The organism is Prochlorococcus marinus CUG1416 (assembly GCF_017695965.1).
Classification (GTDB): Bacteria; Cyanobacteriota; Cyanobacteriia; order PCC-6307; family Cyanobiaceae; genus Prochlorococcus_A.
The window spans coordinates 344,417-402,087 of sequence record NZ_JAAORM010000002.1 but is presented as its reverse complement, the minus strand read 5'-3'; the positions used below and the strand labels follow the sequence as shown (position 1 = coordinate 402,087).

The following is a 57,671-nucleotide window of genomic DNA, read 5'->3' as shown; positions in this document are numbered from 1 at the left end:
GATTACCCCAGAATATGTTGACTATCATTGGGTGGCTCAAGGGGATCTTGAAAATAGATTCGGGGAAGGGTTTACAAAAAAACTTAAATCAGTAATTCTAAATTTAGATATAAATCAAAAATCACATAAAAAGATATTAGATATGTTCAATGCAAAAAGATTTATTAAGGCAGAAGCAAAACAGTATAAAAATATAGAGGAAATCGGGAGGAAATTAAATAAAATTAGATGAATAATACTCTCTTAGAATTAAAAAATATATCTTATAAATACGAAAAAAATCTGATTCTAAATAAAGTAAATTTAAAAATCAATTCAGGGGAGAAAATTGCACTTTTAGGTAAAAGCGGTTCAGGAAAAACTACTCTTATATCAGTGCTTAATGGCACTATCAAGCCAACTCAAGGTGAGGTTAAATTATTCAATAAAAGTTTCGAGGAATTAGATAGAAAGCAAAAATGCAAGATAACAACTATTTGGCAAGATTTAAGATTAATAGAAGATCTCTCAGCAGAACAAAATGTTAATTGTGGACTCCTAGCGGAAAAAAATCTTTTTTTTGCTTTTAAAAATTTGCTAAATATAACTTCTTTTAAGAAGGCTCATAAATATATGCAATTATGTAGACTTCATAACTCTATTTTCGACAAGAAAATCAGAAAACTATCTGGGGGGCAAAAACAAAGGGTAGCTATAGCTAGATCATTAATTCAAAGATCAAATATATTATTTGCAGATGAGCCTTTTAATAATTTAGATCCCAAATTGATAACAAGAATTAAAAACCTACTGCTAGAAAATATTGATAAAAACAATTTAAAATCTCCAAAGACAACATTAGTTGCATTACATAGATTAGATTTACTGAACGATTTTGATAAAGTTATTGGAATAAGGGATGGTAAAATTCTTTTCAATATTAAAAGAACTAACTTAAAGAAGCTTCATTTAGACAAAATATATTAATTTGTTGAATAAATTAAAATTAAACTATATCTCATTATCTTTTCTTCCAATTTTGGTTTTCATACCTCTAGGGTATCAATTAATAACCCACGTACATTTTGGAGGATTTAATTTATTCCAAGAATTCTTAATTTCTGCATTTAATCCCAAGATCGATAATGAAATTATTATTACAGTAATTAATCGATTAAATGAAACTATCTTAATTGGTTTTTCTAGTTGGTTAGTAAGTATTATTTTTGGAGCAATTTTTGGAATATTATCCTCAAATATTTTTTATAAAATCTTTAATATTCCAAATTTTTTCTTCAGCATAATAAGGTTTTTTCTAACAATAATTAGATCAATTCATGAAGTAGTTTGGGGAATAATATTAATGCAAATATATGGCATAAATTTTTCAATAGGAATAATAGCTATATGTATTCCTTATATTGCTGTAAATTCAAAAGTCTTTGCTGAACAATTAGAAACTATTGACGACAAAAGTTTGGAATCTATCAACCAAATAAATGCGCCTAAATTTTCTTCTTTATTAACTTTAATATGGAATCCAGTAATAAATACATTTAGAAACTTTGGTTTATATCGATTAGAATGTTCAATAAGAAGTACGGTGATTTTAGGACTTTTTGGGATTGGAGGAATAGGCACTAGTATTTTTTTATCTTTCCAAACTTTGAATTTTAGAGAGTTATGGACTTATTTATGGTCCTTAGCAATTTTGATAATTCTTTCTGGATTAATATTTAAAAAAATAAAATTTAACCATACAAATAAAATCCTATCTATCTTTTTTATTGCAGTTTTTTTTATAACAATCTTACTTTCTTTTTCATATTTTCTTTATTTTGTTTTTAATAATAATTTTGAAAATTTTAATTCTGTTAGTGCTCTATTTAAATCAAGCTCATATTTAGGATTATTTGATTTATTAAAACTTATATTGGAAACAATAATTTTGAGTCTTTTATCGACAGGAATTGCAATTAGTTTACCTCCATTAGTAATAGGATTTTTTAACAACAATACTTCTAAAGTTCTTATAAAAATTTTTGCATTTTTATTTCGTTTAATACCTACACCTGTAATACTTCTAACTCTATTAACTTTTAATAATCCTTCTTTATCTTTAGCAGCTTTAACACTAGGTCTTCATAACGCTGGCATTACAAGCAAATTACTTTTTACAAACCTAGATAGCCAAGACAAGAGAAATTATATCGCAATGAAATCTTTAGGAATCTCAAAAAAGACTAGTTGGCTTTTAGGTTTATTTTCTCAACAAGCAAAAAGTTATTTAGCATATTGCGCTTATAGATCTGACATAATTATTAGAGAAACTGCAATTGTTGGAGTTATTGGAAGTGTTGGTCTTGGTTGGCAATTGCAAGAATCAATTAGTTCCTTCGCATGGCAAGAAGTTACTATAGTTTTGATGGCTTATAGCTCCATCGCAATATTAGGCGAATTAATTAATGGTAAAATCAAAAATAGTTTAACTTGATTTGTAAGAATATTTTGTTTAATCAAGTAATTATTTTTTTCCGGTTATAGTGATTAGTTTACCAAAACAGCTAGTTGTAATTGGAGATAGCTCAGTTTATGGATGGGGAGATAATGAAGGTGGTGGATGGTGCGAGAGGCTACGAAAAGATTGGTGCAATAACAACAATGGGCCAGTTATTTATCAACTTGGCGTTAGAGGAGATGGCATAGAAAAAGTTTCATCTAGATGGGAAAAAGAGTGGTCCTCTAGAGGTGAAACGAGAAGGAATAAACCTAAAGCAATCCTGCTAAATGTTGGTCTTAACGACACTGCAGCAATTGGTCAGAAAAACGGAAGACATCAATTAGATATAGATGGATTTGAATATGGATTTGAGAGACTAATTAATGAAATGAAATCTCAAACAAATGTCTTTGTAATTGGTCTGACACCTGTTGACGAAAGCAAAATGCCGTTCGCAGGATGTCTATGGTACTCAAATGATTTTTGTAATTCTTATGAAAGGAGAATGGAGGAAGTATGCCTCAATCAGAATGTCCCGTTTCTTCCTACTTTTAGAGAAATGTACTGTGATAAAAGGAGTAAAAATTGGATTAGCTATGATGGCATTCATTTAAATTCCGAAGGTCATTTCTGGATTTTTCAAAGACTTAAGAGCTGGGAGATTATTACAAAATGGAAGGAATCCTAAATCTTTCCAAATATTTTTAATTTAAAAAATATGAATATAAAATAAGAGCAAAGATTGCAAAAACAGAAGCAATACTTGTCTGAATAGCATTTACCATTTCATTACTTAATTTATATTTATTTTGAAATTTAGCACCAATAATACTTTCAGAAAGTGTTGCCAAAAATCCCGAGAATGCAACAATTATGAATTGGGATTTTGTAGAAATAATTGATAGTCTAAGCATTATATAAGTCATAAATATTGATCCTAAGACACTAGCTAATGTTCCTTCTAAACTTATTCCTCCTTCAGTTCCTCTCTCAACCTTTTTAAGTGAAGTAATTAAATATGTATCTTTCCCAAACCTTTTTCCAATTTCACTACCAAAAGTATCTGCCAACTTTGCAGCAAAACTTGCAGCAAAACCTATTTTAAACAAAAGTACGTTGGCAGAATTAAATTTGGTCATCATCGCAAGAAATAATCCTGTAGCTGCTGAGCCCCATACATTTTCAGGGCCTCTTCTACCCCCTCTTTTTTCGGCTATTCCTTGTTCTTTCTTAAATTTAAAACCTATTTTGGTAACTAGAGAGCCAAATAATAAATAAATTACAACTGACATCCATCCCTGCCAGGACAAACATCCCCACAAAATGGTTCCTAAAATACCAGCACTTATCCAACCCCCTTTTGTCATCAAAGGAATCTTGCAGAATATATAAATCAAAATAAAATTAATGCAAAAACCTATAAAAAATTGATTTGTAATTAAATCCATTTTTATCTAATTCCTTAATTTCAAATCATTTCTCCACTGGTTTAGGATTGATGATGCATTAATACTAGCTGTTGAAGTTCTTAAGATAGTGTCAGAAAGTTTAACAAAGGTATTATTATTTTTATAAAAAAAACCAATTTCTCTAGAAGACCAACCTCCTTCAGGACCAATTACATTCCAGAAAATACCCCCTTTATTATTTAAAAATTCTTGTTGCTTTTTTAACCATTGATTTAAGTCAGAAGAAGTATCTTCTCTAGTTATAGAAATTGAAACTCTTTCTTTATTATCTCTACTTTTTATCCACTCAATAATATCCATACCATTTAATATAGATGGTTTCCATAATCTTTCACTTTGCTCTACCGCTTCTTTGATAATTGAATTCCATCTCAAAAGTTTTCTTGTAAGATTTATATTTTTGTTTACTTGTCTTTCTGAAAATAATGGTTGTATAAAATCAATTCCTATTTCAGTACACATTTTCAAAATATCCTCAAAACCGCTTTTTGGTATAACAACAGCTATTCCCAATAAGTAAATTTCTTCTTCTTGAAATAAGTAAGGTTTTTGGAATTGACTAATGTTTAAACAATCATTTTTAACTTTTATAGCTTTCCATAATGAACCCTTCCCATTAGTTATAAATATTTCTTTACCTGTTTTTATCCTCATTACTTTATTTATGTAATGAGCTTCATCATTAGTAAGTTCTAAATTATTGTTTTTTATATTTAAAATTCTTTCATCTGAAATAATTAATCTTGTTAAATCTTCCATCTAAAATACTTAATCTTTAAAAACTAAATCTTCATGTTCCTTAATAGCCCAATTATTATTTTCACCACCAATAATTAACTCTTCAATTTCTACGTATTTATTAGATATCTCATTCAAAGAATTAATTAAGATATCTATTGAAATTGAATCTGAACCTCCAAAATCAACCCAAAATCTACCCCAAATGTTTTGATATTCCATCTCTCCAACATTATGCATTAACGCAGGGGAAGCTGAATCTTTTTGGTTGTTATCATATGACATCCAACTTAAATCAGAACCTTCTTCATGAGTTTGTAAATTCTCAGAGTTAAATCCACCTAAAGTTCCTATTGTGTACCAACTATCAAATAATTGATCTAAATATTTCTTTTCTGCTTCAGTGGGCATCTCAGAAAACTTTATCCAAATCCAACAGTTAAAAGGATCAACCTCTCTAAAAACAATATTCATATTGACTAATAGCTTTTTAGATCTATAGCTATTATAAGTAAGTTATTACCAGATTAAAATTCATACCTATAACTTAATTAATAATGCTTGATTTAAAAGAAATATCTTATCAACCTCAAACATCTGAGAGAAAAATAATAGACAATCTTAATTTAAAAGTTCATGAAAATGAAATCATCTTAATTTGTGGCGATAGTGGTTCCGGTAAAACAACCCTTCTTGAAATAATAAGCGGTTTAACAAATCCCCAAAAAGGAAAAATTACTTGGAAGAATAAAATCTTGTCCTCTAGACAAAGAAGATGGTTTTGTGGAGTAGTATTCCAATTTCCCGAAAGATACTTTTTAGGTACAACTATTGGGAAAGAATTAAAAATAGGCCATAAATCTTTAAGAGAAAAAAATATAGAAATAGTTTTAAATAAGGTCGGTCTAAAAAATTTAAACCTTACCCAACCACCAGAACAACTTAGTGGAGGACAACAAAGAAGATTAGCTGTAGCAGTTCAGCTACTTAGAAACCCCGCAATTCTTTTACTTGATGAACCAACTGCTGGATTAGATAGTTCAATGAGAAATGATGTGAAGAATTTAATTCTTGATCTAAAAAATAAAAACACAATTATTATTGTTACTCATGAACCTAACTTATTTGAGGGAATTCCGTCTAGAATGTTAATTCTGGAAAAAGGGAAAATCAAAAACTTTTGAAAGAAAATTATGAAGGATAGAATAGTTCGGGCTACTGCAGCAAATGGAGGAATAAGATTAGTTGCGGTCTTAACAACAGAGTCTTCTTTAGAAGCTAAAAAAAGGCACGATCTTTCTTATTTAACAACCTGTATCTTAGGAAGAGCATTTAGTGCTTCACTACTTTTAGCAAGTTCAATGAAAATAATGCATGGCAGAGTAACTTTGAGAGTTAGATCTGACGGACCTTTAAAGGGATTGCTAGTTGATGCAGGTAGAGATGGAAAAATCAGGGGTTATGTAGGGAATCCTAATTTAGAACTGGATCTAGTCAAAATAGATAATAATAAATATTCTTTTGATTTCACAAAAGCATTAGGTACAGGATATTTAAATGTTATTAGAGATAGTGGATTTGGTGAACCCTTTACAAGTACTGTTGAATTAGTAAATGGGAATATTGCTGAAGACTTAGCTTCATATTTATATCATTCAGAACAAACGCCTTCTGCTGTATTTATTGGAGAAAAAATTCAAAATAAAAGTGTTATTTGTACTGGTGGCTTATTAGCTCAAGTTTTACCTAAAAAAGACACTGACCCTTTACTAGTTTCACTACTTGAAGAAAGATGTAAAGAAATTAATTCTTTCAGCGAAGAACTATTTCAGTCAAGAGATAATCTTCTTTCGTTAATAAGAAATATATTCCCGGATATTGACGATAAATCAATATCAGAGAAAGCTCGTTCCCAAGAAGTTAGTTTTAAATGCAAGTGTTCCAAACAAAGAAGTTTAAATGCAATGAAAATGCTTGATAATAGTGAGTTGGAAGACATCCTCAATAAAGATGGTAAAGCAGAATTGGTTTGTGAATTTTGTAAGAATAAATATCTTATAAATTATGAAGAGATTAAATCGATGATAGAAAATTAATTATAAGAAAATTACCCCCAGCCATAAAATAACCATGGCTGGAATACTTTGAATTTTTTGTATTGATAAAGAATTGTTTGATATTTCCTGAATGAAAGAATTAGTTTCAAGTAATCCACCAAATATTAATCCAATTGAAAGAAAGGTAACACTCCATCCTAAAGAACCTATAAATCTTTGACCCGATTTAATTTGAGTATAGGTAAGAATTAATGTTGAGATAGAGAGCAAAAGTCTATTATTCGAATCTGGACTGATAAATAACAAAATTAAAAATAATAGTCCAACAGATATTTTTATTGAAAGGTTATTAAATGAGGGGGGAGTTATTTTTGGAAGACTGTACTGACTTGAGTTCTTAGGGTTATTATTTAAATTTTTTATCTTAGAAAGCAGTGGAAAATTATTATTGGTAAATTGATTAATTTGTTTTTCTTTTTTTGAAGCACTCACCGCTTCATAACTTACATTTCCTGATTGTCTCGCTTTCAAACTCCCCATAAGTAATTGATCGAAGGAAGATTCTATTTTTGCTTTTAGAATTAAATCTTCACCAGCCTCTTTAACTTTAATATCTCTAGCCTTCTGAATATCCTCAAAAGCAGCGCCTTCTTTTACACCTAAAATTTCATAAGGTGATTTTTCATTATTCTTTTTATTACTGTTTGAGTCCAACTTTTTTTACCAATACTAACAGATTAACCAATTTTATAATCCAATAAGGCTTTATAAAACAATTGGTTCAACTCCACTAACAACAGGAGCAACTTTGTTTAAAGTCAAGTGATTATTATCTTCAAAAAATTGGTTTAAATTCCACTCGTTTTTAAAAAGAATAACTGGTCTATTCCAACAATCTTTAACTATTTTACAATTGAAGACTCTGCCAAGTTTTTCAATAGCTTGCCATCCATCAGAAACCCATCTAGCCAATTGATATGGCATTGATTCAAGATTTGCATCTACACCATATTCACTTTTTAACCTATGAGTTACTACTTCCAACTGTAATTGACCAACAGCTGCGAGTATAGGGTCTCTTTTGCTCTCATCAAAGTCATAAAGGATCTGAACAGCACCTTCTTCACGAAGTTCATTCACACCCTTTCTAAAGTTTTTAAATGCTGAAGGATTTGGATTTCTTAGCCAGCTGAATATTTCAGGACTAAAGGATGGTATGCCTTCGTACTCCAGATGAGTACCAGTATAAAGAGTATCTCCAATAGAAAACATACCTGGATTATTCAAGCCAATAACATCTCCAGGATAGGCATCATCAACTACTTCTCTATCTTGCCCAAATATTTTTTGTGGCCTTGATAATCTAATTGTTTTCCCAGTTCTGGAATGTTTAACTGACATATCCTTTTCAAATTTCCCACTACAAACTCTTATAAAAGCGACCCTATCTCTATGCTTTGGATCCATGTTTGCTTGAAGCTTAAAAACGAACCCACTAAATTCATCGCTTGCAGGTTCAATATCCCCTTTATTACTATTTCTTGAAGTTGGTTTTTGAGCCATTTTTAGAAAACTATCTAAAAATGGTCTTACACCAAAATTAGTCATTGCAGATCCAAAGAAAACTGGGGTTAAAGAGCCATTAAAAACTTTTTCTTTTTCAAATTTCGATCCTGCCTCATCAAGAACCTCCAATTCCTCAAGTGAGTTTTCAAGCAAATCTCTCTCTACATATTTTGATAGTTCTTTATCTTCAAGACTTAATCTTTTCTCATTCGATTGTTTTCCTCTCACGGCCTTATCAAATAAAATCACCTCTCTCGAAAATCTATCAATAACTCCTCTAAATTCCTCGCCACTTCCAATTGGCCAGTTAATAGGTAAAGTATTTAATCCAAGTTCTGATTCAATTTCATCAAGTAAAGAAAATGGCTCTCTTCCTGGTCTATCCATTTTATTTATGAAAGTAAATATTGGTATTTTTCGCATCTTGCAAACTTCAAACAATTTTCTAGTTTGAGGTTCTAGTCCTTTAGCAGCATCTTCCAACATAACTGCATTATCAGCAGCAGCTAATGTTCTATAAGTATCTTCAGAGAAATCCTGGTGTCCTGGTGTATCTAATAGATTAATTACTGATCTTTGATATTCAAATTGCAATACAGTTGATGTAATTGAAATACCTCTTTGTTTCTCCAGTTCCATCCAGTCTGACGTAGCTTTTCTCTGATTACCTCTAGCCTTTACTGCTCCTGCCTGTTGAATGGCACCTCCATATAAAAGAAGCTTCTCAGTAAGAGTCGTTTTCCCAGCATCTGGATGTGAAATAATGGCAAAATTTCTTCTTTTATTTACCGCTTCCAGTATATCTTTATTATTTAAAATTTTTGTACCTAAGCTCATTTATCTAATATAAGGGCCTTCTACTTATTTCTTAAACATTACCATAGACTATTAAATATTTATCACCGTCTTCAAACACTTCTAAAGAAGATAGATCATTCTCTAAAGTGAAATTTCTTAACTCTTTAAAAGTATAAGAAGCTCTTAAAGATGCATAATAATCATTAGTCAAAATCTCATTATATTTAGTTGAACATTGTGCTTTAATTTCTAGAAAAGACTTTTCATCTAATGGCCTTTTTAAGTCCTTATGAAAATTTACAGTGATATTACTAGACAAACTTCTTATGGTTTTGAAGAAATCTTCAAGATGGGTAATGTGATGAATCAAACTGTTACTTACAAGTAACCTAATTTTTTTTTTAAGTAAAAAATTAGTTGATTTAATATCTTTAATGTCAGAACAAATGTAACGTAAATTTTTTAAATTTTTTTGATTATTAGAAATCTTTTTGTTATATTCTGCTCTCAAAATCATCTCTTTAGAGCCATCTATTCCAACTACTTCAGTATTAGGCCATTTTGTTGCTAACTTCTCAGAAATATTTCCTGGGCCGCATCCTAAATCAACTATTAAATCTTTTTTACTTAAAGAAATATTATTTCTCAAAAGATAATGATTAATTTGATTAATTAAATTAAATTCCCCTTCTGAAAAATCAGCTTCGTCATAAGAAATGACCTGCTCTTTTTTTTCCATCAATTCAGGTTCAGGGATTCTTTCCATATCCTTTATTAAACAAAGATTTCATATTAAACATAATTCTACACAAACCGTTAAATAGTGGTAAGAATGGTTGCAGACGCCACAGATAGAGTTATTCTTCCTGTACTGGTTATTTACATACGTTTTTTTTATCGTGACTGTTGCACCAAATAAAGCTTCTTCAGAGAGCAATTCCAATAATCTTAAAAAAGATAATTTCCCAAAGACTGCACCAGCGGCTTATCCTGTTTTCTTCAGATCTTACAGCAGGAAAACTTCCTCTGGCAAAAGGGAGAACTGGAGCGAAGTAGGTGAAAGAAATTTATCGGGTTTAAAAGAATTAGGAAAACTTTCTGAAGAAGAATTGATCCTAATGAGAGAGATGCAAAGCAACCAAAAAGCCCAACCTTCAGGGAGATGGTTATGGATTGGCGGAACTCCTTGGATTAATAAGAACCAAAATTTCTCAGGAGCTTACAACTGTACATCAACAAACTTAATTGATTGGGAAGCATTCGCTTTGATGATGGACTTAGCAATGATGGGATGTGGAACAGGTGCAATAATTGAGCCTCATTTTATAAACAATTTACCTACGGTAATAAACAAAATAAATATTAAATCAGTTAGTGAAGTTGGAATAACTCCCAAAGATCAAAGAAAAGAAAAATCATCATTAGAAATCAAAGGAAAAGATCTTCATATCAAAGTTGGAGACAGCAGAAGAGGCTGGGTAGATAGCTATAAATATCTTCTTGAGGCATCAAGCAACGAAAGTCTTGAAAGAGAAATTGATGTTTTTATTAATTTGGAAGATATTAGACCTGCTGGAGAATCATTAAAGGGTTTTGGTGGCATGGCAAATCCTATTAAATTGAAAGATCTATACTCTAGAGTCGCATCACTTCTTGGAAAGGCAATTGGCAGAAAATTAAGTACAGTAGAGTGTTGTTTATTAATTGATGAAGCTGCAGTAACCATAGTTGCTGGGAATATCAGAAGAAGTGCTGGAATGAGACAATTTGCTTCAGATGATAAGGAGGCGGCATCAGCCAAAGAAAATCTATGGAGTCAAGATGAGAATGGTAATTGGAGAATAGATCCTGAAAAAGATGCCCTCAGGATGGCTAATCATACCAGGGTTTACCATTCAAAACCCACTTATCAAACTGTTTTGGATGCTGTCACAAAACAATTCCACTCAGGTGAGGGAGCTATTCAATTTGCTCCAGAAGCAATCGCAAGGTCAAATGCAGATATTCTAAAAGACGATGAATTGAGAAAGGAATTTATTGAAATCTACTCAGAACAAGGTAAGGATGAAGCGAGAAATTGGATGAATAGTAGTTATGGTCCATTTTCTGAAGAAGAGCTAGATCACAGGATGAGCAGATATGGACTTAACCCTTGTGGCGAGATCTTGGGGAATGATTTTCACTGTAATTTGGCTGAAGTTCATTTAAATCAGATTGATCCCGAAAATTTTGAAGAGCAAAAAAAAGCTTTTAAAGCTGCAGCTCTTTCGGTAGCATGCTTACTCAATCATGAATTTGAAGTTGAGCGTTACAGAAAAAGTAGGGAATATGACCCTATTGTAGGTGTAAGTTTCACGGGATTATTTGATTTCTGCGTTCATGCATTTGGGACACCATGGTTGAAGTGGTGGGAAGCAGGAAGGCCCAATAGTGAAGAAGGGAAAGCTTTCAAAGAGAAGGAAGCTAAATTCTTAGATTCTTGGAGAAAAATAGTAAAAGAAACTGTCTGGGAATATTGTGATAAACATAATCTGAGAAGACCAAATCGATGCACCACCGTTCAGCCAGCTGGGACTAAAAGTCTTCTAACAGGAGCAGCTCCAGGATGGCATCCTCCAAAGGCTCAAAGATTCATAAGAAGAATAACTTTCAGGAAAAATGATCCAATAGCTTTAGCTTGCATGGATTATGGTTACTCAGTTGTTCCATCCCAATCTGATAAAGATGAAAATGGCTGTTTGCTTGACAATCCATTTGATCCAAGATGTACAGAATGGTTAGTTGAAATCCCTACAGAAGTTAGCTGGGCAAATATAGATGGTGCAGACCAAATAGATATCAACAATTTCTCAGCATTAGCTCAATTTGATTTTTACATGCAAGTGCAGAAATTTTACACAGAGCATAATACCTCTGCAACCGTAGAATTTAGAGAAAATGAAATCGAGGATTTAGCTAAGGCTATTCATAATGCAATAGAAAATAATGAGGGATATATTTCAGCGGCATTGCTAGCTCGATTTAGTGCTAACGCTACTTTCCCGAGATTACCCTTTGAACCAATAAGTAAAGAGGAATATATTTCATTGCAAAATAACGTAATAAAAAGAAAAGTTAATAACGATTTCTTTGACGCTCTTAATAAATATGATGTTGGAGAACTATCTGAAGCAGGTCCAGCAGGTTGTGATTCAGACAAGTGTCTTCTTCCTCTGACTAAACCAAAAAATTAATTTTTAAATTATTTGTTAAAAAAAAGATAAATTAGTTTTTAAAAATTTAATTTATGGCTAACTCTTAAATAGGGACATAAATTATTTATGACATTAAGCTTTAATATTGGGAATTTTTTTAATGATTCCTCTAGTGATGCATTGGTGGATGAACTAAGAAAAAGAACATCAGAGGAGGGTATATTGGAATTTGAAGAAAAATTTAACTCCAAAAATGAAAAAAATCTACATATCCATATATGTAGATTACTAAAAAATAGATCAATATCCAGGGGACTTGCTTCTAAATGGTTAGTGACAATAATTAAAAACAAAGAATCAAAAATTAATGCTTTGCAAAATTAAATAATTAGGTTAGAGCTGAAAGTCTCCATAGTGCAATTCCGAAAATTGAGAATCCCATAATAAAAGTAAAAGCTAAAGCATTTACCAATTGAACCTTATCATTCATTCTGTCTGCGAAAGGCAATAATTCCGCAAATAATGGAGTAAATTCACCTATGGCAGATTTTCTTAGTGTAGTTTTTTTTACTGTAGGTTTTTTGCTTCTAGAAAACATAAAACAATATTTATAATCCTAAGAATTTTACAGTTAAAAGACCATTAAATAAAAAATACTTCTTAAAAACGAACAAAATGTAACCTGTAAGAAACTACATAAGTATAAATGTAGATATTTCCAGTAAAAGCCTTAACTAATAATTAAGATAATAAGTTTATTTATTAAATACCTAGACAAATATTTTCCTGGAATGTTAATATATTTTTGTAGCAACAGCTACCAAAACGTTCAACTTGCGTTTAGCAAGCCGCAAATCGACTTAAGCCATGGAACGGGGACTTAAGCGAAACCGGAGCTTAAAAAATGACTCTAATTTACAGAGGGCAAAAATACGTCCAGAACAAAGAAGCCGCTAAAAAGCAGCATAACGAACTAACTTATAGAGGAAAAGCTTACACAAGCTAGTTCATTTATCCAATAAATAAAAAAAACCACTTTTAGTGGTTTTTTTTTGTCTTATCTAAAACTTGAAAAATTAATAAATAATTTTCTGAAGCATTAAAATAATATGATTTAATACCCCTCTATAAATTTATAACCATGGCAGACCATAAACCTTTATTTAAAGCACCTTATGACATAAAAGATGTAAGTGCTCTTTTCTCCATAGTTGCCTTCGTTTTAATAATTGCTGCCATAGTTGGGAACAACTTATTTGGTTTATTTCAGCAAAATATTAACTTTGGATGATTTTTTTGGGTGTCAGAATAATTATGTAAACTAATTTTGTTGATTAAATGTGACTAATAATAGACTATTACAACGATTAACCCGTCATTATTAATAAAATACCACTCTCAAAATAGTTTCTTTAAATAATTTTTTTAATCTTTGAATTATAGACTGTGGCTAATTTCTTGTGTTATGGTTTTTTGTTCAACAAAACTGAATAACCCTCTGGAGGGGTGGTCGAGTGGTTTAAGGCTCTAGTCTTGAAAGATAGATTTAGTTTTAGTTATACCTGTGATTTGGAAGACAACTTGACTTGAAGTTCCGGATCAGTTCCGAAAATTTTAACCATCTTTTGATATAATTAAAAAGCTAAAAATTTAATATTTTTTGCCTGGAGGGGTGGTCGAGTGGTTTAAGGCTCTAGTCTTGAAAACTAGCGTATCTGCAAGGGTACCGTGGGTTCGAATCCCACCCCCTCCGTACTACTTAACTGACTTCTGAAGAGACAACTCCTTTTAGGATTTTTTTATTTTCTTAAATTTTAAGTTAGTTCTTTAGAGTAACTCTCAGTTACCCTCTAATAGGGAACAAAACGGGTATATTTCGGGTATAAATATCAACTACCTATTGAGCCATTATTATTTAAATCCATATTAAAAATAGATTCATAGCCAGCAGCAGTTGCTTGAGCATCAGTAAGCCAACCACTCTCAGAAACATAAGCTCCACTAGAGTTCGTAGTCCAAACAAGAACTTGACCGTCGCAACTACCAGTACCGTCAAACAAAACTTCAAAACTAGAAGAGTTATTCTTTGCTGCAACAACATCCCAAAGACTACTAGTATTGTCGTTCCAACCAGTATGAAAAGTTACAGAGCCATTATCTCCAAGAAGTTGATAATTATTGGAATGAACATACATTCCTGTACGTAAATTTGAGATATCAATTGATGTTCCATTAAGTGAAATAGTTTCTATTGAAGAAAGTTGATCTTTACCTCCCCGATTTAATTTTTTATCAGTAACTATTAAATTTGTTCCCTTCCAAACTTTGTAGTTGTATATATCTAAAGAAAATTGTGCAGTATCATTTCCATTTCCACCAATAAGAATGTCATCTCCATTACCCCCAATTAAAGTATCGTTACCAGAGCCACCATTTAAAGTATTATTTCTAGTATTACCTGTAAGAGTATTATCTAAAGTATTACCAGTTGCATTGATATTGCCCGAACCTGTAAGAGTTAGATTTTCTACATTATTAGAAGCGGTGAAAGTAACAGAAGATTGTATTAAATCTGTTCCTTCTGAGGATTTTTCTGTAACGGTATCGCTGGTGCTATCAACAACATAGGTATCATCACCAGCTCCTCCGATTAAAGTATCGTTACCAGAGCCACCATTTAAAGTATTGTTTTCATTATTTCCTATTAACTCATCATTACCAGATCCGCCTATCGCTGATTCTATATAAGTACCTGGTGCTATGCATAAATTACCATTTAGACCTCCAATATTAGATACATAAGGAGTTGAAGAGGACTTTTCAGTTGGTCTGAGGTCTATAGTTTGGTTATCGCTAAATCCACTAAGATCGATAGTATCATTACCTTTTCCATCAACAATGGTATAAGCAGAAGAAGATGCATTTGTAGAGAATTGATTCCATATCAAACTTACATCAGAAGAAATATTTGTGTTAAAGCCATAAATTGTATCTCCGTGAAAGGCATTACTCAAACCAAAACCTTCTGAAGAGTAAATGTCATCTAATGCAATCCAATCAGCAACCATAGGAGTCTGAATAAAAGCTTTATCTGCTGAAATATTTGGATTATTATTTTGAGCTACGTAAGACATTATAGAAGCTTGCCAAGAATCATTGGTGTATGCCAATTCATCCCAATTCCAATTTCCGTTATAGTTACCTAAATGATATAAACCTAAGCCATGCAAAATTTCATGAGTATAGGTTTGAGAGGTATAGTCGCCTAAATTTGATGATGTATAACTAGAAACTCCGTCAAACCAATAGTATCCAACATTAATATAAGAAAAATCTACTCCAGAAGAATATCCAGTCGCTCCACAATAAGCTGAAAAGTTTTCACTATCTTTAAAATAAAAATCTGTATCAGATCCTGTGCTTGATGTTTCTTCAAAATCAATTCCAGTAGTAGCCTCTATTAATTTAAAAGTTTCCCTTGCCAAGGTCTTCCTACCTTCCGTAATCCCGTCACTATCAGGAGTCCCATAGAAGGAAAATCCACTTGAAAAGTTATAAAGAAGTTTGCCATTGTTTGGGTTTAACCCTGTAGAAGATAAATTATATTTTCTATCAATACTCCAAGCAGTTCTTATAAAGGTCGCTAATTCTTGATAAGTTCCAGCGCTCGAAGGAGCCTTTGAGTTGTCACCTTCAAATGGACTTTCTTCTCCTCCACTGCTTCCATTACATGCTGAACATGTACAAGCTTTATTGTGAAAAAAATTACCATCAATTTTATTATCTTTATCAATCACTCTATGAGTGGGTAAAGTATCTAGAAATATAATAGTTGAAGAATTAATAATTTTCTAATCATTCCTAAGTTAATTATTTACGGTCTGATTTTATTCTGCGAAGAGCATCAAACGCTTTCTCTATTGAATCAGTTAATAGAGTAATTAATGGTTTATCTCTAACAATAAGATTTACTGATACACTTTGGCCTGATTTCAATTTATATTTTTTACTATTTAATTCTAAAAATTGTTTATTTAACTCTACTAATGCTGGGAAACGAGATTCTGAATTTTGTTTGTCAGGAGGTAGAGACTCTTGACCTATAGATTTAAGAACTCCTTTTATTGAACCAAATTGAGTAAAAGGAAATGCATCAACCCTAATCTCAGCATTCATATTGGGTCTTACAAAACCTACATCTTTATTACTAAGAAATATTTTTGCCTCTAAATCACCTTCAGGAACTATAAGCAACAAAGTTTCCCCACTGCTAGCGTAATAGCCCTCGTTAGAAGGGATTAAATTAAAAACGGTTCCATTTGCAGGGGATACTAATTTCGCTCTATCCAATTCAAATTCTAATTCTTTCACCTTAGCTTTGACTTGTAAAATATCTGCTTCAATCTTTTGTAGTGAATCCCTTTCCTCTAACAATTCAATAAGCGAGATTACTCCTTCCTCGTTTAAAAAAACCAAACGATCTACAATCTCTTCCTTAATGTTTTTTGTAATAAGCAAACTATTTAATTTTGAATTTATACCTTCATATTGCGCTTCAAAGTTGCTTACATCCAATTCAATCAATATTTGATTTTCTCTAACCTTCTCCCCTTCTGCTACATTTAAACTTTTAATTAAGCTACTAAAAGGTGCCTTTATAGGCCTTTCTGCACCTTGTGCTTGCAACTCCCCCCTTGAGATAACAACTTCATCAATACGAGCAATAATTGAATAAACAAACCCGAATCCAACACTTCCAATAATTGCCCAAAGGAGTGCTTGACTCCAAAATAGGGTTGGTTTATAACGTAATTCTTGATCATTAAACGAATTAAATTTATTAAGAAATGATATTTTTTTTATTTTTTCCTTTAATCTTTTCACTTTATTTCTGATCCTTGTTGACGATAAAGTGTGGCGTAGCGACCATTTAAAATCATTAATTCCTGATGAGTCCCTTTTTCTTCTAAAACTCCTTTATTAAGAACCAATATTTGATTACAAAAAGTTAGCCTATTTAACCTATGACTAATAAAGAAAATAGTCTTACCTTTAAAATTATTTACTAAATTTTGTATAACTTTTATCTCAGTATCAATATCTAAAGCACTCGTTGCTTCATCAAGAATAAGCATATTTGGTTGCATCAAAGTCATTCTTGCAATAGCAATCCTTTGTCGTTGGCCCCCAGATAAATTTGATCCCCTTTCTCCAACAGAACTTGCGTATCCTGCACTCATTTCTTCAATAAAATCATGAGCACATGCAATCTTAGCTGCATTTTTTATTTCTTCTGCACTTGCTTCTGGTTTTGTTAGTGCAATGTTGTCCTGTATAGAACCATCAAAAAGAAAACAATCTTGAGGAACCAAACCAATTTGTGAGCGTAATGAGTAAAGATCAATTTTTGAGATATCTTGGCCATCAAGATAAATGCAACCTTCATTAGGGTTATAAAATCTTGTTAGTAATTTTAATAGGGTACTTTTCCCTGATCCACTAGTTCCAACTATCCCTATCACACTTCCCTCAATAATCTCAAAATTAATATTTAAAAGTTGAAGAGGAACCTTATTATTAAAACTAAAATTTACTTTTTCATATTTAACTCTCCCTTTAATTGGTGCGAGTGGAGGTTGATTAATTCCTGAAATTTCTATCTCTTCCTTTTGATCAACAATATCTGAAAGTCGCTCTAATGAAATAATTGTTTCTTGAAAGTTTTGCCATAAAGTTGCCAATCTCAATAATGGATTTGTAACATATCCAGATAAAATTCTGAATGCTATTAATTGACCTAAGCTCATTTTCCCATCTAAAACAATTAGGGCTCCAGTCCAAATAACAATTAAGCCAGAAAGCTGCTGTAAGAAATTACTAGCAGATCCAGCAGCAGTACTTGTAATAGTATTTTTGAAGCCCGCTTGAATTTGACGGCCATAAAATTTTTCCCATTGCCATTCACTTTGGGATTCCATACCTTGTCCTTTGACAGTTTCCATACCTGTAAGCGTCTCAACAAGATGACTACTAACTCGAGCATTAGACGCAGCTTTATCTCTCAATTGTTTTCTAATAACTGGGGACAAGGTCAAGGTAAGAATTATAAAGAAGGGCACAACAGCTAATGCAAAAAAAGTTAACTTCACTGAGTAAGTAAGCATTACGCATATGTAGATAAAAGAGAAAATTGAATCGAGTATTACTGTCAAACTCGTGCCTGTTAAAAAGTTTCTTATTTTTTCTAATTCATTTATTCGACTGCTCACTTCCCCTACAGGTCTTGTGGAGAAATAATTAATCGGAAGTCTAAATAAATGATGAATAATTGAAGCCCCCAATGAAATATCCATCCTATTAGTTGTATCAGTGAATAGATAAGTGCGAAGTGAACCAATAATTGCCTGTGCAATAGCCATTGCAATTAAAAGTGAGCCAAGAACATTCAGACTTCTTAAATTCCCTTGAGAGATAACGGCATCAATAATTTGCTGAATTAGAAGTGGATTAAAAAGACCTAGTAATTGAACAAAGAAGCTGGCAATTACAACTTGAATAAGGCTATTTCTATGTTTCTTTAATGCTGGGAAAAACCATTTCAAACCAAATCTTGCTCTTGGAGAATTTACAGTATGTTCGACAAATAATATTTGAATGTTTTTACAAAACTCTTCATTGAAAATCTCTTCTACTTTTATCCAATTTTGCCCTCTTAATGGATCACTTAAAAGTATCCTTTTTTCTTTCTGTTCCCAAATAATTACTGGATGGTCCTTTACGAAAGTCAGTGATGGCAAAGGTATTCTCTCAAGTAATTTTGGAGAATCTGGTTTTAAAATAGAACTCTTCAATCCTAACAACTCGCATATTGCAGCTAGTTGAAAGATGCTTAATTTATCATTTCTGGAGGATAGTAGCTGTTCTCCAATAATACGCTTAAGTAAATCCTTCCTGAAAGGTAAATCAAAATTATGGGATAACATTCTTAAGCAAGCGAGAGTCTCTTCTAAAGAACCTTCCCCGGAACTATGAGGATATGAAATATTTTTATTAAGTCTTCCGAATCTATCCTCAAATGCATCTCTCTTTTTTTTAAATTTACTGCTTTTAAAATTGGAATAAATATCATCATCATCAATGTAAATTTTTTCTTTTGGTTTTTCATCTTTTGATTTTATTAACCAATCACATTTATTTAATGGGATAAGACGTCCTGGCATTTCTCCATTAATTTTAATTTTCAAGGGTGATTTTATTAAAGAACCAATTGGGAAATTATCTATATTGCTACTACTTACTAGCCAAAACTCAGATGAATCATCAAGAAAATTCTCACCAATATCGAATTGATTAACTTTGATATTCTCTTTTAAGAATTTTTTACAAATACCGAAGATTTCATAGGTATCAAGTAATTTTTCATTTTCACTGATTGCAAGAAATAATTCATTCAAAGTAAGTTGTCTAAAATATTCTTTTATAGTTTTGTTTTTCTGGAAATCGAGAAAAATATCTGTTGGAATTAGAATTCCTTTTACATTTGATGCTGCAGCTAAAGATACTTTATTAGTACCACTTAATATTTGCTGAGCTCCAACTAATTGTTTTTTTGAAAATTTTTCAATAGTAAATATTTCTTTATTAATATCCATGCCAAGCAATCTCATTTCTCCTTCTTCTATCAAAAAAACACCCGGAATATCCTCACCAAATTTATTTAATTTTTGTCCTGCTTCTAATGTTACATATGAAATATGTTCATCAAAAACCCCTTCTTCTCTCTCAGAAAAGTTAAATATCTTCTTGAGTTCTGATCTCTCGATATTTTGGTTAAATTTGACCATATTTTTATTCTAATAATTCATTTAGTTTGTCAAATGATTTATCATTCATTAATTCTTGAATAAACTTCGAACCTAATTCTAAAGCTAATTCTTTAGACAATGACTCATTCAGTGAGCTATTTTTAATGTAATTAAGTCTTACAATAATCCACCACATATCAATTTTCCTAGGAATCCATAACTGTCCCTTTTCACTTATTTGAAGTAATTTTGCCAGAGCAGGATGAGCTTTCCCAATAGGGTCTGGGCCTATAATTCCCTGAGTTTGTTTTTCTGGTCCTTCAGAATATTTTTTTGCTATCTCTTCAAATGTGGATTCTTTTTCTTTTATTCGAAGGTAAAGTTCATTTGCTAAATTCTCAGATGAAACTCTAATGAGTGAGTATTCGACTTTATCAAGCATTGATTTTTTATCAAGATAATAATTAGGTATTCTTTCGCTAAATTTATCCATACACCATTTTGTCCATCTCCATTTGCGAGTTATATAGTCATTCCATTGATCCTCATTAAAACCATTTTTTTCCTTCCAAATTTTTAATTCTTCTTCACCTTTAATTTGTTTTTTCTGGCACCAATATTTGGTAATTTCTCTAATATTCTCAGCCAGTGGATACTGAACATTTTTCAAGGTTAAGTCAACTAAATTTTCTACCATCACTCGTTGGTATAAACCCCATCTAGTGATTTTATCTATTGATACTTTTAATTGATTTTCTTTTTTTATTTTTTAAAATGCATCTTATCAAATAATTATAGCTCAATAATCAAGATGTCTATCTAAATTTAGTTTCCAAAAATAATCGATAATAATTTAAATTTAATAAAAACTAATATTATTTTATATAAGTTATGTAAGCTAGTTAAGCTTTCTATATATTCAGCTTCTTTTAGGGAAAGTGGTAAATTGTTTTAAAAATATAGTCTTGAAAAATATTTTATAACAAGAGTAAAAGTGTGTTGTAATCCCATCCAATCCTTTCTAAAAATTAAACTTGATAAATTCTTTTAGTAATTCTTATAATTAACCCTTAATGATTTATGATCTTTAGTTAAAATTTTTCATTAATATTTCTAGGGAAAAATGATATCGGCAATATTAATAATATGTTTAGTTTCATTAACGCCTTTCCCTTCTCTCCCTTTAGTAATTTATTACTACTCCAAACTAGGTTTTATTGATGGTTTTATTGTTGTCTCATTAGCTTCAAATTTAAAAATTCTCATTCATTACTATTTAGGAAGGTTATTAAGAAGTAAAAAAATAAATCTTTTAAATTTAGGAAAAAAAATATCAAAGATAGAAAGAAAATATAAATCAATCAAAACACGAGACATTTTATTAATTAGATTATCTAATTTATTTATTACGAGAATATTAAATATCTTCTTAGGTTTTATAAATTTCTCTCTGAGAAAAACATTTTTTATCAATAATATTGCAATACTTCCATGGCAATTACTTTATTTTTACTTTGCAACTAAAGTTGATTTTTTATCAGAAATTTTAATTTATTATGGGATAGATTTATCAATTGTAAGATTTTTGTCAATTTTATCAATTACATCAATTACTTTCCTGGTAGTAAGGATTCTAATTAATTTATACAAGAAATTTAATCTAATCAACTACCTAGAGAATTTAATTAAATAATTTACCCTGCCTCAAGTATTTATAAATATAAAAATTGATTAGTTTAAGGTTAAACCCATTGCTTAAATTCTAGAAGAATTATTGATATTTCTAACTTCCATTTCAGCTTGCAAACAAGCTTTTTACAAGCGCATCTTTGGTTATATTCAAAATCCTCCAAATTCAATTACTGATTTAAGTTTAGGAGTTATATGTTGATTATTAATTTGCTTATGCTTTAGAAGATTTCGAACATTCATGTAGTTATTTGCATCCAAATGGAAATTATTTGGTAAGTAATTTAAGAATTTTTTATAGTTTTTTATTTTTTAAAAGATATACCAATACCGGCTCCTGGATACCAATGGTTTTTAGGAATTTCTTTAAAAAAAAGGAAATTACGATTAGTTCTTTTTGAGAATTTTGAAAGAGAATTAGTAAAGTGAGAATTATCACCTAAAATTATTGAATCGGGAGAAATTCTTTCTTCAATTGTAAGATATTCTCGAAATTCATATTCGGAGCTATGATCACTATCATTTATAAAAATATCTATTCGATCCTTAATTTGCGAAAGCGATTCAATTGAATCACCATAGAGAATTTTCCCAACTGAAGAATATGGCTCTTTAAGTAATTTACCTGCTTGTTTATTAATGTCTGTACCTAAATAGGAACCCTGAAAACCTTCTTGCTTATTTCTAAGAAGCGCACTAGTTATTACGCAAGAACCGACGCCATGATCAACTCCAGTTTCAATGATAAGTTTTGGTTTTAAAATCCTCACGAAAGCATACCAACCAATTCTTCTTCCATATGCAAATTTAATTTCATTCCCATATTCAGGAATATTTCTTATAGAATTTTTGAGATGGTTGTATAAATCTTTATCATTCAAAAGCTCTGAAAAATATCTAGAAATTTCATTATTTGATTTGCCTGTCACTAAAGATATTAAATCAGCAAGATATTCTTTATTGATTTCAGTTAAATCATAGTAGAAATTAGATAATTCATTATCACCCCAAGCCCAATTATTAATCAGAGAATTTTTTTCTCTAAAATAACTATAAGCAAAATTTCTTTTAAAGATGAATAATAAGAATTTTGATAGTAAATTTTTTTTGAGTAAAAATTTTTTTATTAATTTTCTTAAACCATTATTTAACATTTGAAGAATTGTATTTTCACAGAATATTCAAATAATAGCCTAAGTGTAAATTCCAACTAAATTTTTATATTATAAAAATAGAAATATTAACGAAATAGGTTCTTGAATGATTTAAGAGTAATTTGATTAGTTATTAAATAAAGTTATTACTGCAATAATTTTTATGTTAAATGGAATTAATGAAAATCTAATAATCAATCATCTTCGAAATATATCCTAAAGTTATTTAAGTGGTAAGAAATGGGGTTTTGGTTTAGTCTAACCCTATCAGATCCTTTAGTGTCACTAAATAGCGTCTTATCTTGAAAACTAGCGTATCTGCAAGGGTAGCGTGGGTTCGAATCCCACCCCCTCCGCGCTCTTTAAAACTGATATTTACAATAATTTCTCCCAAGAGGGGATTTGTTTCGTCCCTTATATTTATAGAATTTCATAAGTTTTGATATAGTTTCATTTAGTAGGCCAGAAGAAAATAGTCCATTGTTGGTCCCCTCATCAATTCCTATTTATTATTGACAATCGATCTAAAATAAGGGTCAATTAGTTCATTTTATGGCAGACAACAAAAGAAATATCCAAAATGGCTACCAGAATAAATAAATATTTGAGTGAAGTTGGTTATTGTTCCAGAAGAGTAGCAGATAGATTAATTGAGGAAGGGAAAGTAACCATCAATGGTAAAATTTCAGAAATGGGTACCAAGTTAGAAGAAGGAGATCAAGTTGAAGTTGAAGGGCGAAGAATAGAAAAATCAAATAAACAAAAATGCATATATTTAGCCTTTAATAAACCTGTTGGAATTGTTTGCACAACCGATAGAAGAGTAGAACCTGACAATATCATAGATTTTATTAAATATCCTACAAGAATTTTTCCTATTGGAAGATTGGACAAGCCCAGTGAAGGATTAATTTTTTTAACTAATGATGGAGATATCGTAAATAAAATACTAAGAGCAAGAAATAATCATGAAAAAGAATACCTTGTAAGCGTTAATCGTCTGATTAAGAGAGACTTTATTCAAAGAATGAGTGATGGAGTTGAGATATTAGACACCATAACTAAGAATTGTTTCGTAAAACAATTGGGGCCAAAAAAATTTAAAATAATTCTTACTCAAGGACTTAACCGACAGATTAGGCGAATGTGTGAGTCCTTAGGCTACAAAGTGCAATCATTAAAGAGAGTAAGAATTATGAATATTAAGTTAGACGTACCGACAGGAAAATATCGCGAATTTACTAAAGAAGAGCTCTCAGAATTAAATAGATTACTTGAAAACTCTTCAAAAACATTTGACTAATAGAAACTTACAAGATTAAAAAATTAATTGACACAAAAGAAAAAATAACCTTTAAAACTAGCATATCCTTGAGTTCGAATACCAACCCTCCTTCATAATGAAAAGTCAAAGAAAATATCATGGGGTCGCATAACGCTTTTTGTTTTGTTTTTGTTAAAATTAATTTTTGTATTAGATATGAGTAAAGGATTTGCGACAGAGAGCCCAGTCCCAAATAAGAAAAAATTTTCAAACTCCTCAAATGTTCCTATGGGCAGACTTATATCATGGTCACCATGGCCACCAGCAGACTTTCAAACTAGATATCCTGCCTTTCCCTTCGTTCTTACAATATTGATTATAGTAATAGGGCAATGGTATCTTTCTTTTCTAAGGTAACCTAAAACTGGTTTTTGTATTTAAATTTTATATGAATTGAGTTTGAGAATTTATTTTGTTTTTTTCAATTTTATTATTAGCCCATTTCCAAGCGGCAATTATCCCAATACTATTAGGAATTAGATCGATTAATAAATTCAAACATTTAAGCAAGAATAAATTGATACCTTTAGGTTTTATTTTTTTAGGATTAGCATCGATTTCTGAAATGATAGATCATACCCAAACATCTTGGATTTATGTAGATCATTCTTCTTTATTTAATTGGTTATTTTATTCTTTCCTATCTTTAGGCCTAACATGTTTATCGATATCAGTTATAAAAAATAAATGTATTCAAAAAACTAATTTTTGTATCTCTATATGTTCAATAATCTCATACTTTTTATTTGATAAATCTATTGCTCTTCTTTTTCAAGTAATAATAAGTATCCTTCTAATTATTAATTGGCAAAGAGTTTTTAAAGATTGGCTTTTTATCCTTTACCCAATATTTGGTATTTTCTTTACGACTTTCTTTGGAACAAGGCTCTCAATTAGTGGCGATCAATTTTGGCATGTTTTAATAGGCCCATCTGGAACAATTAGCGTTATAACCTTTTATTTAGTATTAAAGAGATCAGGCAAAAAATATACTTAAGATTCTTATGAAAATATTTGTATTTACAAGTTTTATAGTGTGCTTAGTCACAATAATCTCTCCAGTAAGAATCCTTGCTGATACGGCACTTGATGTGTACATGAATGATTTTTATTCTAAATCGAATGAAGCTAGCCAGATTCTTAAAGAAATCGAAAATAGTCTAAAAGAGGGATCAAGAAAAAAAGTATGCTCTAGGCAAAGAGAGGCAGCAAGATTAGGTCTATTAGCTAATAAATCATTAATTAAAGCCTTTGAAATAGAGGGAGCTAATCCACCAATGAAAGAAATAAAGGCAAGTCAACAAAAATGGGAATCTATTCTTAATGAGTGCTGAAGAAAGTCATTATACTCTATAAATCTTTTTAAATTTGCATTCTTACAGATTTACTAATTAAGGGAATTTCAGGTTCAACTCCATAAATACATTGAGAAATCGAAAAAATAAAAATACATAGTGTAAAAATAAAAATTATTGAGCCTAATTCAACTATGGGAAATATTCTCAAGAGATATGAGATTATTATTAAAGCAATATCAATTAATAAAGCTTGGCATGCGTTATATCTAACGAAATAGGGAACATTAGGATTTCTTACTAATCCAGCAAACAAAATTATAAATAATAACAAACTACCAAAAGGCAAAGATTTTTCAATTATTGCTATTGGAAAAGTTAGCAATAATAGTATTTTTAAAAATGAATATTTATAGAACAAATAATATCCAAAAGGTATTGATGCCTTCAATGGCAAAGTATACAAAAATACCGATGAGAGTCTTTGGAATATCTGATTCAATATATTATTGAAATTTTATATTTATATTTTAACCTAATTTTCTGAACTTAATTAAAAGACTGATCCCCGAAAATATCAGCTTTGGCAGATTGTTATTAAATATTAGATAATTGATTAAGGTTCATAATTCAAAATGCGTATCCTACATACAATGTTGAGAGTTGGAGATTTAGATAAATCCATTGATTTCTACGTCAATAGATTAGGAATGAATTTATTAAGAAAAAAGGAGTACCCTCATGGAAAATTCACTTTGGCATTTGTTGGCTATGGCTCAGAAAAAGAAAACACAGTAATTGAATTAACTTATAACTGGGACAAAAAGTCGGAAGACTATGAGCTTGGAGATAAATATGGTCACATAGCTATTGGAGTAAAAGATATTCATCTTATTTGCCAAGGATTAGAAAATAATGGTTGTAAAATAACAACCAAACCTAAAACGATGAAAAACAGTACTACTGTCTTGGCTTTTGTTGAGGATCCTGATGGATATAAAATTGAACTTATTGAAAGAGATTAAAAGCTCGTAATTCTTTAATTTAATAAACAAATAACTAAATTAAAAAAAGATTGAATTTTCTAATATTTCGTTTTCAGTTAACGGAAAAATACCTATAAAATCATAATTGATAGATTCTACAGCTTAATTGCTAAAAAACATTATTTATAATACGAGAGACCCTAAAAATAAATTTTTAAACATTATATAATCTATATTAAATCTTATTAGAATCTATAGACAATCTATTTAGATTTATTTATTATAGAATTATCGCATAAAGCTTATGCCTAGTAATTGGTCAAAAATAAGAGATGAATGGCTTGATAGAACCGCCATTGCGAAAGATGATGCTAAATGGGCTTTAGAAGCTTTAATTAATTCTGAAGAAGAATTATTTGAAATAGAACAAAAAATCAAGAATAAAGAGGACGCTATAAGCCAAGTCAAAATTCTGAAGAAAAAGGTTAAAGAAACTATTTCCTCGAAAGAAATTAGTCTCGATGATATTGCTTTAAATACTTCAAATTCAAACAAATTACAAATCTCAGTACCATCAAATCTTACTTATCTTTTAAAGGTTTGGGCCGCAGCAGAGGGTCGTGATCTATCGAGTGTTGCTTTTCAGTGCTTAGAAACTGGAATAAGGGAAATGAAAAGCAAAGGTTCAATACCTTCAGTAGCAGTCAATAGATATGACTCCGCCTGTCAAAAGAGGATTGCACTAGCAGAAGTAAACAATCTATTGGAGAAATACGAAATAGCTCAGAATGAAACCAAATAATTATGAATAACAGAAAAATTATAAAAGGATACAAAACATTAATATCATCAAGTTTTAATGTAGGAACTTCTAAAGATAAATTCAAAGATGGAATAATTTATACAATTTATTCTGATAAATATAATTCACTTAAATTTGGTTTTGCCGAAAATAATAGGGACCTAGAAAAAAATTTATCAAGTGAGGGATTAATTTTATTGGATAGGAAAAAAGGTAAAAAGAAAGAGCTAATTTTGTTAATAACCACTTTAAAAGAACTTGGCATCAAATTTTCAGACAATCTTTATTTCAAATACTCAAATTCTTTAATGAGACATTTATCTACTTTAGGATGGCCTGTTGGAAGATCACTCTATAAACAAAGAAAGATTAAAAAAGAACTTATATGTGCATAAATTCAAATGTAATCGCACTCTAAAGTTTCTCTGGTATCTCTATTTGTGAATGGATTTGTACCAGAGGCACTTTCACAAAATTTCCTAACAATATCTTTTGGCAAAAAAACATTTGTGAAGTCTGCGCCTTGGATTTTTACATTTTCAAACTGTGTACTATATGCGAAAGAATCCTCCAAGTTAGTATTTGATAAGTCTGTTCCATCTAAGACAGCTGAGTCTAAAGTTACTTCTCTTAAATTGGAGTTGCTTAAATTCGTATCTTTCAATTTTGCTCCATAAAGAGTCGCATTTTGGAGTTCACAACCTGATAAATTTGCATCTTGTAAATCAGTCAAATAAAAAGTTGCTCCTTTTAAATCAGATCCAGAAAAATCAGCTCCTATTAAGGATTGTTTACCATAATCCAATGCAGCGAAACTTCTAGAAGGTAAGGTTAAAACAATTATTAAAAAAGTTAAAATTATGAGTCTCATTTGTTTGAAAAGTATTTCGATAAAATTCTAACTTCTTAAGCTGAAATCTAAAAATTAATTATTTACTGAATGCTATATTTATTGAAATAACAAATCACAAACTAGATTTTGGATATAAATCCTTATGATGCAATTGTTGTTGGTTCTGGAGCTACAGGAGGAATAGCAGCACTTACATTGGCAGAACAGGGGATAAAAGTTTTAGTAATAGAAGCTGGACCAAAAATTAAAAGGCTTGAGGCAAGCAATTATGAGCCAAAAAGTACATTAAAAAGATTGTCAGGAGTTCTAACAAGAAAACATGCCAATCAATGCCAACATCCTGGTTATTGGAAGAATAATCCTGATTTATATTCAAATGAATTAAAGCATCCTTATGACTACCCCAAAAAAAAGCCCTTCCTTTGGACTCAAGGTAAGCAATATGGGGGGAGATCACTTACTTGGGGAGGTATAACATTAAGACTTTCCTCAGAAGATTTTCATCCAGCGAAAAAAGACGGCTTCGGACCAAACTGGCCTATTTCATACAAGGAATTATCCCCTCACTATGATTTCATTGAAAGTTTCTGTGGAGTCTATGGACGAGAAGATGATATTAAGGAAGTCCCAAACGGTAAATATAATGGAGAAATACCTCTTACAGAAAACGAAAAAACTTTTGGCAGCAAAGTTAAATCAAAATTAAACTATCCATTTATCCAATCAAGAGGATTTGACTGTAATTCAGCAGTAAAAGATAAAAAATGGCCTAAGTCCTCTAGTTTAGGAAGCACTTTTAAAAAAGCTTTAGATACTGGGAATGTGCAAATAATCTCTAATCACTTAGTAGAGTCTTTTGAAATTAACAAGTTAACAGAGCTTGCATCAAAACTAACGATCGTAAACTTAGAAAATGGATGCAAAGAAGTATTAAATTGTGATTTAATTCTTCTTTGCGCATCAACAATTTCAACACTGAGAATACTACTGAACTCAGAATATAAATCAAATTCCTCTGGGTTTAAAGATGATTCTGGGAAATTAGGTAAATACCTCATGGACCATATATCTATCTGTAGATTTTTTTCAGTCCCAAAAATAAAAAGCTCAGAAAAACCATTAAATAATCCTCCCGATCTTTCTGGAGCAGGCAGCTTCTTTATTCCATTTGGTGCAAATTTACCAAAAATTGACGACATAAATTTCCATAGAGGTTATGGCATATGGGGGGCAATTGATAGATTAGGTATACCTAAATTTTTGCAAAAAGACCCAAACACATCCATAGGCTTTCTTATCGCGCATGGTGAGGTCCTTCCCAGAGAGAGAAACTCAGTTTCTCTCTCAAGAAAAACAGATGAATGGGGGATACCAATTCCCTACATTGATTTCGAATGGAGCGAGAATGAGTTAAATATGGCAAAACATATGGAAAACACAATAAGAAAATCAATAGAAGCTGCAAATGGAGAAATAAAAAATTTTGATGAACTAATGAATATCCCATTAGGGAGTTTCTTTACAAAAAATTTGATCGCTCTTTCAGATAGTCCTCCTCCTCCCGGATATTACATTCATGAAGTAGGAGGCGCACCAATGGGGAATAATGAAGAAAATAGCGTAGTGGATAAATTTAATAGATTATGGAGATGTAAGAATGTACTTGTACTAGATGGAGCATGCTGGCCAACATCATCTTGGCAGAGCCCGACACTTACAATGATGGCTTTGAGTAGAAGAGCCTGTCTAAATATTAAAATGACTTAGAAGGTGTGAATAATTGATTTAAATAAATCTCTGAGACGGAGTTATCGTTACATCCGTTTTGAACAAGAAAAGTAGCTAATGCTGAGTTTATAAGCTTATATTGATCCCACGTTGGGTTACTTAATACGAAATCTTTCATAGTGTTATAAAGAGTTTCTGAAAGCTCTGTTTCTAAAGAGACTTTATTTGAAGAGTACTCGCCGAGTTTCTTATCTGTTAATTTTGATTGACTGATTTGATCCATAATTTTATGTTTTTCTAGATAACCATAATTATGTTTTTTTTTAAAAAAGTCAAAAAAAATTTGCAAACAAACTTTTTCAATTATCAATTGAGACTCAAGCTATAGACTAAATGCAGGAAAAATTTCTTTTTATATCGATAAATTGATAAAACTTTAAAGAAAAGTCAACAATAATGATGAAGTCCTGTTTTTTGGGAAACATGTTGGGATTTCTAATTCAGTGTGGATTTGGACGTGGAAAACTTTTAATAATTTGTGGAAAAAACGGCGATAAATAATTCCTTAAAATTACATTAGCAATACTTATATATACCGAGTCTATTGAGACTTAATCAAGAAAGAGACAGGTGATTCAGCTATTTTCAATGGATTTTCTTAAGATTTGATCTTCTTTAGGCGAGCGAAGCGTGACAGGTCCCAAAGGGTGTTTCGAATTTGGATAAATACTATCGTGATGGTGATGATGAGGATGATTGTGATCATGTTGATGAACTTCCTCATGTTCAATTTCCTGATAATCATCTTCTACTAATTTTGATTGTTCATGATTATGTGTTGAGATTTGACTTTGTATTTCACAAGCACCATTACATTCAGGATCACATAAATCGCAACTTATACCCAAACCTTCTACATGATCATGATGACTTTCTTGTACCAATCCAACTTCTTTTTCAAAGCCAAATAAATTTGATCTATATTTACACGTGGAGCAATTCATAAAATTCTTACCCTCGTTATTAAGAATCTCTTCAATCCTTTCTACAAAAGTATCGACAACATAAGACTGTGATGAAAGATACTTGGCATGTATAAATGAAATATGTGGATTATCAATCGAAACTAAGTCACTTTGCCTTTTGATTCGTGTAACAAGTACTCCTGAGAAAAGGAAATAAGGGAAAATAATTATATTGTTATAACCAAGTCTCACAACATTTTTCAACCCAGGTTCAACAAGAGGGAAAGTTACTCCCGAAAAAACTGTTTCCCCCCACCCTAAACCAATACCCTCTACGATCATTCTCGTAATTTTTGAAACATTAGAATTCGCATCCGGGTCAGAAGAGCCTCTACCAACAACAACTAATAATGATTCTTCAGGTTTGAGAGTATTATTTTGTTTAAATACATCTTTTACTCTTTCACAAGCTGCACTAATCATTAAATTATTAATACCTAATTCTCTTCCATAAATTATTTCAATACCTGTTTTACTTGAATAATTCATAAGCAAGCTAGGTATATCATTTTTTACATGGCCAGCAGCAAAAAGCATTGCGGGTATTGCAATTATTTTTTTTATAGAATGATCTCTTAAATTGTCTAGAGCATCAACAAGAGAAGGTTTGGCAAATTCCAAAAAACCATATTCAACAAGAATGTTTGGATATCTTTTTTGGATGAGTTTAGTTAATTCTTGAAATTCAGTAATGGCTAATTTATTTCTACTCCCGTGTCCACAGATAAGAATCGCTATTTGATTATTTAACTTCGAATCTAAATTATCCAATATTAAGTTATTACTTATAACATAATACTAAAGAACAATATTCAGTAGTGGGGAAAAATAATAACATGCTTGAAATTCCAAATATTAACTCAAAGGACGCAAAGTTAAAGGAATTAATTTATGAAGTTGATGATTCCTTATTTAAGGCAGATAATTATTCTAAAGAAAAATTCGAGCACCTTTGCGTATGTAGTGGAGGTACAACCTCTAGCTGTGCTAAAAATGGTTTTACAACTCTTGATCTAAGAAAAAATTACAGCAAAATTCACTTAGATAGAGAAAGCAATTTAGTAACAATTGGAGGTGGAGTAATAATGGGGGATCTATTAAATCATTTACAAAAACATAATCGAAGTTTTCCTATCGGACTTTCTAAACTTCCTGGAGCAGGCTATATACTTACTGGTGGAGTAAGCCCACTTAGTAGAGCCTACGGATTAGCCATTGATAATATTGAATCAATAAAAGGTTTTTTGGGTAATGGCACATTTATCTCTTTAAAGAAAAATCAAATAAATCCTGAAAAACAATTAATTTGGGAAGCAATTAAAGGCGCAGCACCATTCTTATCAATCATTACCGAAATAGAACTTAAGACTATCCAATCTAATCCAATTAAGGTTATTGAAGGATTTGTAAATCTAAATGAACTTTCAGAAATAATACAACTATCAGAGGAATTTCCAGAAAATATTAGTACTCAATGGATTTATTCCCAAAAAATTTACATATATGTTTTTGCTGAACTCAAAAATAATTTAGAGGATAAAAGAACAAAAGAATCCTTAATGCTTCTAGACAAATTTTCTGCTCTGGAAACAAATTTTTATGAGAACTTTAACAAAATAAATTTCTTTCCAAAGGAATTGAATTTATATGAGCTGAATGCAAATAACCATTCTGAGGTAATTAGTCTTCTTGGAGAAGATTTAAAAAATAATATACCAAGTTTTATAAAATGTTTGAATGAAATAATGGACGATAAACCTAATAATTCCTGTTATGTTGCTTCTCAACAATTAGGTTGTAAAACAAAAAAGTTAAATCATGGCTCAAGCTTTTTTGTTCATAGAAAAAGCACTTGGAAACCATGGATATATGCATCATGGGGAAAAAATGATCTTCAAGAAAGGGAAGTCGCTTTGGACTGGATTTATAAATCGTGGAGTAACCTAAAAAGTTTTTATCCAAATGTTCACTTGGCCCAACTGCATAATCATTTAAATTCTCATGAGGATGAACTTATATTAGCTTTTGGAAATAGAATGAATGAATTAAAAACTTTAAAGAATATTTTTGACCCGCAAGGTATTCTGCCTCCTTTATAAGGTAACTTCATAAGTATAAAGAAACTTACAATGTCAAATTTCTCAAGATATTTATCTAAAAATTGGTTAGATGATCCAAAGTCAAATATTCTCTCTGGCTTAGTTGTTGCTTTTGCGATGATCCCAGAAGCAATTGCTTTTTCAGGTATAGCTGGTGTCGATCCTAAAGTTGGCCTTTTTGGTGCATTTTGCTTATCTATAACAATTGCGATTGTGGGAGGAAGAAGAGGGATGATCACCTCAGCGACAGGTTCAACAGCTCTTTTGATGACTGGACTTGTTGCTTATGGAGAATCACAAGCTCCTGGATTAGGAGTCCCATATCTTATTGCCGCTGGAATATTAACCGGGATTTTTCAAATACTTTGGGGATATTTAAGACTTGCCTACCAAATGCGATTCGTTCCAACAGGAGTATTAAGTGGATTTGTAAATGCATTAGCACTTTTAATATTTCAAGCACAACTACCCCAGTTAGGAATAGGTATTAAAGAATCAAAGGGATTAGTTGAACAAACTCTAAATCAATATCCAGTTAACTCCCAAATTCCAATAGTTTGGGCTCTTGTAATCCTAGGATTAGTAATTATTTATGGGCTTCCAAAAATCACAAAAGTAGTCCCATCTCAACTTATTGCGATAGTAGTAATTACTCTGATAAGCATATTCTTCTATCCAGATGTCCCAACAGTTAGCGATTTGGGCAAATTACCGGATGGATTACCAAGTATTTCTTTACCTTTTGGATCAATAGAAAATGGGAAAGTACCTTTTAGTCTTGAAACATTAGGGATAATTTTACCCACCTCACTTGCAATATCACTTGTAGGTTTAATGGAAACATTTCTAACACAAGACATTTTAGACGATGTAACTGATACAAGTTCTAATAAAAATAAAGAAGCAAGAGGACAGGGGATAGCAAATATTGTGGCATCTTTATTTGGTGGAATGGCAGGTTGTGCCTTAGTTGGGCAATCTGTAATGAATACGGAGAATGGTGGTAAATCTAGATTATCAACCCTCTCGTCAGGTATATCTCTCCTAATTATGATAATCCTCTTAAAGTCTTGGATTGGAGCCATACCAATGGCTGCTTTGGTAGCAATTATGATAACGATCGCAATAAGTACAGCAGACATAAATGGATTAAAAAATATTAGAAAGATACCTAAAAGTGATACTGCTGTCATGCTTATGACTTTCGCAGTTACTATGCTTACGAAACCTCATAATCTTGCACTTGGAGTTATTGCGGGAGTTGCATTAGCTGCAATTCTTTTCAGCAGAAAAGTCGCAAAAGTTATAACTGTCTCAAGAGCAAAAGAAAATAATTTAATTACCTACAAAGTAAAAGGACAATTATTTTTTGTAAGTAAAATTTATTTTTTACAAGGATTTGATATTCATGAACATCCAGAAAATATTGTAATTGATATGTCTTTAGCTCATATTTGGGATCAAAGTGGTGTTGTAGCTCTAGAGCAAATTATTAGAAAATTCCAGAATGGTGGTTCTAAAGTTGAAATTTTAGGATTAAATAAAGAAAGTCTTAACTTATTTGAGAGACTAGGAGGTATGGAAAGCGCTCATTAAAAAAAGTTAATTAAGACTAACTTGTTGATAACAAAACCAAAGCCATTGCTGAAAAAGCAAATTCCTATGAGATCTCCAAGCGGTTTTTGAACTATTTAGATCAAAATTTTCAGGCGGAGGAACATCTCCCTTTTCTTTGTCTCTTTCAATTTCACTAATAATTCTATGCACCGTATATTCAGGATGACCTAAATGCATAAGTTGTTTTTGATCATACGATTCAAATATTGTATATCCGACGTTTTCTCCATAAGCCAATAAATTCAATTTCCCTTTTTTTTGAGCCTTCTCCATCTCCAAATCTGGCAATCCTGCAAATCTACTTTGAGGACAAATAAATTCATCATCTTGTGTTCCCATCAAAGGATGACCAGGGACAAGACTTTTTAAAGGGAATACCCCAAATAATTTCCTTTCAAAAACTTTCTTATCAACACCTGCTAAATAAGCCAGAGCAAAACCAGCCCAACATAACCCAAGAGTACTCGCACAAGAATTTCTGGCTTCATTTACAATTTCCACAAATTCATCCCAATACTTAACATCCTCAAAGGGTAGGTGCTCAATAGGTGCTCCGGTAATAATGATTCCATCTAACGGTTCTGGGTTATTTGCTTCTTCCCATGTTTTGTATAGATTATTTAGATGATTAAGATCCCAGGTTTTATAAGAGTGAGTTTTCAACTTTATCCAAACTGGCTCTATTTGAAGTGGAGATAAACCAAGTGGATGTAATAAGTTAAATTCATACTGCTTTCCAAGAGGCATGATATTCAAAATACCAATCCTAAGTGGACGTATATCCTGTCTTTTTGCCAATTCTGGTTCGATCCAAGATATATGATTTTTCTCAACATCACTTATCTTGTGATAGTTGCTAGGAATTATTAAAGCCAATAAATCTCCTTTACTATGTGATTTGTGAAAGTGCTTGTTCGAAATCTGCTTTTATATCATCAATATGCTCAATTCCTACAGAAACTCTTACCATTGTTGGAGTAACTCCTGCAGATAATTGTTCTTCTTCAGATAATTGCTGGTGAGTTGTTGAAGCTGGATGAATTACTAAAGTTTTTGAATCACCTACATTAGCAAGGTGACTCGCTAATTTTAAGGAATCAATGAATTTCACTGCATTTTCATAACCTCCATTTAGAGAGAACATAAGCATGCAACCCATTCCCCTTCCAGTAGTATATTTTTTGGCACTTGAGTAATATGGATCAGATTCTAGGCCAGGATAATTAACACTACTTACATAAGAATTAGAATCTAACCATTTTGCTAATTCAAGAGCATTAGAAGTTTGTCTTTCTATCCTTAAACTTAAAGTTTCCAAACCCTGCAATAACAAGAAAGAATTAAAAGGGCTTTGAGCTGATCCCCAGTCTCTTAGGCATTCAAGTCTTGCTCTTAACGCAAAAGCTATATTTCTATTGTCAGGCACTCCCAAAGATTTGCAGATATCACTACCGAAACCAAAAGCGTCCCAATGAACGAGCCCATGATAAGCAGCGCTTGGCTCACTCATTAGAGGAAATTTACCATTTCCCCAATCAAAGGTCCCAGCATCAACGATAACCCCTCCGATACTAGTTCCATGTCCACCGATCCATTTCGTTGCACTTTCAACAACGACATCGGCTCCAAAATCAATTGGTCTTATTAAAGCACCACCAGCACCAAGGGTATTATCCACTATTAAAGGAATTCCATTTTCCTTAGCCAAAGCAGAGAGACCTTCAAAATCTGGAATGTTGAACCGAGGATTTCCCATTGATTCGACATATATTGCTTTGGTTTTATCATCAATTTTATTTCTAAAACTATCGACACTATCACCATCAGCAAATTTAACTTCTATTCCTAATCTTGGAAATTGTACTTTAAATTGATTGTAGGTCCCACCATAAAGAAAAGATGTAGAGACAAAATTGTCTCCTGCTGTCATACAGTTCACGATTGCCAAGAATTGAGCAGCTTGACCTGAGGATGTTGCAAGTGCTGCCATACCTCCTTCCAAAGCTGCCATCCTTTTTTCGAAGACATCTGTGGTGGGGTTCATAAGTCGAGTATAAATATTTCCAAATTCTTTTAATCCAAAAAGATTCGCTCCATGCTCTGCATTATCAAAGACATAAGAGCTAGTTTGATAAATAGGTACTGCTCTGGAATTTGTAGTTGGATCAGGTACTTGGCCTGCATGTAACTGAAGAGTCTCGAACTTTTGGTTGCTCAAAATTTTTAAATAATCCTATTATCTATTTAACTTAAAAAAGTCCAAAAAAAAAACAAAAAAAAGATAAATATTTATAAATCCTTTTTTAATGAAGGGTAATTATCTTTCATATATAAACTCAAATCCTCTTTTATCGCAGATCTGAGTTTATCAATATTGGCAGAATCAATTATTGGAAAAGTTTTATTAGCCTCAGGATCTTTTTCAGTAATTGATTTCCAATTCTTACCAACATCTTTTTCAGAGTTGTTTAGAGCCTCATCAAAATTGAAACCCTTATCATTGTTTTTAGCGTCAAATTCGCTAAAAGCTTTATTTATGAGTTCTTTTCTAATTTCGAATATATTCTTGGCTTTTAAAGTATCTGGAAGACTCATAACTGGTTGCAATTCCTTAAGAAGTTTTATTTCCTCTTCAATTAAGAGTGTCCAAACACCATGTTTATTTTTTGGAAGATTAGAATTACTAAAAAAGTTAATTTCACCGAGGTAAAAATTTAACCATAAATAATATGATTTTTCTTCAATAGTTTTTTTTACGGATATCTTTTTATTTTGGATCTTTGGTAGCAACTTTTCTGCTTTCTTCAAAAACTGTCTGTCTTCTCTTTCTAAATTTATTAATCCCCATCTTTGACTGTAGTCCCATAAATCTTCGTATCTTGTTAAGTCTTCTTGATTCCATCCAAGAGCTTTAAGTTCATGAGAACGATGTGATAATTCCTTTTTCAAAAAATACCTTTTAAAACCTTAATAATTCTACCCCCGCGATCAAGATTAGTAAATAAATGAAGAACTTAGCTTTTTAGCAAATTAAATAAATAATCAATTTTTAAAATAATTATTAATAATTTTCAATACATTAATATAAGTTGGATTCTTTTTAGGAATTTGATTACTATAATCATTTTTTTTAAGATCTTTTTCCTCTTTGTCAATAAACAATTTCTTATAAAGGATTTCAATATCATTAAAAAGATAATCTCCTTTTAATTTTTCGTTTAGTTCTAAAGATAATTCAGATTTCACGGATTCTTGGCAAAAATTAGTAATTTCTTCTGAACTAATTAAAACCTTATAAATTTCTTTTTTTTCTTCTGAATTAGCATTAAAGCATAAATAAATCAGATTAATCATTGAACAATTATTATTTTTGATTTTGAATTGTTTATAAATGTCTGGCCAAAATTTCAAGGATTTTAGACCTTCTAAACCTCCTTGACTGAGAGAGTATTTATTACACCAATTTATAAATTCTGAGACATCTTTTGGACATCTTTTGAGTTGCAAAAGCATATCTGATAAAACTTGTCCTGCCTGAAAATTCCTTGTTGGTTTTCCTTCAATTGGTAGAGTCATACTCCCTAAGACGTCAGCCTTAACCGCATTTAATTGAGAAAAAGTATAATCTCCTTTTTCACAAAATTTATCATTAATTATTTCATTTGCACTAATTATTTCTTCACCATAACCAAGTTCTTTTAATGAAAGATATTTATTGTCTAATTTATTTTCTTTTCTAACTTGTAATGATACTGATGCGGCTTGATCCAAACATTGAGTTAACAAAATCGTATTAATGGTAGGGAGCATTCCTGGCTTATCGGAATGAAAGTTATTTACAAAACCTGCAAATATAGATGAGATATTTTTTATTGATTTTATATATTGACATTCAATATTATGAACTCCAGGAGAAACTTGAATTTTTGGCGACAATTGATTTAAAATGCGAGCTCCTATTAAAGCAGTTAGGGAATCAGGATGGCAGAAATTTGCAGTGAAACTATCATTAGGATTTCGTAAATCTCCGTGACGATGAAATCCTGTAAAAAAAGCTAAATTTGGATATTTATTACAGAGAATAAAAGGGGTTTTATTTTTATTATCAATGCAAAAAGAACCCACAAGACAGCCAAGGACCACATTTTCTCTTTTTAAAGTTTTTCTGAGTTCTAAAGCATTTTTTACATCATCTTGTATGTGATTACTGTTTGAAGCAAGAATAACTATCTCACATTCCAATAGAAGATCTTTTAGATCAAAAGACTTTCTTATTCCCTCTGAAGAATAATGTCCCATTCTCTTAATCTTTTCTATAGTCTCATTATCCATATCAGAAAGAACATCATTTGAGAAAGCGCCTAATAAATCTCTATCTTCTCTAGGAGCTAAAAGAATATTATTTGACTTTCCATGCATGGCACAGTTATATGCTAATGATGCAGGATATAAACCAACACTGTAGAATCCAACTTTGCTGTTCTCTATATCTTCAATCAATGAATAAAAATATTTCTCATCATTTATGTTTTCTATAAAATTATTCTTCATTTTTGGAATTTCTTGATAAATTTTTTAATTTCTAATCCGTACCAACATTTTTCTACATTAAAGCAATTCTTGACCATAGCAAATTATTTATTGTAAATATTGAATTTTTTAATTTATAATTTCTATGAAAAATGAAAATTAAATTAAATAAAAATAAGGAATATATGGCAAGTAATTTAAAAGTACAAAAACAATTAATTTCTTCTAAAAATATCTTGATTATTCAAGACATTGACGGAGTTTGTATTCCTTTAGTTAAAGATCCAATGACTAGAGAGTTAGAATCAAAATATATCTATGCAGTAAAAGAATTTGCTGAAGAATTCTTTGTATTAACTTGCGGGGAACATGAAGGTCCAAGAGGGGTTAACAGAATAATAGAAAGGAGTTTAAGGAGCACTACTGAGCCTAAAAACAAAGAACTATACTTAAGAGGTTTAGCAGCCTGTGGAGTAGAGTATCAAGAAAATAATGGTAAAATAAGTTTTGAAGGAGTGTCAAAAGAGGAACTGAATTTTTTATCTAAAGTACCTAGTTTAATAAGACCAGAATTTAATTTTATAGTTAAGAATATTTTTCCTGAACTTAGCCAAGAAGATATCAATTTTCACGCAGTAAAATCAATATGCGAAACACGCTTTTCGCCAACGATTAATTTTAATAGTCTATTTGATTTAGTTCACAATGATTCTGATAAAAGAAAGCTTATTCAAACTAGTTTTGAAAAAATGATGAATGAAATCATCTTCAAAGCTGAATCCGAAGGCCTCAAAAACTCATTTTTCCTTCATATTTCACCAAATTTAGGAAATAAAAATGGTACGGAAACAATTAAACTTTCTTCTAAAGATGATATTGGATCAACAGACATACAATTACTTATTAAAGGAGCAGTTAAAGATTCTGGAGTTTTATTTCTTTTAAATAAATTTATTGCGGATAAAACTGGTAAATCTCCTTTTGGAAGTAATTTTAATTTTAGAGACTCTCCAAATTCTATTCCGGAAAAAATTAATTTATGCAAAAGAACTATTCAAATAGAAGATATGCCATTGATTGTAGGAGTTGGTGACACAGTAACATCAAAAAAAAATAATGGTGAGATGAGTTATTTAAGAGGAGGAAGTGATAGATCTTTTTTAGAGTTTATACAAATATTAGGTAATGAATTTGGTATTAATAATAAAATAATTTTTGTAGATAGTAGTTCTGGTGAAGTTGAAAGACCTTCTACAAAAAAAACTGGTTTGAGAGGGATCAGTGATTCTTATGACAATTTAAAGTTTGATATGGTTTTTCAAAATGGTCCCAAAGAATATATAAGTTGGTTTATTGAACTTGCTAATAAGAGATCAAAATTAAAAAAAAATAGTTGACTTTTTAAGTTTCGAATGACAATTTATAAATAATAGATTTATGAAAGAAGAATTCCCCTCAATATATAAAGAACCTATAGAAACATTGCAAATTAATATAGGTTATAAATGTAATCAGGCTTGTAAGCATTGTCATGTCAATTCAAGTCCTTTAAGAACTGAAAAGATGTCCAATGAAATAATATCTCTTATTCCAAAAATAATTGATAAGTACAAAATCAAGACTTTAGATATAACAGGTGGCGCGCCAGAACTTCACCCAGAATTTAAAAACCTAATAACTAGTTTAAGAACAAAACAAGTTGATATTATTGATAGATGCAATTTAACAATTTTCTTTGAAGAAGGTTATGAAGATCTTCCTCAATTTCTTGCAAAGAATAAAGTAATAGTTACTGCTTCGCTGCCATGTTACGAAAAAGATAATGTTGAGTTTCAAAGAGGTATTGGGGTTTTTGAAAAAAGTATTAATGCTATAAAAATTCTTAATGATCTAGGCTATGGAAAGAAAGAAAATGGATTGCGACTAAATCTTGTTTACAATCCTGTAAACCCAATTCTTCCTCCTTCTCAAGAAACATTGGAAAAGGATTATAAAAAAATACTATTCGAAAAATATAATATTTTTTTTAATAGTTTATACACAATAACTAATATGCCAATAAATAGATATGAAGAATCTCTAAGAAGAGAAGGGAAACTAAATACTTATTACAAATTACTAAAAGAAAATTTTAATGAAAAGAATTTAGAAAATCTTATGTGCAAAAAGACTATTAGTGTAAATTGGCTAGGAGAAATTTATGATTGTGACTTTAACCAACAGATAAATTTCCGCGAAAATAAAGGACCAAAGACACTTTATGATTTATTGGATGAATCATTTACTTTTGACTACAATGTCGCGGTAAAAGAACATTGTTTTGCGTGCACTGCAGGAGCAGGATCAAGTTGCGGAGGGACTTTAAGTTAATAAAATCTGCTAAATGCAATTAGGACATATAGCTCTTACATTTAAAGATGATTCAATTAGTTTAAATCCATTAACTTTTGCTGCAACTTTTCCTGCTTCTAAAACTTCGTCATTTTCGAATTCTTCTGTTCTTCCACACCTAATACAAATCAAATGATGATGGTCAGGTGTGTCGTTACTAATCAATTCATATCTGTGTCCACCCTCACTTAGTTCTAATTCATGAAGTAAACCCATTTGTACTAAAAGCCTTAAAGTTCTATAAATTGTTGCGAGTGAAACTTTGGAACTTGATTTAACTAACTTTTCATGAACCTCTTCAGCACTAAGATGCTTTCCAGAACCAATATTTTCAAATAAATTAAGAACCTTTAGTCTCTGAGGAGTTAGCCTCTTCCCATCTTTATGTAAACCATCACCAAGAGGGGATGTAATGACATTGAACTGAGAGGATAATGGCAAGACTTAACCCATGGCTATTCTCAATAATAACTCTAGATGAGAGTAAAACAACTTTTTGATTTAAAATATTTACTAAAGTTCTTCAAAATATTATGTTAAATGTATCTTTGATATAGAAATAATGAAGGATCATGAAATCTCTTCCAATAAACTATCCCCGACAGTAAACGCTTTGCTAATTATTGATGTTCAGGAAAAGATAATAAGACCAATTTTCAATAAGGATTTAATAATCAAAAATGTCAAGAAGCTATTGAATGCCTACCAAATTTTAGAAGAAAACATATTTGTATCTGAACAGAACCCGCTCAAATTGGGGGGGACTATACCTGAATTATTACCCAAAGCTGGATTTAGAAAAATTGAAAAAATGGAATTTAGCCTAGCTAAAATAGAAGAATGCGCAAAAGAACTTAAAAATAAGAAAGTTACTAATTTAATAGTTTGTGGTATCGAAACCCATATTTGTATTCAACAAACAGTCTTAGATTATTTAAAAAAAGGATTTGAAGTTTTTCTTATATCAGATTCCATGGGCAGTCGAAATAGGGTAGATCATGAAATAGCATTACAGAGAATGACCAAAGAGGGGGCGATCTTAACAACTACTGAATCAATAATTTTTGAATTATGCAAAACTGCGGATAGAAAAGAATTTAAAGAAATTAGAAATATAATAATGAGTTGAAGAAAATTAAGACTGGTTTGTTTTATAGAGATAATTTAAAATTTTATTAGAGATCTATTTTTAGAGTTTATCTGAATATGAAATTAGTTACTGAAAACTTCCTTCTGGCAATATCTATTTTTTTTATTGGAATTTTATTGTCGATAATAATTTCTAAACTTTCAAAAATATTTTTTAAAAAAATCTCCAAAAGGACAAAAACAAATTTCGATGATTTTATTTTTGAGGTAATCTCAGGAATTATTAAACCTATAGGTTTCCTCCTCTCATTTTATTTTTCAATTGACTATTTTTTTGCTGATGAAATAACTTTTATCTCTGTCTTATTGAATATTCTGAAATTATTTATATTAATAATCATCATAAAAGCACTCAACAAAGTTTTAATAAGATCTTTAACAGAATCGACATCGAAAATTAATGATTCCTCAATTAGTTCAATGATATCTTCACTAACTCCTTTGATAAAGGCATTAACATGGACTATTGGGTCAATATTTTTCTTACAAAATATAGGTGTTCAAATGACTGCTATTTGGGCTTTACTAAGTGCAGGTGGTATTGGAGCAGGATTAGCTTTGAAAGATCCAGTTCAGGAGTTTTTTGAATATATAACAATTTTGCTTGATAAACCTTTTCAAAAAGGTGAGTTTATTAAATCTGATGGAGTCTTAGGAATGGTTGAGAGGGTGGGGGTAAGATCCTCAAGGATAAGAAGTATTAATGGAGAAGTAATAGTAATGAGCAACAGCGCTCTAACAAATGGGATAATTTCAAATTACGCACAAATGAAAAAAAGGAGGTTAGTGCATAAATTGGGAGTTGTTTATGAAACCTCTCCAGAACTTATGAAATTGATTCCAATAATAATTAAAAAAATAATCGAAGAGACAAAAGATGCATCTTTTGATAGATGTCATTTCACGGATTTTGGCGACTTCAGTCTTAATTTTGAACTTGTTTATTACATACCCACAAATAATTATCTTGCTGCGATGGAAGCTCAACAAACTATAAATTTAAAAATTATTGAGGAATTTGCAGCCAATAATATAGATTTTGCATTCCCAACCCAAACCTTAAATATTGAGAGTAACAAAGCCAAATGATCGGCAAATCTCTTCACTTAAAATCCAAAGTTTTGAAGCCAACTCATCGCTATTAGCTTCATCACTAACATTACTTTCAACTAATTTATGTTTTTTTCTACCTATAAGTTTATTACTTAAATATATGAAACCAACATTATTTAAATTGGAATCAAGGACAATCTGAGAAAGAATCTTTCCAGCATTTTCTACACTTTCAGAAATTCCTAAAATATTTTGTGCAACTTTAGAAAAAATTAAATATCCAAAGAAATTAAAACGTTTACTATATCTAAAAAAACCTGAATCATCATTTGGTATTACGAGACCGGGAGCCCAAGTAATTACAGAAATTTTACTAGAGGATATTTTTAATTTTTTTGCAAGTTCTTTAGCAAACAAAATATTACATAACTTACTATTTTTATAAGATTCATCAGCATTAAAATTTAAAAATTGACCCGTAACTTTTTTTCTAAAATCAACTAGATTATTAAGCCCTGCTTTCTTTCCTATATTTCCTCCTGAACTTTTGGGATCGTGTACATCTGATGATGTAATAATGATTCTAGATTCTTCTTTATCTCTAACTAAATCTTTTAAGATATTTACTAAGTAAAAATGTGCAAGATGATTAACTGCAAAAGTTAGTTCTATCCCTTGTTTTGATACTTTAGGGTAAAAAGAACCCGTATATTGCAATCCTGCATTTAAAACAAAAACATCTAAAATGATCTTTTTACTAATAAAGTAATCCTTAATTTTTTTAATATTCTCTAGATTTGAAAGATCGCAATTCTCAATAATATTTAAATATTTACTGAGGTAATTTTTATCAAAATATTTCTCAATTGTTTTGAGAAATTCATTCTTTCTTAATTCAGATTTTATTACAACATATAAATTATTTTTCTTCTTTAGTAAATTAATAATGGCAAAAAGCCCTATGCCTGAATTACCTCCAGTAATTAAAATATTTTTATTTTTAATCATTTAACTTGCTATGTATTTTTTTATAATAAAAAATTTTTAAGTATTTTTTATTTTGTAATCTTATAAATTATTGTTAAAACACTGAAAACTTAGTCACTAGTAATTGAGTAATTTGATTATTATTAATCTACTCTCATTATAAGTATTGGATGAAATATATAATCCTAAGTGCAGAATTAATAACTTGTTGCATAAATTTCTTTAATCATAAGATTTATATTTAATGTCAGAAGAAAACATGCCAGATGTTCTTGTTTTGGGTGCGGGGCCTGCAGGTATGGCAATTGCCTCAGCTTTAGGGAAGGAAGAATTAGATGTTGAAGTGCTTTCTCCAAATGGACCAGATGAACCTTGGCCAAACACCTATGGCATTTGGGGGGAAGAAGTTGATCAACTCGGGCTTCAGGATTTACTTGAATATAGATGGAAGAATACTGTAAGTTTTTTTGGGCACGGCGCTTTAGAAGAGCAGGACGACGAGAATAAAGCCACGGAACATTCAATAGATTATGGACTATTTGATAAAAAGAAACTCCACAATTATTGGTTTAATGAATGCGATAAGGCTCTTATTAAATGGCATCAAGGCTTTGCAAACAAAATACATTTTGAAAAATACAAAAGTACAGTAACTACAAAAGATGGCAATACTTACTCTGCAAGATTAGTAGTAGATGCAACAGGATATGATCCTATTTTTCTTAAATTAAAATCGTGTGGTCCCTTAGCAGTCCAAACTTGTTATGGGATAGTAGGTAATTTTAGTAAACCTCCACTGAAGAAAGGGCAGTTTGTATTAATGGACTATAGAAATGACCATCTTAACGATGAGCAAAAAAAAGAACCGCCCACTTTTCTTTATGCCATGGATATGGGGGATGGGAAATATTTTCTTGAAGAGACATCTCTTGGTTTAGTAAATCCTCTAACAATGGAAAATTTAAAAGAGAGACTAGAGAAGAGACTTTCTTATAGAAATATATCAATCACAAGCATGCAACATGAAGAGCTAGGCTTATTTCTCCCTATGAATATGCCAATCCCAGATTTCAAACAACAAATACTCGGATATGGTGGTGCTGCTTCAATGGTACATCCTGCATCTGGATATTTAATTGGTAATGTTTTAAGAAGAGCCCCACTTGTCGCCAAGGCAGTCTCAGAAGCAATTAAAAATAAAAATCTAAGTACCTATCATATTGCTAGAAAAGGTTGGGAAACTTTATGGTCAAAAGAATTAATTAGGAAGAAATCACTTTACCAATTTGGATTAGAAAAACTCATGAGGTTTGACGAGAAAATATTGAGAGAATTTTTTGGCAGTTTTTTCCAATTACCTAAAAACCAATGGTATGGTTTTCTAACTGATACTCTTTCCTTAAGAGAGATTGTATATGCGATGTGCGTAATGTTTATAAAGGCTCCATGGAGTGTAAAGAAAGGTCTTATGGTTATGCATGGTAGAGAATTTAAAATGTTACTTAGGATAATATTTCCAAATATATAGTTCAAAAATGAGAACCATACTAATAAGTGGAGCCAGTAGAGGTATTGGACTAAATATTGCACATAAAGAATTAAAAGAAGGCAATAGAATTAGTATTGGCATAAGAGATTTAGAATCATTAAAAGGAAGTGCTATTGATCCAAATAAATGGCCCGAAGGGAGAATTATAGTCAACCACTATGATGCATTAAAAAAAATTACAGCCGAAAATTGGATAAAAAATACCGTAGATGAATTTGGAGGATTTGATTCATTAATAAATTGTTCTGGAGTATTATCGAAAGTTCCTTTCTTATACAAAGATGGTGATGAAGAAGATATTTTAAATACATTAAATATCAATTTTTTGGCAATTTGGAATTTATGTAGGCTTTCTTGGGATCATTTATGTACCTCAGGCAGAGGAAGAATTATTGTTTTAGTTTCAATGAGTGGGAAAAGATCTAAAGGCGATTTAGCCGCTTATTCTTCTTCAAAGTTTGCTTTGATGGGATTATGCCAAACGATGAAAAATAAAGGTTGGGATAAAAATATAAGGGTTTCAGCAATTTGCCCAAGCTGGGTTAATACAAAAATGGCCCAAAATATCTCTTCACTAGACAAATCAAGCATGACACAACCTGAAGATATTGCTGAGATATGCTCAACTATTCTGAAGCTACCTACAGCATCAGTTCCATTTGAAATTGCATTAAATTGTAATTATGAAATTTAACCTAAATTGAAAATCAAGTAAGCGATTGAGAGCATTGCAATTGCTATAAAAAGACCTTTTATTCGATTAGTTAACAACGAAAAAAGAGATAAATCTTCAGAAAAATATCCCCCAAAACTACCTGTCAAAAATAATACAACCATTGGTAGAGATGCCGCTCCGAAAGAATAAGAGATAGCTTTTAAGAATCCAAAATTCAAATAATTTAAAATCAAGGAACTTAATGAAAACAATAAAAAGGATGCAAATAAAGTAATGGAAACTTCAGCATCTAAAGTGTGAGGTAAGCTTCCCTTTAATTCAAATTGTTTTTTGCATTCTCTAATTTGTCTTTTAGAAAGTTTTAAATAACCAGTTTCAGGAATTCTTTGAGATTTATATTTTCTTAGAAGCCTTGCTTCGAGTGTTTCTGGCTCCTTTGTCATAATTGAAGTTAATAATTCATCTGGTTTTAATTGCTTAATTTTCTTCTCAAGATTATCAGTTTTCCCAATTCTATAAAGATCTCCAACTCTTATAAGGTAAACATATCCCGGCATTTGCGTTGTAAAATAAAATCTAATCCTATTTAGATAATACTCAAAGAATCGAGGAAATTAAAAGTTTTTACAAAATGAAAAACGATATTTTATATTCATTTCGAAGATGTCCATACGCAATTCGTGTTAGATGGGCCCTATTAATTTGTGACATCAAAGTAGAGATAAGAGAAATTGATTTAAAAAATAAACCTCTTGATTTTCTAAATAAATCTAAGACAAAAACGGTTCCAATTTTAATAACAAAAAATAGTAAAGTTATTGAAGAAAGTCTTGAAATCATACTATGGGCACTCTCAAATTCAAAAAAGGAAAACATTAAAAATATCTATATTCCTGATAATAAGAAGGAAGATATTTTTGAAATAATTAACGAAAATGATAACGAATTCAAATATCATTTGGATCGATTTAAATATTCCACAAGATATCAGAATAATAATGAAGAATTGCATTTCACAAAAGCCATTAAATTTATTAAGAGATGGAATTCAGGTCTCGTAGATAATAAATATTTATTTGGAGATACCCCAACAATCGCTGACTGGTCTGTTTGGCCTTTTGTAAGACAATTTAAAATCGCCTGTGAAAGTCAAAAAAGAACAAATTATTTGGACCCACCAATAAAAGACTGGTTAGATTCTTTTGAAAAGAATAGAAAATTTAAATCCTTAATGTATAAATACGAATTATGGGAACCTAATTCTAGAAGGAATTATTTTCCTTCTAATTAGCTTTCTAACAACTTCCTTTTCTCTATTATCTTTGCTAACTCCAAAAAATATCCCGCAGTCCTAAATTTACCAATATTCTTTTCCTTAAAATCAAGGTCACTTCTAATTTCTGCGGTCTCCGCCATAAGCAAATCCAAATCATTTGATCCAAGACTATACAATTCGCCAATTTCGATTTCCCTGCCAAGTAAATGACTCCTAAACCACTTCCCTTTATTTTCTTGAGGTGGAATATCGTAGGGAGTAAATGACATTAAAATAAAATTAAATATAAAACCATTCTAGAGTTATTATTCAAATTTTTGCATTTCCCCTTTATTAAAAATTAATGCCATAAGAAGAATTGCAAATGTAATTACAGCACAAATTTCTGTCCAGTAATCTATTCCAATTTTAGAAATCATTAATGGTGCCAAAACCGTAAATAATCCCCCTGAAAGAATTAACTGTGCGAATAGCTGTTTTGATGTAAAAATTGGTAGAGTCCTAGAAATATTTTTGGGATCTGCAAGCCTTAAAAGAAGTAATCCAGAAGCAACTACACCTGTAGAGTTACCAAACTCAATCAAACTTTTTTCAAACCAGTAATCGTCAAATATAAAGTATGCAAAATAAGCAATACAAATTAAATTCCAAAATAAACCAAAAATAGTAAAAACTAAAATTATTAGCCAATTTTCAAAAACAACAGCAATATCTAAGCTTGCCATAGCTGTAAAAATCAATAGATCTGTAGATAAAATCCCAATCTCCCTTTGCAAAATATTTGAAATAAATTCTGTATTGTTGGATTTTTCTAAAATATATCTAATTAGGAGTGAGCCTATAAGAATAAAAGGGAATACTGGGAGTGAAAAGATAATTTCTTTCGAAAATTCACCAAAAAAACTTGAGATATATCTTAAAAAATTAAGTAACAACACTCCAAAAGAAATTGCCAGCCCAGAGAATCCAAGATTGATTATCAAGATTCTTAAATCAGCAAAAATTCTTATTTTACTGTTTGCCTTTAGATTATCTTTTTTATCAGAAATTTCCTCAGTATCTGAAAGGCCTAAATTTCTCCCAAGAAAAATAAATATACTTCCCAATAATGAAGATGATAAAAGACCCATTGTTGCCATAGCCAGACCGAGATCTAAACCATTTGGAAAACCTAGTCTATTAAAACTCTCACCGATGATAGATGCAGCTCCATGCCCCCCTTGAAAACCAACCTCGATCAAACAGCCCATTAGAGGATTAGTATCCATAGATGGAGGCAAGAAATATTTAACAACTAGACCGCCAACAAAAAATTGTCCGAAACCTAGAGAAAGAGCAAGCAAAAACTGATTAAAGATTGGTTTAACTAAACCATTTATATTTGGAATGGGTCTTCCCATCATTAAAGTTGCGAAGACCAATGATAAAAGAGGAGTAGGAAAATTACTCCAAACATTGATAGTTTCTTTTGGTAAAAAGTGTATCGCCCCAAATGGACCTATAAATATACCTAAAACCCCAGATATAACAGCTATTGGCAATCCAAATCTCTCAAGTTGAACAGCAAGTTTTAATCTCTTCCCAAAAATCAAGAAGAAAAATATAATTAAAAATCCAAAAAAACTTATTAATAAAGAATTTGAAAAAATATCCTTATTCTGTAGATAATAAATATTCAAAGACTTCAAAAACATATTAATATAAATCTAAATTAATAACCAAATTTTTTCAAATAAAAAAGGCCTCATAAAATGAGGCCTTTAAAACTAAATATTAATTAGATTTAGTCTTTTAAAGTAACAGTAGCATTATCAATGTTACCTATTGCATTTGTAACTCTCTTAAAGTCAAAACCTAGTGCTCTTAGAGCATGCCATAGATGACCTTGGATAAAGAAGAATCCAAAATAGTAGTGAACATTTGCCAACCATGCTCTGTTTGTGTACTCACCAGCAGGAAGATCGCCAGTATCTACCCAGTAAGGAGAAATACTAAATTTCAATTGCAGTGGCTCACCAAAGAATTCAGTTGGATAAACTGTTGTATTAGTAGCACTCCAGAAAGCAGCAATAATTGCCATCCAACCAATACCTGCTAGAGACCATGAAAGTACAGCCTCAGCGGAAAGAAGTCCTTTACCTTTGAATTTGGTGTATTCTCCAACTTGCTTTGTAGCAATATGGAAAGCACCACCAGTAATTTCAACAAAGGCTAAGAAAGCATGACCACCTAAAACATCTTCAAGACTATCGATAGTCAAGAAATCAACCTGATGATTCCATATATGTGACAAATTCAAATCATATTCAACTTGTCTAACTGCACCAATAGCAGGGTCATATATCCCATGCCATTTGGCCCATTCTACGAACCAAATACAAGCAACACCAAAGAAAATTAAATGATGCCCAAGTATAAATGTCAATTTATCTGGATCATCCCAACTAAGGCTGAATTTTCTTGCTTTTTCTAAATCAGCTTCTTGTAAATCTCCTGGCAATAGTACTGAATGTAAAAGTCCACCACCGGCATAAACCATTGATAAAATCAAGTGGACGATAGCAATTACTACTACAGGTTTAGTATCTCCCATCACAACCCCATTAGCGTCAAACCCTATTCCAAGGGCAGCCAAATGAGGAAGGGCGATAAGAGGTTGATGACCCATAGGGATAGAGGGGTCAAATCGTGAAAGTTCAAAAAGGGTGAAAGCACCAGCCCAGAAAGCGATTAATCCAGTATGCGCAATATGCGCAGCAATGAATTTTCCTGTGCGATTCGTTACACCTGAATTACCAGCCCACCATCCGTAGGTGACATCTGGATTTCCATAGGTTTGCATTTAGGAATTGATTAGCTTAAACGTCTTGAGAATACTTTATATTTCAACAAACAGTTGGATTCACAACAAAATTGTAAAGGTTAGTAATCCTAGCAATAACTAAACAAGAAATCTTCTAGGAAAAATCGAACCGCAAAGAAGGTAGATTTAAGATGAAAAGTTATTGGCAGAAATGATATATGGAATAAAAAAATAATTATTCCTCAATTTAAATATTTTTGATAAATTTCTTTTTGCTGACATTAATATTATTTTGTTTCATTAAAACTTCTTAGTCCTTGCCTCCTTCTCAAGAAATTATTAAAAAGAAAGTAAGAAAATAAATCTCATGGCAACTTCTCAAAAATCTTCTAGAAAATTTTCACTAGAAATGAAATCCGAAGTTCATTACAAAAAAGCCGCAAAATCTTACAGAAAATCACAACAATATATAAAAATGATTAATCTTTATCCAACTTTGCAAAACACCCTAATTGACTGTAAAGATGAGAATCTAATTGAATAGGAATTAGATATATCTTTCCAAATTAATCCTAAAAGAATTCTTTTTAAATTTAGGCTGCAATATTATCATTTTCTTCAAAATAGAATTTATTAATAATACTTCTACACATTTTAATATTATAAAGAGCTTTGGGCTTCCAAGGTTTTTTCTGACCAAGAGGAGAGCTTTTCCAATGAATTCCAGGCTTGAGAATTCCATTTTCACGTAAAAAAGAAAGTTTAATTTCTGTTATTCCTAAGTTTTTAGCTGTCAACTCCGAAGAGCTCCATATATCCCCTAACATTTAATTAAGTAAATATTATTAATCCTTAATAACGTTAATTTTATTTTTTTGAAAGGGGTAAAACATTTAAATAATTATTAAGCTACAAAAAGCCCAGTATTTACATTAAAAATTTATTAAAAAATCTATATCAAATTAAGAAATATTAAATAAAGAATCATCAGTTAAAAAAATTTTATTAATTCCCTCCTTTTTATTTAAAGATTTGAATCGAACATATTCTTCATTAATTGATTCATTTTTAGGAATATTTAGCCATCCCTTTTCCCAATTACCACTATTCAATAAGTCTTTGAAAGTAATTTTCAAATTAATGTCGCAATCAACGACGGAAACCATTAAATAAAAATTTTTTCCTTTCTCTTTAGTCTTATTTACTAAAACAAAATGTCTTAAACCATTTATGGGTTTGTTGGAAGTCCAGAAATTTGTCATTAGTTATTTTATTTTTTTCTTAGAATTTCCTTTAGATATTTTTGTATATTCTTTTCTGATTTCGTCTAATAAAAGTTTTCGTTTATCCAAATAGACAATAGATTCTTGTTTTGATAAGTTATATCTTTCGTTTTTAGTTAAATTCATCCAATTATTTAGATTCTTCTTATTAAGGGTTTTTAACTTTTTAGCTTTAAAAAATTTTTTCCTCTTAGATTTAAGAAAATTTCTCAAAAAATAGACAATTAGTATAAAAATAAGAATTATCGTTAACTTGAAGAGCATCATCACTTTATAATCAAGTTTTTATTTATCCACTTCTCCAATTTAATATCATTCTCAAAAGATATAACCTCTTCTTTATTTCCAAAACTTGCTTTATCAAACAGCCTTATAATAAATTCTTTATTGGCTGCCTCATCATCACCAATAACAATAATACTTTTGGATTTTAGTTTATTTGCCTTTTTAAATTGCTTAGAGAAAGAGGCTCCACTCAAATCCAATTCAACTAATAAATCATAATTTCTTAATTTTCTAGATAAATCCATGGCTAATGATTCAGCAATTAAGCCTTGATTAATAATATAAATATCAGTATTTTTTGGGACCTCAAGCTCTTTTCCCGCTAGTAAGATTAATCTTTCTAAGCCGATAGCGAATCCAATTGCCGGTGTGTTTGGCCCTCCCATTTGCTTTATTAAATCGTCATATCTGCCTCCTCCGCAAACTGTTGCTTGGGAGCCTAGGGCTCCACTAGTAATTTCAAAAGCTGTATGAGTGTAATAATCCAATCCTCTCACTAGATTAAAGTTTTCCACGAAAGGTATTTTTAAAATCTCTAATTGTTTTTTCAAGTCTGAATATCTTTCATGACTTTTTTTAGACAAGAAATCAAATAACCTTGGTGCATTTTTAAGGACTTTTTTGGTTTGATTATTCTTAGAGTCTAAAATCCTTAAGGGGTTTTTATTAATTCTATTCTGAGAATCTAAATCTAAAGAGTTTTTATTTATTTCTAGCCACTTTAAAAAAGATTCTTGAAAATTCAATCTATCATTATGATCACCCAACGTATTTATTTCAAGATTAAGTTCTTTTATTCCTAATTTTCCTAAGACATCCCAAGCTAAAGCAATGATTTCAACATCACTTCTTACTGATTCGTATCCTATAAACTCAACACCTAACTGATGAAACTGTCTTTGCCTGCCTGCTTGAGGTCTTTCATATCTAAACATGGGGCCCATGTACCAAAGTTTTTGCAGAGGATTAGAGGACAATCCATTTTGTATTAAGGCTCGTGCGACGGAGGCCGTTCCTTCAGGCCTAAGAGTGCAAGATCTCTCCCCTCTATCCAGAAATGTGTACATTTCCTTACTGACAACATCTGTTCCTTCACCAATTCCTCTTATAAATAATTCAGTCATTTCCAATATTGGTGTTCTTATTTCTTTAATAGATGCTCTTGAAAGCTGCTCCATTAAAATTTTCTCAACATTTTGCCACTTTGTTAATTGATCAGGCAATAGGTCTACCGTTCCTCTAAGATTTTTTAAGTTATTCAAAGTTCTAGGAAATAATTCAAAATTTTTAATTTAATATTGAAATTAAATTTTAATTGTTTGTTCTGTGAGACAATTTTAATTTAACATTTAGCAAAAACCATTGGAAATAAATAACAATAAAGAGAGTCAGCATTGTGGTAGTAAACCAAAAAAAATTGCTTTTGGAATAGCACCTCTTGGTATCGTTTCAATAGGAATAGTTCCTATGGGAGTTATAAGTATTGGAGTAGTTCCAATGGGTGTATTTTCTTTTGGTGCAGTCGCAATGGGAATAGTCAATTTATCAGTGGTTGGGATGGGAATTATCTCTGCAGGGATTACTACCATGGGAGTATGGGAGTATTCACCTAATTCTCAAAACCATGATCATAATCATTCAAAACAAATTTCAAATTCAAACAAGAAAAACATGATCTCAGATCTATTTAGCACAAAAGAAGAAGCTGAAAAGGCCGCCTCAAAATATGGATGTATTGGAGCACATAAAATGGGTAAAAAATGGATGCCCTGTAAAATGCACTAAATATTATCTTAAGTCAAAAATTCATTAAATATTAATTTAAAATCTCTACTCTAAAATCAAGATTTCTTGCTTCATCAGAAGTTAATTTCCTTGACCAAGCTCCATGCACAGGACTATTCCATCTAAATCCAGCATTTTTAGCTAAAGACCTCTCTTCATAACTAACCAATGCCTTGTATAAAAACCTCGGTTCAGTAGCTTTAAGTAAAAGTTCATCTAAATTATCGCATTTCTTGAAAACCTCAGATATGTAAAAGCAATCAGACAAAGCTCTATGTAAATTCCAAACTGGAATTGAGAAAGACAAAGCTAGATCAGTTACTGAAGGTCTGGTTTTTAGTGATTTTTGAAAAGACCAATTAATATCCTCTAAACTGCATATCCATTTTTTATTAAGTTTAGGCAATCTTCCTTTCCCAAACCATTTCTTATCAAACTCTACATTGTGCGCGACAATGAAATCTGAGCAATCAACAAGTTTTAAAAAGAAATTCAATCCATCTTCCCATGGTTGAGAGATATTAGTTACTTCTGCAGGTATACCATTTACATATTCGGCTTCATTATTTTTAACAGGGAATAAAAATGAGACCTGTGAAAGTACACATTTAAAAGATACGTCAAACAAAATACAACCTATCTCTATCACTTCATCTTTATTTTCATCTAAACCTGATGTTTCTGTATCAAGTATTAAAATTTTTTCTATTTTTTTATTTTGATTAGTAACACTTTTTTCAGTGGGGTTACCATTAATTTGATCTTGAAGAAAATCCAATTGATTTAATTCTTTTTTGTTAAATAGTTCCAATTAGATGAAAACACTTTCATTTATCTTGACGCATTTAAAAAGAATTTCTTTTAAATTAATATTAATTAAACAAATTCATTAGAAAATATTTTTTGAAATCTTCTTTTATTTAAAAATAAATTTATAAAAATGACTTTTACTAAATATCAATTTAACAATTTTTGTTATTGGCCTTCAAATCCTAAGAAAATTGTGGAATTTATAGGTGGAAGTTACCTTGCGTCTAAACCAGATTTAACATATAGAAGATTCATAGAGAGCTTAATAAATAAAAATTATGCAGTACATGCATACAAGTACACTCCACAGTTTGATCACCAACAACTAGCTATTAAAGCATGGAAGGATTTTAAGAATTGCCGAATATCCTTATCTAAAAGAATAATGGCATCAATTCCTTCAATAAGAATAGGTCATAGTCTGGGCTGTAAACTTCATTTAATTTCTCCTGATGGTGGAAGAAATTGCGAAAAATTCATATCAATTAGTTTCAATAACTTCAGCGCTAACAAATCAATTCCATTACTGAAAGAGATTTCTCAAAAATTAGAATTTAAGAGTGAATTCAGCCCAAGTCCAGAAAAAACTTTACGAATAATTGAAAAAACTTATAATCAAAAAAATAACTTCCTAATAAAATTCAACTCAGACGAATTAGATCAAACAGATAAATTATTTTCTTGTCTTAAATCAAGAAAAGAAGACAATTCTAAGGGAATAATGTTAAAAGGAACTCACACTTCTATTGCTAGTGCAGGACTAAGAGAAAATTTTTTGGGAGACTGGGCAGATGATGATTTCAAAAGAAATACTATAAAAAAAATTTCTAGTTTAATTGATGAATCCGATTAGGATGCTTCTTTCAACTTTTCCAAAACAGAACTGTCTTCAAGAGTACTTATATCACCACTAATTTTTTCTCCAGCAGCCAAAGATCTCAAAATTCTCCTCATAATTTTTCCACTTCGTGTTTTCGGTAGAGAGTCAGAAATGATTATTTTTTCGGGCTTCGCAATAATTCCAATTTCATTAACAACATGTTTCTTTAAATCCTCTAGTAATTCTGAAGAACTGTTCACATCTTTCTCTAAAGATACAAAAGCAACTATAACTTCACCTTTGAGATCATCTCTTTTTCCTACAACAGCAGCTTCTGAAACTGATTTATGACTTACCAAGGCAGATTCTATTTCCATCGTTCCTAACCGATGACCAGAAACACTTATAACATCATCAACTCTCCCCATAATCCATATATATCCATCTTTATCAATGCGTGCTCCATCTCCAGCGAAATAAACATTCTTTTCTCCTTTAAAGGAAATATATTCCCAATAACTCTCCAAGTATCTCTCTGAGTTTCCATGAATTGTTCTCATCATCCCTGGCCAAGGCTTCTTAATAATTAAATAACCACCCTCGTTCTCCATTACCTTATCTCCATTCTTATCAACGACTTCAACTTCAATTCCAGGTAATGGGTAAGTAGCTGAACCTGGCTTTGTCGCAACTGCTCCTGGCAAAGGACTTATCATCACACCACCAGTTTCAGTTTGCCACCAAGTATCAACTATCGGACATTTATTTTTACCTATAACATCTTTGTACCACATCCATGCCTCAGGATTAATTGGTTCTCCAACTGTGCCCAAAAGTCTAAGACTCTCTAGATTATATTTATCAGGAATTTCACGCCCAGACTTCATAAATGCTCTTATTGCTGTTGGCGCAGTATAAAAAATCGAGACCTTATATTTCTGAACAATTTCCCAAAAAGCACCTAAATTAGATGGCCTTGGAACTCCTTCAAACATTAAAGTTGTAGCGCCATTAGATAAGGGCCCATAAACTATATAACTATGACCTGTGATCCAACCAACATCTGCAGTACACCAGTAAATATCATCATCTTTTAAATCAAAAATCCATTTGAATGTCATATGGGTCCAAAGATTATATCCACCAGTAGTATGAACAACTCCTTTAGGTTTTCCAGTAGATCCCGAGGTATAAAGAATAAATAACCTATCTTCACTATTCATAATTTCTGGTTCACACCAATCTTTTTGATCTTTCAATAAATCGTGCCACCAATAATCCCTTTTACTTTCCATGGAAATATTTTTTTTAGTTCTTTGAACAACAATTACTTTTTCTACAATTTCATCTGCGCCACCTTCAATTGCTGCGTCGACAGCTTTCTTAAGCTCAATCACCTTATCTTTTCTAAATCCACCATCTGCAGTAATAATAAATTTGGCATTCCCATCAATTAACCTATCTTTTAAAGCTTCTGATGAAAATCCGCCAAAGACTACTGAATGTGGCGCCCCGATTCTTGCACAAGCTAACATCGCAAACATTGCTTCAGGAATCATTGGCATATAGATACATACCAAATCTCCTTTTTTTACT

At 31.0% G+C, this 57,671-nt stretch carries 61 protein-coding genes, 1 tRNA gene and 1 pseudogene (2 of these 63 running past the window's edge); 32 read left to right on the top strand and 31 right to left on the bottom strand.

The genetic code is table 11. The features are described from left to right. The 4 genes in view from HA146_RS03500 to HA146_RS03485 are tightly spaced (at most 49 nt apart) and all read left to right on the top strand, a layout consistent with a single transcriptional unit that may run on beyond the window. On the top strand, positions 1-232 hold the final stretch of the coding sequence (locus HA146_RS03500) for a putative selenate ABC transporter substrate-binding protein (RefSeq protein WP_209108179.1). It extends 662 nt beyond the left edge of the window; only the last 232 of its 894 coding nucleotides appear in the window; its start codon lies off the left edge, out of view; the stop codon is at positions 230-232. Continuing rightward, a complete protein-coding gene (locus HA146_RS03495; protein WP_209108178.1) occupies positions 229-966 on the top strand; it encodes an ATP-binding cassette domain-containing protein in 738 nt (245 codons plus the stop codon). Before HA146_RS03500 ends, HA146_RS03495 begins: the two co-directional genes overlap by 4 nt. 4 nt (positions 967-970) lie before the next feature. Beyond that, positions 971-2,473 (top strand): PhnE/PtxC family ABC transporter permease, encoded by a 1,503-nt coding sequence (locus HA146_RS03490; RefSeq protein ID WP_245157408.1) that lies wholly within the window; start codon positions 971-973, stop codon positions 2,471-2,473. A 49-nt stretch (positions 2,474-2,522) separates the two neighbouring features. After that, complete coding sequence (locus HA146_RS03485) at positions 2,523-3,167, top strand: GDSL-type esterase/lipase family protein (protein WP_209108177.1); 645 nt, start codon at positions 2,523-2,525, stop codon at positions 3,165-3,167. A 16-nt stretch (positions 3,168-3,183) separates the two neighbouring features. Here HA146_RS03485 and HA146_RS03480 read toward each other — a convergent pair whose 3' ends face one another. The 3 genes from HA146_RS03480 to HA146_RS03470 are packed head-to-tail and all read right to left on the bottom strand — an operon-like array spanning position 3,184 to position 5,160. Beyond that, positions 3,184-3,927 (bottom strand): DUF92 domain-containing protein, encoded by a 744-nt coding sequence (locus HA146_RS03480; protein WP_209108176.1) that lies wholly within the window; start codon positions 3,925-3,927, stop codon positions 3,184-3,186. 6 nt (positions 3,928-3,933) lie between these two features. Continuing rightward, positions 3,934-4,707 carry a 16S rRNA (uracil(1498)-N(3))-methyltransferase gene (locus HA146_RS03475; RefSeq protein ID WP_209108175.1) on the bottom strand — a complete coding sequence of 258 codons (774 nt, stop codon included), beginning with the start codon at positions 4,705-4,707 and terminating at the stop codon, positions 3,934-3,936. Between the two features lie 9 nt (positions 4,708-4,716). Beyond that, positions 4,717-5,160 carry a DUF3531 family protein gene (locus HA146_RS03470; RefSeq protein WP_209108174.1) on the bottom strand — a complete coding sequence of 148 codons (444 nt, stop codon included), beginning with the start codon at positions 5,158-5,160 and terminating at the stop codon, positions 4,717-4,719. 83 nt (positions 5,161-5,243) lie between these two features. Between HA146_RS03470 and HA146_RS03465 the strand changes: the two are divergent. Together HA146_RS03465 and hslO are read left to right on the top strand one after the other, a co-directional pair. Next, positions 5,244-5,890, top strand: a pseudogene (locus HA146_RS03465) (ABC transporter ATP-binding protein). Beyond that, positions 5,880-6,782: an Hsp33 family molecular chaperone HslO gene (gene hslO / locus HA146_RS03460; protein WP_209108172.1), complete on the top strand. Its 903-nt coding sequence runs from the start codon at positions 5,880-5,882 to the stop codon at positions 6,780-6,782. The pseudogene HA146_RS03465 and the gene hslO overlap by 11 nt, the downstream one beginning before the upstream one ends. Here hslO and HA146_RS03455 read toward each other — a convergent pair whose 3' ends face one another. Genes HA146_RS03455 through HA146_RS03445 form a run of 3 tightly spaced genes read right to left on the bottom strand, consistent with a single transcriptional unit; the run spans position 6,783 to position 9,873 of the window. Beyond that, positions 6,783-7,457, bottom strand: a complete 675-nt coding sequence (locus tag HA146_RS03455; protein ID WP_209108171.1) for a CPP1-like family protein — start codon at positions 7,455-7,457, stop codon at positions 6,783-6,785. It abuts the gene before it with no gap. Between the two features lie 51 nt (positions 7,458-7,508). Beyond that, positions 7,509-9,146 (bottom strand): peptide chain release factor 3, encoded by a 1,638-nt coding sequence (locus HA146_RS03450; protein WP_209108170.1) that lies wholly within the window; start codon positions 9,144-9,146, stop codon positions 7,509-7,511. A 31-nt stretch (positions 9,147-9,177) separates the two neighbouring features. Beyond that, positions 9,178-9,873, bottom strand: coding sequence for a class I SAM-dependent methyltransferase (locus HA146_RS03445; RefSeq protein ID WP_209108169.1), 696 nt, complete (start codon positions 9,871-9,873; stop codon positions 9,178-9,180). Positions 9,874-10,006: 133 nt separating this feature from the next. Between HA146_RS03445 and nrdJ the strand changes: the two genes are divergently transcribed. After that, on the top strand, positions 10,007-12,340 hold the full coding sequence (gene nrdJ / locus HA146_RS03440; protein ID WP_209108168.1) for a ribonucleoside-triphosphate reductase, adenosylcobalamin-dependent: 2,334 nt from the start codon (positions 10,007-10,009) through the stop codon (positions 12,338-12,340). A gap of 87 nt (positions 12,341-12,427) precedes the next feature. Then, entirely contained in the window at positions 12,428-12,685 is a 258-nt protein-coding gene (locus tag HA146_RS03435; protein WP_209108167.1) for an RNA recognition motif-containing protein, read from the top strand. A 4-nt stretch (positions 12,686-12,689) separates the two neighbouring features. Here the strand turns inward: HA146_RS03435 and HA146_RS03430 are convergent, their stop codons facing one another. Next, positions 12,690-12,899: a hypothetical protein gene (locus tag HA146_RS03430; RefSeq protein ID WP_209108166.1), complete on the bottom strand. Its 210-nt coding sequence runs from the start codon at positions 12,897-12,899 to the stop codon at positions 12,690-12,692. A 306-nt stretch (positions 12,900-13,205) separates the two neighbouring features. Here HA146_RS03430 and HA146_RS03425 point away from each other — a divergent pair, with 306 nt between their 5' ends. The 3 genes from HA146_RS03425 to HA146_RS03415 all read left to right on the top strand — a co-directional run bounded on the left by HA146_RS03425 (position 13,206) and on the right by HA146_RS03415 (position 14,054). After that, positions 13,206-13,307 carry a DUF4278 domain-containing protein gene (locus tag HA146_RS03425; RefSeq protein WP_011862700.1) on the top strand — a complete coding sequence of 34 codons (102 nt, stop codon included), beginning with the start codon at positions 13,206-13,208 and terminating at the stop codon, positions 13,305-13,307. A gap of 135 nt (positions 13,308-13,442) precedes the next feature. Beyond that, the gene (locus tag HA146_RS03420; RefSeq protein ID WP_209108165.1) at positions 13,443-13,592 is read left to right on the top strand and encodes a hypothetical protein; all 150 of its coding nucleotides are present in this window, start codon (positions 13,443-13,445) and stop codon (positions 13,590-13,592) included. 375 nt (positions 13,593-13,967) lie between these two features. Next, a tRNA-Ser gene (locus tag HA146_RS03415) sits at positions 13,968-14,054 on the top strand. 136 nt (positions 14,055-14,190) lie between these two features. Here HA146_RS03415 and HA146_RS09705 read toward each other — a convergent pair. From HA146_RS09705 to HA146_RS03395, 4 genes are all read right to left on the bottom strand, one after another. Further along, positions 14,191-16,098, bottom strand: coding sequence for a M10 family metallopeptidase C-terminal domain-containing protein (locus HA146_RS09705; RefSeq protein ID WP_209108164.1), 1,908 nt, complete (start codon positions 16,096-16,098; stop codon positions 14,191-14,193). Positions 16,099-16,171: 73 nt separating this feature from the next. Then, positions 16,172-17,185 (bottom strand): HlyD family secretion protein, encoded by a 1,014-nt coding sequence (locus HA146_RS03405; RefSeq protein ID WP_209108163.1) that lies wholly within the window; start codon positions 17,183-17,185, stop codon positions 16,172-16,174. After that, a complete protein-coding gene (locus HA146_RS03400; protein WP_209108162.1) occupies positions 17,182-20,145 on the bottom strand; it encodes a peptidase domain-containing ABC transporter in 2,964 nt (987 codons plus the stop codon). Before HA146_RS03400 ends, HA146_RS03405 begins: the two co-directional genes overlap by 4 nt. A gap of 4 nt (positions 20,146-20,149) precedes the next feature. Further along, positions 20,150-20,803 carry a peptidylprolyl isomerase gene (locus tag HA146_RS03395; protein ID WP_209108161.1) on the bottom strand — a complete coding sequence of 218 codons (654 nt, stop codon included), beginning with the start codon at positions 20,801-20,803 and terminating at the stop codon, positions 20,150-20,152. 426 nt (positions 20,804-21,229) lie between these two features. Between HA146_RS03395 and HA146_RS03390 the strand changes: the two genes are divergently transcribed. Next, complete coding sequence (locus HA146_RS03390; RefSeq protein ID WP_209108160.1) at positions 21,230-21,799, top strand: VTT domain-containing protein; 570 nt, start codon at positions 21,230-21,232, stop codon at positions 21,797-21,799. 301 nt (positions 21,800-22,100) lie between these two features. Here the strand turns inward: HA146_RS03390 and HA146_RS03385 are convergent, their stop codons facing one another. Beyond that, a complete protein-coding gene (locus HA146_RS03385; protein WP_209108159.1) occupies positions 22,101-22,949 on the bottom strand; it encodes a class I SAM-dependent methyltransferase in 849 nt (282 codons plus the stop codon). Between the two features lie 580 nt (positions 22,950-23,529). On the opposite strand from HA146_RS03385, the gene rluF reads away from it, so the two are divergent. From rluF to HA146_RS03365, 4 genes are all read left to right on the top strand, one after another. After that, complete coding sequence (rluF, locus tag HA146_RS03380; RefSeq protein ID WP_209108158.1) at positions 23,530-24,252, top strand: 23S rRNA pseudouridine(2604) synthase RluF; 723 nt, start codon at positions 23,530-23,532, stop codon at positions 24,250-24,252. A gap of 177 nt (positions 24,253-24,429) precedes the next feature. Then, entirely contained in the window at positions 24,430-24,630 is a 201-nt protein-coding gene (locus tag HA146_RS03375; protein WP_209108157.1) for a hypothetical protein, read from the top strand. A gap of 55 nt (positions 24,631-24,685) precedes the next feature. Then, complete coding sequence (locus HA146_RS03370; protein ID WP_209108156.1) at positions 24,686-25,270, top strand: hypothetical protein; 585 nt, start codon at positions 24,686-24,688, stop codon at positions 25,268-25,270. A 7-nt stretch (positions 25,271-25,277) separates the two neighbouring features. Then, positions 25,278-25,607: a hypothetical protein gene (locus tag HA146_RS03365; protein WP_209108155.1), complete on the top strand. Its 330-nt coding sequence runs from the start codon at positions 25,278-25,280 to the stop codon at positions 25,605-25,607. A gap of 28 nt (positions 25,608-25,635) precedes the next feature. On the opposite strand, the gene HA146_RS03360 is transcribed toward HA146_RS03365, so the two are convergent. After that, positions 25,636-26,070, bottom strand: coding sequence for a Tic20 family protein (locus HA146_RS03360; RefSeq protein WP_209108154.1), 435 nt, complete (start codon positions 26,068-26,070; stop codon positions 25,636-25,638). A 133-nt stretch (positions 26,071-26,203) separates the two neighbouring features. On the opposite strand from HA146_RS03360, the gene gloA reads away from it, so the two are divergent. The 3 genes from gloA (at position 26,204) to HA146_RS03345 (ending at position 27,751) form a co-directional block, all read left to right on the top strand. Then, on the top strand, positions 26,204-26,593 hold the full coding sequence (gene gloA / locus HA146_RS03355) for a lactoylglutathione lyase (RefSeq protein WP_209108153.1): 390 nt from the start codon (positions 26,204-26,206) through the stop codon (positions 26,591-26,593). A gap of 265 nt (positions 26,594-26,858) precedes the next feature. Beyond that, positions 26,859-27,356, top strand: a complete 498-nt coding sequence (locus tag HA146_RS03350) for a VHS domain-containing protein (protein WP_209108152.1) — start codon at positions 26,859-26,861, stop codon at positions 27,354-27,356. Positions 27,357-27,358: 2 nt separating this feature from the next. Next, a complete protein-coding gene (locus tag HA146_RS03345; RefSeq protein ID WP_209108151.1) occupies positions 27,359-27,751 on the top strand; it encodes an LEM domain-containing protein in 393 nt (130 codons plus the stop codon). Positions 27,752-27,753: 2 nt separating this feature from the next. Here the strand turns inward: HA146_RS03345 and HA146_RS03340 are convergent, their stop codons facing one another. Continuing rightward, a complete protein-coding gene (locus HA146_RS03340) occupies positions 27,754-28,227 on the bottom strand; it encodes a pentapeptide repeat-containing protein (RefSeq protein WP_209108150.1) in 474 nt (157 codons plus the stop codon). A 108-nt stretch (positions 28,228-28,335) separates the two neighbouring features. Here HA146_RS03340 and HA146_RS03335 point away from each other — a divergent pair, with 108 nt between their 5' ends. Then, the gene (locus tag HA146_RS03335; RefSeq protein WP_209108149.1) at positions 28,336-29,976 is read left to right on the top strand and encodes a GMC oxidoreductase; all 1,641 of its coding nucleotides are present in this window, start codon (positions 28,336-28,338) and stop codon (positions 29,974-29,976) included. On the opposite strand, the gene HA146_RS03330 is transcribed toward HA146_RS03335, so the two are convergent. Together HA146_RS03330 and HA146_RS03325 are read right to left on the bottom strand one after the other, a co-directional pair. Next, the gene (locus HA146_RS03330; protein ID WP_209108148.1) at positions 29,963-30,220 is read right to left on the bottom strand and encodes a DUF2811 domain-containing protein; all 258 of its coding nucleotides are present in this window, start codon (positions 30,218-30,220) and stop codon (positions 29,963-29,965) included. The two genes, HA146_RS03335 and HA146_RS03330, sit on opposite strands and share 14 nt — an antisense overlap. Before the next feature lie 352 nt (positions 30,221-30,572). Then, positions 30,573-31,733: a sirohydrochlorin chelatase gene (locus HA146_RS03325; protein WP_209108147.1), complete on the bottom strand. Its 1,161-nt coding sequence runs from the start codon at positions 31,731-31,733 to the stop codon at positions 30,573-30,575. A gap of 65 nt (positions 31,734-31,798) precedes the next feature. Here HA146_RS03325 and HA146_RS03320 point away from each other — a divergent pair, with 65 nt between their 5' ends. Both HA146_RS03320 and HA146_RS03315 read left to right on the top strand, forming a co-directional pair. Continuing rightward, complete coding sequence (locus HA146_RS03320; RefSeq protein ID WP_245157407.1) at positions 31,799-33,061, top strand: FAD-binding oxidoreductase; 1,263 nt, start codon at positions 31,799-31,801, stop codon at positions 33,059-33,061. Positions 33,062-33,091: 30 nt separating this feature from the next. Further along, positions 33,092-34,657, top strand: coding sequence for a SulP family inorganic anion transporter (locus HA146_RS03315; RefSeq protein WP_209108145.1), 1,566 nt, complete (start codon positions 33,092-33,094; stop codon positions 34,655-34,657). A 6-nt stretch (positions 34,658-34,663) separates the two neighbouring features. Here HA146_RS03315 and HA146_RS03310 read toward each other — a convergent pair whose 3' ends face one another. The 4 genes from HA146_RS03310 to HA146_RS03295 form a co-directional block, all read right to left on the bottom strand. Continuing rightward, positions 34,664-35,554 carry a homoserine O-succinyltransferase gene (locus tag HA146_RS03310; RefSeq protein WP_209108144.1) on the bottom strand — a complete coding sequence of 297 codons (891 nt, stop codon included), beginning with the start codon at positions 35,552-35,554 and terminating at the stop codon, positions 34,664-34,666. 13 nt (positions 35,555-35,567) lie between these two features. Continuing rightward, positions 35,568-36,896 carry an O-acetylhomoserine aminocarboxypropyltransferase/cysteine synthase family protein gene (locus tag HA146_RS03305; protein ID WP_209108143.1) on the bottom strand — a complete coding sequence of 443 codons (1,329 nt, stop codon included), beginning with the start codon at positions 36,894-36,896 and terminating at the stop codon, positions 35,568-35,570. Between the two features lie 71 nt (positions 36,897-36,967). Next, on the bottom strand, positions 36,968-37,627 hold the full coding sequence (locus HA146_RS03300; protein WP_209108142.1) for a hypothetical protein: 660 nt from the start codon (positions 37,625-37,627) through the stop codon (positions 36,968-36,970). A gap of 93 nt (positions 37,628-37,720) precedes the next feature. Next, the gene (locus HA146_RS03295; protein WP_209108141.1) at positions 37,721-39,229 is read right to left on the bottom strand and encodes a hypothetical protein; all 1,509 of its coding nucleotides are present in this window, start codon (positions 39,227-39,229) and stop codon (positions 37,721-37,723) included. A 131-nt stretch (positions 39,230-39,360) separates the two neighbouring features. Between HA146_RS03295 and stpA the strand changes: the two genes are divergently transcribed. Next, the gene (stpA, locus tag HA146_RS03290) at positions 39,361-40,605 is read left to right on the top strand and encodes a glucosylglycerol 3-phosphatase (RefSeq protein ID WP_245157406.1); all 1,245 of its coding nucleotides are present in this window, start codon (positions 39,361-39,363) and stop codon (positions 40,603-40,605) included. Between the two features lie 40 nt (positions 40,606-40,645). Next, positions 40,646-41,578, top strand: coding sequence for an arsenosugar biosynthesis radical SAM (seleno)protein ArsS (gene arsS, locus HA146_RS03285; RefSeq protein WP_209108140.1), 933 nt, complete (start codon positions 40,646-40,648; stop codon positions 41,576-41,578). 9 nt (positions 41,579-41,587) lie between these two features. Here the strand turns inward: arsS and HA146_RS03280 are convergent, their stop codons facing one another. Beyond that, positions 41,588-42,040 (bottom strand): Fur family transcriptional regulator, encoded by a 453-nt coding sequence (locus HA146_RS03280; protein WP_209108139.1) that lies wholly within the window; start codon positions 42,038-42,040, stop codon positions 41,588-41,590. A gap of 121 nt (positions 42,041-42,161) precedes the next feature. Here HA146_RS03280 and HA146_RS03275 point away from each other — a divergent pair, with 121 nt between their 5' ends. After that, the gene (locus HA146_RS03275) at positions 42,162-42,728 is read left to right on the top strand and encodes a hydrolase (RefSeq protein ID WP_209108138.1); all 567 of its coding nucleotides are present in this window, start codon (positions 42,162-42,164) and stop codon (positions 42,726-42,728) included. 77 nt (positions 42,729-42,805) lie between these two features. Continuing rightward, positions 42,806-43,837 carry a mechanosensitive ion channel family protein gene (locus HA146_RS03270; protein WP_209108137.1) on the top strand — a complete coding sequence of 344 codons (1,032 nt, stop codon included), beginning with the start codon at positions 42,806-42,808 and terminating at the stop codon, positions 43,835-43,837. Here HA146_RS03270 and HA146_RS03265 read toward each other — a convergent pair. Next, positions 43,808-44,809: an SDR family NAD(P)-dependent oxidoreductase gene (locus HA146_RS03265; protein WP_209108136.1), complete on the bottom strand. Its 1,002-nt coding sequence runs from the start codon at positions 44,807-44,809 to the stop codon at positions 43,808-43,810. The two genes, HA146_RS03270 and HA146_RS03265, sit on opposite strands and share 30 nt — an antisense overlap. Positions 44,810-45,032: 223 nt before the next feature. On the opposite strand from HA146_RS03265, the gene crtL reads away from it, so the two are divergent. Both crtL and HA146_RS03255 read left to right on the top strand, forming a co-directional pair. Beyond that, positions 45,033-46,316 carry a lycopene beta cyclase gene (gene crtL, locus HA146_RS03260; RefSeq protein WP_209108135.1) on the top strand — a complete coding sequence of 428 codons (1,284 nt, stop codon included), beginning with the start codon at positions 45,033-45,035 and terminating at the stop codon, positions 46,314-46,316. A gap of 7 nt (positions 46,317-46,323) precedes the next feature. Further along, on the top strand, positions 46,324-47,031 hold the full coding sequence (locus HA146_RS03255; protein ID WP_209108134.1) for an SDR family NAD(P)-dependent oxidoreductase: 708 nt from the start codon (positions 46,324-46,326) through the stop codon (positions 47,029-47,031). On the opposite strand, the gene HA146_RS03250 is transcribed toward HA146_RS03255, so the two are convergent. Beyond that, positions 47,028-47,570 (bottom strand): GIY-YIG nuclease family protein, encoded by a 543-nt coding sequence (locus HA146_RS03250; RefSeq protein ID WP_209108133.1) that lies wholly within the window; start codon positions 47,568-47,570, stop codon positions 47,028-47,030. The two genes, HA146_RS03255 and HA146_RS03250, sit on opposite strands and share 4 nt — an antisense overlap. A 74-nt stretch (positions 47,571-47,644) precedes the next feature. On the opposite strand from HA146_RS03250, the gene HA146_RS03245 reads away from it, so the two are divergent. Beyond that, positions 47,645-48,304: a glutathione S-transferase gene (locus tag HA146_RS03245; RefSeq protein WP_209108132.1), complete on the top strand. Its 660-nt coding sequence runs from the start codon at positions 47,645-47,647 to the stop codon at positions 48,302-48,304. On the opposite strand, the gene HA146_RS03240 is transcribed toward HA146_RS03245, so the two are convergent. From HA146_RS03240 to HA146_RS03230, 3 genes are all read right to left on the bottom strand, one after another. Beyond that, a complete protein-coding gene (locus HA146_RS03240; RefSeq protein WP_209108131.1) occupies positions 48,301-48,558 on the bottom strand; it encodes a hypothetical protein in 258 nt (85 codons plus the stop codon). The two genes, HA146_RS03245 and HA146_RS03240, sit on opposite strands and share 4 nt — an antisense overlap. 36 nt (positions 48,559-48,594) lie before the next feature. Beyond that, positions 48,595-49,983 (bottom strand): sodium:solute symporter, encoded by a 1,389-nt coding sequence (locus tag HA146_RS03235; protein ID WP_209108130.1) that lies wholly within the window; start codon positions 49,981-49,983, stop codon positions 48,595-48,597. A gap of 89 nt (positions 49,984-50,072) precedes the next feature. Beyond that, positions 50,073-51,131, bottom strand: coding sequence for a chlorophyll a/b binding light-harvesting protein (locus HA146_RS03230; RefSeq protein ID WP_209108129.1), 1,059 nt, complete (start codon positions 51,129-51,131; stop codon positions 50,073-50,075). A 328-nt stretch (positions 51,132-51,459) separates the two neighbouring features. Here HA146_RS03230 and HA146_RS03225 point away from each other — a divergent pair, with 328 nt between their 5' ends. Beyond that, positions 51,460-51,636 (top strand): hypothetical protein, encoded by a 177-nt coding sequence (locus HA146_RS03225; RefSeq protein WP_209108128.1) that lies wholly within the window; start codon positions 51,460-51,462, stop codon positions 51,634-51,636. A 49-nt stretch (positions 51,637-51,685) separates the two neighbouring features. Here the strand turns inward: HA146_RS03225 and HA146_RS03220 are convergent, their stop codons facing one another. The 3 genes from HA146_RS03220 to hisS form a co-directional block, all read right to left on the bottom strand. Then, entirely contained in the window at positions 51,686-51,919 is a 234-nt protein-coding gene (locus tag HA146_RS03220) for a hypothetical protein (RefSeq protein WP_209108127.1), read from the bottom strand. A 135-nt stretch (positions 51,920-52,054) separates the two neighbouring features. Further along, positions 52,055-52,354 (bottom strand): TIGR02450 family Trp-rich protein, encoded by a 300-nt coding sequence (locus tag HA146_RS03215; RefSeq protein WP_209108126.1) that lies wholly within the window; start codon positions 52,352-52,354, stop codon positions 52,055-52,057. A 287-nt stretch (positions 52,355-52,641) separates the two neighbouring features. Then, positions 52,642-53,922, bottom strand: a complete 1,281-nt coding sequence (hisS, locus tag HA146_RS03210; RefSeq protein ID WP_209108125.1) for a histidine--tRNA ligase — start codon at positions 53,920-53,922, stop codon at positions 52,642-52,644. A gap of 100 nt (positions 53,923-54,022) precedes the next feature. Between hisS and HA146_RS03205 the strand changes: the two genes are divergently transcribed. Next, on the top strand, positions 54,023-54,445 hold the full coding sequence (locus HA146_RS03205) for a hypothetical protein (protein WP_209108124.1): 423 nt from the start codon (positions 54,023-54,025) through the stop codon (positions 54,443-54,445). A gap of 31 nt (positions 54,446-54,476) precedes the next feature. Here HA146_RS03205 and HA146_RS03200 read toward each other — a convergent pair whose 3' ends face one another. Further along, the gene (locus tag HA146_RS03200) at positions 54,477-55,256 is read right to left on the bottom strand and encodes a 3'-5' exonuclease (RefSeq protein WP_209108123.1); all 780 of its coding nucleotides are present in this window, start codon (positions 55,254-55,256) and stop codon (positions 54,477-54,479) included. A gap of 129 nt (positions 55,257-55,385) precedes the next feature. On the opposite strand from HA146_RS03200, the gene HA146_RS03195 reads away from it, so the two are divergent. After that, positions 55,386-56,108: a DUF1350 family protein gene (locus tag HA146_RS03195; protein ID WP_209108122.1), complete on the top strand. Its 723-nt coding sequence runs from the start codon at positions 55,386-55,388 to the stop codon at positions 56,106-56,108. Here HA146_RS03195 and acs read toward each other — a convergent pair. After that, positions 56,105-57,671, bottom strand: partial view of an acetate--CoA ligase gene (gene acs, locus HA146_RS03190; protein ID WP_209108121.1) — the 3' portion only. Its footprint extends 416 nt past the window's final position; only the last 1,567 of its 1,983 coding nucleotides appear in the window; the start codon falls outside the window, past its right edge — the gene reads right to left on this strand; its stop codon occupies positions 56,105-56,107. The genes HA146_RS03195 and acs overlap by 4 nt on opposite strands.

Bases quoted from the DNA above. Each gene is read 5' to 3' on its own strand.
- HA146_RS03390 (WP_209108160.1), top strand. From the start codon at position 21,230: ATGATATCGGCAATATTAATAATATGTTTAGTTTCATTAACGCCTTTC.
- arsS (WP_209108140.1), top strand. From the start codon at position 40,646: ATGAAAGAAGAATTCCCCTCAATATATAAAGAACCTATAGAAACATTG.
- HA146_RS03345 (WP_209108151.1), top strand. From the start codon at position 27,359: ATGAATAACAGAAAAATTATAAAAGGATACAAAACATTAATATCATCA.
- HA146_RS03225 (WP_209108128.1), top strand. From the start codon at position 51,460: ATGGCAACTTCTCAAAAATCTTCTAGAAAATTTTCACTAGAAATGAAA.
- crtL (WP_209108135.1), top strand. From the start codon at position 45,033: ATGTCAGAAGAAAACATGCCAGATGTTCTTGTTTTGGGTGCGGGGCCT.
- HA146_RS03230 (WP_209108129.1), bottom strand. From the start codon at position 51,131: ATGCAAACCTATGGAAATCCAGATGTCACCTACGGATGGTGGGCTGGT.
- HA146_RS03265 (WP_209108136.1), bottom strand. From the start codon at position 44,809: ATGATTAAAAATAAAAATATTTTAATTACTGGAGGTAATTCAGGCATA.
- HA146_RS03275 (WP_209108138.1), top strand. From the start codon at position 42,162: ATGAAGGATCATGAAATCTCTTCCAATAAACTATCCCCGACAGTAAAC.
- HA146_RS03365 (WP_209108155.1), top strand. From the start codon at position 25,278: ATGAAAATATTTGTATTTACAAGTTTTATAGTGTGCTTAGTCACAATA.
- rluF (WP_209108158.1), top strand. From the start codon at position 23,530: ATGGCTACCAGAATAAATAAATATTTGAGTGAAGTTGGTTATTGTTCC.
- HA146_RS03475 (WP_209108175.1), bottom strand. From the start codon at position 4,707: ATGGAAGATTTAACAAGATTAATTATTTCAGATGAAAGAATTTTAAAT.
- HA146_RS03400 (WP_209108162.1), bottom strand. From the start codon at position 20,145: ATGGTCAAATTTAACCAAAATATCGAGAGATCAGAACTCAAGAAGATA.
- HA146_RS03445 (WP_209108169.1), bottom strand. From the start codon at position 9,873: ATGGAAAGAATCCCTGAACCTGAATTGATGGAAAAAAAAGAGCAGGTC.
- HA146_RS03435 (WP_209108167.1), top strand. From the start codon at position 12,428: ATGACATTAAGCTTTAATATTGGGAATTTTTTTAATGATTCCTCTAGT.
- HA146_RS03250 (WP_209108133.1), bottom strand. From the start codon at position 47,570: ATGCCGGGATATGTTTACCTTATAAGAGTTGGAGATCTTTATAGAATT.
- HA146_RS03240 (WP_209108131.1), bottom strand. From the start codon at position 48,558: ATGTCATTTACTCCCTACGATATTCCACCTCAAGAAAATAAAGGGAAG.
- HA146_RS03270 (WP_209108137.1), top strand. From the start codon at position 42,806: ATGAAATTAGTTACTGAAAACTTCCTTCTGGCAATATCTATTTTTTTT.
- HA146_RS03375 (WP_209108157.1), top strand. From the start codon at position 24,430: ATGAGTAAAGGATTTGCGACAGAGAGCCCAGTCCCAAATAAGAAAAAA.
- HA146_RS03495 (WP_209108178.1), top strand. From the start codon at position 229: ATGAATAATACTCTCTTAGAATTAAAAAATATATCTTATAAATACGAA.
- HA146_RS03215 (WP_209108126.1), bottom strand. From the start codon at position 52,354: ATGACAAATTTCTGGACTTCCAACAAACCCATAAATGGTTTAAGACAT.
- stpA (WP_245157406.1), top strand. From the start codon at position 39,361: ATGAAAATTAAATTAAATAAAAATAAGGAATATATGGCAAGTAATTTA.
- HA146_RS03480 (WP_209108176.1), bottom strand. From the start codon at position 3,927: ATGGATTTAATTACAAATCAATTTTTTATAGGTTTTTGCATTAATTTT.
- HA146_RS03385 (WP_209108159.1), bottom strand. From the start codon at position 22,949: ATGTTAAATAATGGTTTAAGAAAATTAATAAAAAAATTTTTACTCAAA.
- HA146_RS03395 (WP_209108161.1), bottom strand. From the start codon at position 20,803: ATGGTAGAAAATTTAGTTGACTTAACCTTGAAAAATGTTCAGTATCCA.
- HA146_RS03315 (WP_209108145.1), top strand. From the start codon at position 33,092: ATGTCAAATTTCTCAAGATATTTATCTAAAAATTGGTTAGATGATCCA.
- HA146_RS03425 (WP_011862700.1), top strand. From the start codon at position 13,206: ATGACTCTAATTTACAGAGGGCAAAAATACGTCCAGAACAAAGAAGCC.
- HA146_RS03450 (WP_209108170.1), bottom strand. From the start codon at position 9,146: ATGAGCTTAGGTACAAAAATTTTAAATAATAAAGATATACTGGAAGCG.
- HA146_RS03220 (WP_209108127.1), bottom strand. From the start codon at position 51,919: ATGTTAGGGGATATATGGAGCTCTTCGGAGTTGACAGCTAAAAACTTA.
- HA146_RS03295 (WP_209108141.1), bottom strand. From the start codon at position 39,229: ATGAAGAATAATTTTATAGAAAACATAAATGATGAGAAATATTTTTAT.
- HA146_RS03320 (WP_245157407.1), top strand. From the start codon at position 31,799: ATGCTTGAAATTCCAAATATTAACTCAAAGGACGCAAAGTTAAAGGAA.
- HA146_RS03235 (WP_209108130.1), bottom strand. From the start codon at position 49,983: ATGTTTTTGAAGTCTTTGAATATTTATTATCTACAGAATAAGGATATT.
- hslO (WP_209108172.1), top strand. From the start codon at position 5,880: ATGAAGGATAGAATAGTTCGGGCTACTGCAGCAAATGGAGGAATAAGA.
- HA146_RS03350 (WP_209108152.1), top strand. From the start codon at position 26,859: ATGCCTAGTAATTGGTCAAAAATAAGAGATGAATGGCTTGATAGAACC.
- HA146_RS03420 (WP_209108165.1), top strand. From the start codon at position 13,443: ATGGCAGACCATAAACCTTTATTTAAAGCACCTTATGACATAAAAGAT.
- HA146_RS03195 (WP_209108122.1), top strand. From the start codon at position 55,386: ATGACTTTTACTAAATATCAATTTAACAATTTTTGTTATTGGCCTTCA.
- HA146_RS03245 (WP_209108132.1), top strand. From the start codon at position 47,645: ATGAAAAACGATATTTTATATTCATTTCGAAGATGTCCATACGCAATT.
- HA146_RS03340 (WP_209108150.1), bottom strand. From the start codon at position 28,227: ATGAGACTCATAATTTTAACTTTTTTAATAATTGTTTTAACCTTACCT.
- HA146_RS03330 (WP_209108148.1), bottom strand. From the start codon at position 30,220: ATGGATCAAATCAGTCAATCAAAATTAACAGATAAGAAACTCGGCGAG.
- HA146_RS03430 (WP_209108166.1), bottom strand. From the start codon at position 12,899: ATGTTTTCTAGAAGCAAAAAACCTACAGTAAAAAAAACTACACTAAGA.
- HA146_RS03255 (WP_209108134.1), top strand. From the start codon at position 46,324: ATGAGAACCATACTAATAAGTGGAGCCAGTAGAGGTATTGGACTAAAT.
- gloA (WP_209108153.1), top strand. From the start codon at position 26,204: ATGCGTATCCTACATACAATGTTGAGAGTTGGAGATTTAGATAAATCC.
- HA146_RS03470 (WP_209108174.1), bottom strand. From the start codon at position 5,160: ATGAATATTGTTTTTAGAGAGGTTGATCCTTTTAACTGTTGGATTTGG.